At 74.4% G+C, this 56638-nt stretch carries 49 protein-coding genes (1 of these 49 cut by a window edge); 22 read left to right on the top strand and 27 right to left on the bottom strand.

Features of this window, described 5'->3' with window-relative positions:
* Positions 1 to 1054: the 5' portion of an RNA polymerase sigma factor gene (locus tag ACFVNO_RS27080; RefSeq protein WP_220560436.1), read on the bottom strand. Its footprint begins 341 nt before the window's first position; the window shows 1054 of its 1395 coding nt (coding positions 1–1054); it begins with the start codon at positions 1052 to 1054; its stop codon lies beyond the left edge, outside the window.
* A gap of 441 nt (positions 1055 to 1495) precedes the next feature.
* Positions 1496 to 2734: an AMP-binding protein gene (locus tag ACFVNO_RS27075; protein ID WP_378896709.1), complete on the bottom strand. Its 1239-nt coding sequence runs from the start codon at positions 2732 to 2734 to the stop codon at positions 1496 to 1498.
* 165 nt (positions 2735 to 2899) lie between these two features.
* On the opposite strand from ACFVNO_RS27075, the gene menB reads away from it, so the two are divergent.
* The 4 genes from menB (at position 2900) to ACFVNO_RS27055 (ending at position 7314) form a co-directional block, all read left to right on the top strand.
* A complete protein-coding gene (gene menB / locus ACFVNO_RS27070) occupies positions 2900 to 3739 on the top strand; it encodes a 1,4-dihydroxy-2-naphthoyl-CoA synthase (protein ID WP_355269107.1) in 840 nt (279 codons plus the stop codon).
* Positions 3736 to 4710, top strand: a complete 975-nt coding sequence (locus ACFVNO_RS27065; RefSeq protein WP_355269109.1) for an o-succinylbenzoate synthase — start codon at positions 3736 to 3738, stop codon at positions 4708 to 4710. The genes menB and ACFVNO_RS27065 overlap by 4 nt, the downstream gene beginning before the upstream one ends.
* 157 nt (positions 4711 to 4867) lie before the next feature.
* Positions 4868 to 6583: a 2-succinyl-5-enolpyruvyl-6-hydroxy-3-cyclohexene-1-carboxylic-acid synthase gene (menD, locus tag ACFVNO_RS27060; RefSeq protein WP_355269111.1), complete on the top strand. Its 1716-nt coding sequence runs from the start codon at positions 4868 to 4870 to the stop codon at positions 6581 to 6583.
* A gap of 164 nt (positions 6584 to 6747) precedes the next feature.
* A complete protein-coding gene (locus ACFVNO_RS27055; protein WP_355269113.1) occupies positions 6748 to 7314 on the top strand; it encodes a dihydrofolate reductase family protein in 567 nt (188 codons plus the stop codon).
* A gap of 313 nt (positions 7315 to 7627) precedes the next feature.
* Here ACFVNO_RS27055 and ACFVNO_RS27050 read toward each other — a convergent pair whose 3' ends face one another.
* Positions 7628 to 8095, bottom strand: coding sequence for an NUDIX hydrolase (locus ACFVNO_RS27050; protein WP_378896703.1), 468 nt, complete (start codon positions 8093 to 8095; stop codon positions 7628 to 7630).
* A gap of 8 nt (positions 8096 to 8103) precedes the next feature.
* Positions 8104 to 8850 (bottom strand): XRE family transcriptional regulator, encoded by a 747-nt coding sequence (locus ACFVNO_RS27045; RefSeq protein WP_378896700.1) that lies wholly within the window; start codon positions 8848 to 8850, stop codon positions 8104 to 8106.
* Positions 8851 to 8969: 119 nt separating this feature from the next.
* On the opposite strand from ACFVNO_RS27045, the gene ACFVNO_RS27040 reads away from it, so the two are divergent.
* The 4 genes from ACFVNO_RS27040 to ACFVNO_RS27025 are packed head-to-tail and all read left to right on the top strand — an operon-like array spanning position 8970 to position 12160.
* Positions 8970 to 9122, top strand: a complete 153-nt coding sequence (locus tag ACFVNO_RS27040) for a hypothetical protein (protein ID WP_355269119.1) — start codon at positions 8970 to 8972, stop codon at positions 9120 to 9122.
* Positions 9123 to 9160: 38 nt separating this feature from the next.
* Complete coding sequence (locus tag ACFVNO_RS27035) at positions 9161 to 10873, top strand: albusnodin/ikarugamycin family macrolactam cyclase (RefSeq protein ID WP_355269121.1); 1713 nt, start codon at positions 9161 to 9163, stop codon at positions 10871 to 10873.
* A complete protein-coding gene (locus ACFVNO_RS27030; protein ID WP_355269123.1) occupies positions 10870 to 11586 on the top strand; it encodes a lasso peptide biosynthesis B2 protein in 717 nt (238 codons plus the stop codon). Before ACFVNO_RS27035 ends, ACFVNO_RS27030 begins: the two co-directional genes overlap by 4 nt.
* Positions 11579 to 12160, top strand: coding sequence for a GNAT family protein (locus ACFVNO_RS27025; protein WP_355269125.1), 582 nt, complete (start codon positions 11579 to 11581; stop codon positions 12158 to 12160). The genes ACFVNO_RS27030 and ACFVNO_RS27025 overlap by 8 nt, the downstream gene beginning before the upstream one ends.
* A 195-nt stretch (positions 12161 to 12355) precedes the next feature.
* Here the strand turns inward: ACFVNO_RS27025 and ACFVNO_RS27020 are convergent, their stop codons facing one another.
* From ACFVNO_RS27020 to ACFVNO_RS26975, 10 genes are all read right to left on the bottom strand, one after another.
* Entirely contained in the window at positions 12356 to 12850 is a 495-nt protein-coding gene (locus tag ACFVNO_RS27020) for a flavoprotein (RefSeq protein ID WP_378896695.1), read from the bottom strand.
* A gap of 65 nt (positions 12851 to 12915) precedes the next feature.
* A complete protein-coding gene (locus tag ACFVNO_RS27015; protein ID WP_378896692.1) occupies positions 12916 to 14346 on the bottom strand; it encodes a glutamine synthetase family protein in 1431 nt (476 codons plus the stop codon).
* Entirely contained in the window at positions 14343 to 16157 is a 1815-nt protein-coding gene (locus ACFVNO_RS27010; RefSeq protein WP_378896689.1) for an IucA/IucC family protein, read from the bottom strand. The genes ACFVNO_RS27015 and ACFVNO_RS27010 overlap by 4 nt, the downstream gene beginning before the upstream one ends.
* A complete protein-coding gene (locus tag ACFVNO_RS27005) occupies positions 16154 to 17965 on the bottom strand; it encodes an IucA/IucC family protein (protein WP_355269133.1) in 1812 nt (603 codons plus the stop codon). The genes ACFVNO_RS27010 and ACFVNO_RS27005 overlap by 4 nt, the downstream gene beginning before the upstream one ends.
* Positions 17958 to 19157 carry an MFS transporter gene (locus tag ACFVNO_RS27000; protein WP_355269135.1) on the bottom strand — a complete coding sequence of 400 codons (1200 nt, stop codon included), beginning with the start codon at positions 19155 to 19157 and terminating at the stop codon, positions 17958 to 17960. Before ACFVNO_RS27000 ends, ACFVNO_RS27005 begins: the two co-directional genes overlap by 8 nt.
* Entirely contained in the window at positions 19154 to 20488 is a 1335-nt protein-coding gene (locus ACFVNO_RS26995) for a lysine N(6)-hydroxylase/L-ornithine N(5)-oxygenase family protein (protein ID WP_355269137.1), read from the bottom strand. Before ACFVNO_RS26995 ends, ACFVNO_RS27000 begins: the two co-directional genes overlap by 4 nt.
* Positions 20485 to 22062 carry an aspartate aminotransferase family protein gene (locus tag ACFVNO_RS26990; RefSeq protein ID WP_355269139.1) on the bottom strand — a complete coding sequence of 526 codons (1578 nt, stop codon included), beginning with the start codon at positions 22060 to 22062 and terminating at the stop codon, positions 20485 to 20487. Before ACFVNO_RS26990 ends, ACFVNO_RS26995 begins: the two co-directional genes overlap by 4 nt.
* 201 nt (positions 22063 to 22263) lie before the next feature.
* The gene (locus tag ACFVNO_RS26985; RefSeq protein ID WP_355269141.1) at positions 22264 to 22848 is read right to left on the bottom strand and encodes a GNAT family N-acetyltransferase; all 585 of its coding nucleotides are present in this window, start codon (positions 22846 to 22848) and stop codon (positions 22264 to 22266) included.
* A 119-nt stretch (positions 22849 to 22967) separates the two neighbouring features.
* Entirely contained in the window at positions 22968 to 24233 is a 1266-nt protein-coding gene (locus tag ACFVNO_RS26980; RefSeq protein ID WP_355269143.1) for an alanine racemase, read from the bottom strand.
* Positions 24234 to 24325: 92 nt separating this feature from the next.
* Positions 24326 to 25345, bottom strand: coding sequence for an ABC transporter substrate-binding protein (locus tag ACFVNO_RS26975; protein WP_355269145.1), 1020 nt, complete (start codon positions 25343 to 25345; stop codon positions 24326 to 24328).
* Positions 25346 to 25532: 187 nt separating this feature from the next.
* Here ACFVNO_RS26975 and ACFVNO_RS26970 point away from each other — a divergent pair, with 187 nt between their 5' ends.
* The 4 genes from ACFVNO_RS26970 to ACFVNO_RS26955 all read left to right on the top strand — a co-directional run bounded on the left by ACFVNO_RS26970 (position 25533) and on the right by ACFVNO_RS26955 (position 30904).
* The gene (locus ACFVNO_RS26970) at positions 25533 to 26612 is read left to right on the top strand and encodes a FecCD family ABC transporter permease (protein WP_378896682.1); all 1080 of its coding nucleotides are present in this window, start codon (positions 25533 to 25535) and stop codon (positions 26610 to 26612) included.
* Complete coding sequence (locus tag ACFVNO_RS26965; RefSeq protein ID WP_378896679.1) at positions 26609 to 27727, top strand: FecCD family ABC transporter permease; 1119 nt, start codon at positions 26609 to 26611, stop codon at positions 27725 to 27727. The genes ACFVNO_RS26970 and ACFVNO_RS26965 overlap by 4 nt, the downstream gene beginning before the upstream one ends.
* Entirely contained in the window at positions 27724 to 28566 is an 843-nt protein-coding gene (locus tag ACFVNO_RS26960; protein ID WP_255646488.1) for an ABC transporter ATP-binding protein, read from the top strand. The genes ACFVNO_RS26965 and ACFVNO_RS26960 overlap by 4 nt, the downstream gene beginning before the upstream one ends.
* A gap of 322 nt (positions 28567 to 28888) precedes the next feature.
* Positions 28889 to 30904 carry a PhoX family phosphatase gene (locus tag ACFVNO_RS26955; protein ID WP_355269151.1) on the top strand — a complete coding sequence of 672 codons (2016 nt, stop codon included), beginning with the start codon at positions 28889 to 28891 and terminating at the stop codon, positions 30902 to 30904.
* A gap of 72 nt (positions 30905 to 30976) precedes the next feature.
* Here the strand turns inward: ACFVNO_RS26955 and ACFVNO_RS26950 are convergent, their stop codons facing one another.
* Complete coding sequence (locus ACFVNO_RS26950) at positions 30977 to 31429, bottom strand: GNAT family N-acetyltransferase (RefSeq protein WP_355269153.1); 453 nt, start codon at positions 31427 to 31429, stop codon at positions 30977 to 30979.
* Between the two features lie 67 nt (positions 31430 to 31496).
* The gene (locus ACFVNO_RS26945; protein WP_355269155.1) at positions 31497 to 32774 is read right to left on the bottom strand and encodes an isochorismate synthase; all 1278 of its coding nucleotides are present in this window, start codon (positions 32772 to 32774) and stop codon (positions 31497 to 31499) included.
* 366 nt (positions 32775 to 33140) lie between these two features.
* On the opposite strand from ACFVNO_RS26945, the gene ACFVNO_RS26940 reads away from it, so the two are divergent.
* From ACFVNO_RS26940 to ACFVNO_RS26915, 6 genes are all read left to right on the top strand, one after another.
* The gene (locus tag ACFVNO_RS26940; RefSeq protein ID WP_355269200.1) at positions 33141 to 34712 is read left to right on the top strand and encodes a family 10 glycosylhydrolase; all 1572 of its coding nucleotides are present in this window, start codon (positions 33141 to 33143) and stop codon (positions 34710 to 34712) included.
* 217 nt (positions 34713 to 34929) lie between these two features.
* A complete protein-coding gene (locus ACFVNO_RS26935) occupies positions 34930 to 35331 on the top strand; it encodes a TOBE domain-containing protein (RefSeq protein ID WP_355269157.1) in 402 nt (133 codons plus the stop codon).
* Positions 35324 to 36136, top strand: a complete 813-nt coding sequence (gene modA / locus ACFVNO_RS26930; RefSeq protein WP_355269159.1) for a molybdate ABC transporter substrate-binding protein — start codon at positions 35324 to 35326, stop codon at positions 36134 to 36136. The genes ACFVNO_RS26935 and modA overlap by 8 nt, the downstream gene beginning before the upstream one ends.
* Positions 36133 to 36957 carry an ABC transporter permease gene (locus ACFVNO_RS26925; protein WP_355269161.1) on the top strand — a complete coding sequence of 275 codons (825 nt, stop codon included), beginning with the start codon at positions 36133 to 36135 and terminating at the stop codon, positions 36955 to 36957. The genes modA and ACFVNO_RS26925 overlap by 4 nt, the downstream gene beginning before the upstream one ends.
* Complete coding sequence (locus tag ACFVNO_RS26920; protein WP_355269163.1) at positions 36939 to 37991, top strand: ABC transporter ATP-binding protein; 1053 nt, start codon at positions 36939 to 36941, stop codon at positions 37989 to 37991. The genes ACFVNO_RS26925 and ACFVNO_RS26920 overlap by 19 nt, the downstream gene beginning before the upstream one ends.
* A 179-nt stretch (positions 37992 to 38170) precedes the next feature.
* Positions 38171 to 38461 (top strand): DUF3040 domain-containing protein, encoded by a 291-nt coding sequence (locus tag ACFVNO_RS26915; RefSeq protein ID WP_220560468.1) that lies wholly within the window; start codon positions 38171 to 38173, stop codon positions 38459 to 38461.
* Between the two features lie 34 nt (positions 38462 to 38495).
* Here ACFVNO_RS26915 and ACFVNO_RS26910 read toward each other — a convergent pair whose 3' ends face one another.
* The 3 genes from ACFVNO_RS26910 to ACFVNO_RS26900 form a co-directional block, all read right to left on the bottom strand.
* Positions 38496 to 41768 (bottom strand): penicillin-binding transpeptidase domain-containing protein, encoded by a 3273-nt coding sequence (locus tag ACFVNO_RS26910; protein ID WP_378896669.1) that lies wholly within the window; start codon positions 41766 to 41768, stop codon positions 38496 to 38498.
* Positions 41769 to 42140: 372 nt separating this feature from the next.
* Entirely contained in the window at positions 42141 to 43487 is a 1347-nt protein-coding gene (locus ACFVNO_RS26905) for an FAD-dependent oxidoreductase (RefSeq protein ID WP_355269202.1), read from the bottom strand.
* Between the two features lie 304 nt (positions 43488 to 43791).
* Complete coding sequence (locus ACFVNO_RS26900) at positions 43792 to 44487, bottom strand: lysophospholipid acyltransferase family protein (protein ID WP_355269204.1); 696 nt, start codon at positions 44485 to 44487, stop codon at positions 43792 to 43794.
* Positions 44488 to 44748: 261 nt separating this feature from the next.
* Between ACFVNO_RS26900 and ACFVNO_RS26895 the strand changes: the two genes are divergently transcribed.
* Complete coding sequence (locus ACFVNO_RS26895; RefSeq protein ID WP_220560470.1) at positions 44749 to 45381, top strand: cyclase family protein; 633 nt, start codon at positions 44749 to 44751, stop codon at positions 45379 to 45381.
* A 40-nt stretch (positions 45382 to 45421) separates the two neighbouring features.
* On the opposite strand, the gene ACFVNO_RS26890 is transcribed toward ACFVNO_RS26895, so the two are convergent.
* On the bottom strand, positions 45422 to 47542 hold the full coding sequence (locus tag ACFVNO_RS26890; RefSeq protein ID WP_378896664.1) for an FUSC family protein: 2121 nt from the start codon (positions 47540 to 47542) through the stop codon (positions 45422 to 45424).
* Between the two features lie 484 nt (positions 47543 to 48026).
* Entirely contained in the window at positions 48027 to 49223 is a 1197-nt protein-coding gene (locus tag ACFVNO_RS26885) for a hypothetical protein (RefSeq protein ID WP_378896661.1), read from the bottom strand.
* 115 nt (positions 49224 to 49338) lie between these two features.
* Here ACFVNO_RS26885 and ACFVNO_RS26880 point away from each other — a divergent pair, with 115 nt between their 5' ends.
* Positions 49339 to 50103: a methyltransferase domain-containing protein gene (locus ACFVNO_RS26880; protein WP_355269171.1), complete on the top strand. Its 765-nt coding sequence runs from the start codon at positions 49339 to 49341 to the stop codon at positions 50101 to 50103.
* 6 nt (positions 50104 to 50109) lie between these two features.
* Here ACFVNO_RS26880 and ACFVNO_RS26875 read toward each other — a convergent pair whose 3' ends face one another.
* The 3 genes from ACFVNO_RS26875 to ACFVNO_RS26865 all read right to left on the bottom strand — a co-directional run bounded on the left by ACFVNO_RS26875 (position 50110) and on the right by ACFVNO_RS26865 (position 52306).
* Complete coding sequence (locus tag ACFVNO_RS26875) at positions 50110 to 51351, bottom strand: cytochrome P450 (RefSeq protein WP_355269173.1); 1242 nt, start codon at positions 51349 to 51351, stop codon at positions 50110 to 50112.
* A 91-nt stretch (positions 51352 to 51442) separates the two neighbouring features.
* Positions 51443 to 51526, bottom strand: coding sequence for a cittilin family RiPP precursor (locus tag ACFVNO_RS26870; protein ID WP_378896799.1), 84 nt, complete (start codon positions 51524 to 51526; stop codon positions 51443 to 51445).
* Between the two features lie 237 nt (positions 51527 to 51763).
* Positions 51764 to 52306: a GNAT family N-acetyltransferase gene (locus ACFVNO_RS26865; protein ID WP_378896656.1), complete on the bottom strand. Its 543-nt coding sequence runs from the start codon at positions 52304 to 52306 to the stop codon at positions 51764 to 51766.
* A 301-nt stretch (positions 52307 to 52607) separates the two neighbouring features.
* Here ACFVNO_RS26865 and ACFVNO_RS26860 point away from each other — a divergent pair, with 301 nt between their 5' ends.
* Complete coding sequence (locus ACFVNO_RS26860; RefSeq protein WP_378896653.1) at positions 52608 to 53537, top strand: LysR family transcriptional regulator; 930 nt, start codon at positions 52608 to 52610, stop codon at positions 53535 to 53537.
* Between the two features lie 33 nt (positions 53538 to 53570).
* Here ACFVNO_RS26860 and ACFVNO_RS26855 read toward each other — a convergent pair whose 3' ends face one another.
* The gene (locus tag ACFVNO_RS26855; protein WP_220560479.1) at positions 53571 to 54509 is read right to left on the bottom strand and encodes a LysR family transcriptional regulator; all 939 of its coding nucleotides are present in this window, start codon (positions 54507 to 54509) and stop codon (positions 53571 to 53573) included.
* Between the two features lie 72 nt (positions 54510 to 54581).
* On the opposite strand from ACFVNO_RS26855, the gene ACFVNO_RS26850 reads away from it, so the two are divergent.
* Complete coding sequence (locus tag ACFVNO_RS26850; RefSeq protein WP_355269206.1) at positions 54582 to 55634, top strand: EamA family transporter; 1053 nt, start codon at positions 54582 to 54584, stop codon at positions 55632 to 55634.
* Positions 55635 to 55816: 182 nt separating this feature from the next.
* On the opposite strand, the gene ACFVNO_RS26845 is transcribed toward ACFVNO_RS26850, so the two are convergent.
* On the bottom strand, positions 55817 to 56239 hold the full coding sequence (locus tag ACFVNO_RS26845; protein ID WP_378896649.1) for a hypothetical protein: 423 nt from the start codon (positions 56237 to 56239) through the stop codon (positions 55817 to 55819).
* Between the two features lie 116 nt (positions 56240 to 56355).
* Positions 56356 to 56638: winged helix-turn-helix domain-containing protein (locus tag ACFVNO_RS26840; RefSeq protein WP_378896646.1), on the bottom strand; the 283-nt coding region annotated here is incomplete at its 5' end.

Genomic DNA, 56638 nt, shown 5'->3' with positions numbered 1-56638 from the left:
CCCGCAGCAGCTCCTCGATCTGGGCCGGGGTCTTGTCCAGCTCCAGCGCCAGCTCCTCCGGGGTGGGCTCGCGGCCCAGCGCCTGGTGCATGTCCCGCTCCAGGCGGCTGACCTTGCTCAGCAGCTCCAGCACGTGGACGGGCAGGCGGATGGTGCGCGCCGAGTCGGCGAAACCGCGCTGGATCGCCTGGCGGATCCACCACATGGCGTAGGTGGAGAACTTGAAGCCCTTGGTGTAGTCGAACTTCTCCACCGCGCGGATCAGGCCGAGGTTGCCCTCCTGGACCACGTCCAGCAGCGACATGCCCCGGTCGCTGTACTTCTTGGCCACCGACACCACCAGGCGCAGGTTGGCCTCCAGCATGTGGGACTTGGCCTTGCGGCCGTCCTCGGCGATCCACTCCAGCTCGTCGCGCTCGGCCTCGGACATCGGCACGGAGGTGTCGACCTCGCCGTGCAGGCCCAGCCGGTACTCCGCGTACAGGCCCGCCTCGACCCGCTTGGCCAGCTCGACCTCCTGCTCGGCGGTGAGCAGCTGTCGGCGGCCGATGGCCTTGAGGTAGGTGTGGACGGAGTCGCCCATGGCGGGGGACTGGTCGTCCAGGTCGGCCTCGCCGGTCTCCGGGTCGATGGTGGCCTGGGATGTGTCCTCGGTCTTCTTGGTGCGCCGCGTGGTGCGGGTCTTCCTCCGGGGGGAGGGGCCCTTGCGCGGTGCGACCTTGCCGGATGCGGCCTTGGGTGCCTCGTCGGTGTCGGGCACCGTCGCGATGAGAGTGTTTTCCAGCACGTCGTCCTCGGCGTCGGGTTCGGCCACCGGTGCGGAGTGGTCGCCCCCGTTGGCGAGCCGGACCCCGTGGTCGGTGAGTTCACGCAGGATGGCACGGCCGTCGCCGGCGGAGACTCCGGCCGCGGAGAAGGCGGTGCGCAGCTCGGCGAGGGACAGGTGCCCCTGGGCGCGCCCGCGGGCGAGCAGGTCGGTCAGCGCCGCGCGGTCCGCCGCGAGCGGAGCGGTGCCGTCGGTGGGCGCCGAACGGGTCCGGGCGGAGCTCGTCATCCGGACACCTCCCTCCCTTCCATGACGTGTGGCACGTGGCGGAAGGCTCCCGCCGACTGGACGCGCCAATATGTCCAACGTGTCGGGGTGTCAAATGTTCCCCGTCTCGATTGGATATCTTTCGAAGTGGTATGGATCACCGCGCGTTCAGTGGCGGGCGGCGGGAGGCAGCGGGTATGGGAGCCCGCCCGGGCGGCCGTGCCGGGGCGCGGCGCTCCGGGCGCGGGGGAGGGCGCAGGGGCGTGGGCGGGTGGACTCGTGGCTGTCGCCAACTGCGGACCTCCTTGGCAGAGGGGCCGTGGGGTCCGGGCATTCGGGCGGCCCGGATACTCAGGTAGACGCCGGGCGGCCCGGGGAAGTTCCCCACATGGGCGGACATGTCCTCCCATGTGGTGGCGGCCGGCCCCGGTCGGGGCACGGACCGCCCGCCCGGCCGCGGCCTCAGCCGCGGCGCAGCGCCACCAGGTCCGGTTTGCCCGAGGCCAGCATCGGCAGCCGGTCGCGCACCTCCACCTCGCGCGGGGCCGCATAGGCGGGCAGCCGGTCGCGCACCACCGCCCGCAGGTGCTCCAGGGCGGGCGGCGCGGCCGGGTCGGCGGGCACCACCACCGCGCACACCCGCTCCCCCCACTCGGGGTCGGGGCGGCCCACCACCACCGATTCGGCCACCGACGGGTCGGCCATGATCAGCGCGTTGACCTGCCCGGGAACCACCTTGTGGCCGCCGGTGTTGATCACCTCGTCCATCCGGCCCAGGATCTCCAGCCGCTCCCCGTCCCAGCGCCCCAGGTCGTTGGTGCGCAGCACCCGGGACCCGTCGGCGGCGGTGTCCGGGCCCGGCACCGGATCCGCCCCCGGCGCGGTCCGGTAGCGGGTGAGCAGGGTCGGCCCCGACAGCAGCACCCGGCCGGCGCCGTCCGGGCCCGGGGCGTCGGTCGCCACCCCCACCCCGTCCAGGGGCACGCCGTCGTAGACGCACCCGCCGCAGGTCTCGCTCATGCCGTAGGTGGTGACCACCCGGCCGCCGGCGGCGCGCGCCGCCGCCAGCAGCTCGGGTTCGGCGGCCGCGCCGCCCAGCAGGATCACCCCGAACACCGACAGGTCCGCGCCCGCGGCCAGCAGCCGCCGCAGCTGGGTCGGCACCAGGGACACGTGCGGGCGGAGCCCCTCCGCCAGGGAGAGCACCCCCTCCACCGAGAACGGGGCGTGCACCGCCCCGGTGCCCGTGACCAGGGCGCGCAGCATCACCTGTAGACCGGAGATGTGCCCGGCGGGCAGTACGCACAGCCAGGAGTCGCCCGGCCGGGCCCCGATCCGCGCCACCGACGCCCGCGCCGAGGCGAGCAGCGCCGCGGCCGACAGCTCCACGCCCTTGGGCGCGCCCGTCGACCCGGAGGTGGTGACCACCAGGGCCGTCCCGGGAGAGGCGGGCAGACCGCCCTCCAGGGGAGACTCCCCCTCGGGGGTCAGCACCGAGGAGGGGCGCATCGCCCCCAGCAGCTCGCGCACCCGGGCGTCCGGGGTCCCGGCGGGCACCGGCATCAGCGCAGGGCCCCCGCCCTCCAGCGCCGCGGCCAGCAGGTCGGACAGGTGATCCGGCTCCAGCCCCACGGCGGCGCGCAGCGCCGGGCCGTCGGCGGTCGTCGGGTCGGGGACGTCGGGAAGGTTCACGGAAGCCACGGGGCACAAGGGTACGCCCGCCACGCTCCCGGGGGGCGTACCCGGTCGTCCCCGTCGGCCTGGCACAATGCGTAGGGTTGACGCGGGGGTCGCCCCGGAGGGGGCTCCGTGGGAGCCGGTCCGGGCGCCCGCCGTTCCGATGTCCCGTGAGGAGAAGCAGTAGCCGTGAGCAGCGTGATCGACTGGCAGCGGTCGGGCGAGTATTCCGACATCATCTACGAGACCGCGGAGGGCATCGCCAAGATCACGATCAACCGGCCCGAACGGCACAACGCGTTCCGGCCGCAGACCCTCTTCGAGCTGCAGCAGGCGTTCAACATCGCCCGCGACGACTCCGAGGTGGGCGTGATCATCTTCACCGGCGCGGGCGACCAGGCGTTCTGCTCCGGCGGTGACCAGAAGATCCGCGGCGACGACGGCTACATCGGCGACGACGCCGTGGCCCGCCAGGGCATCGGCCGCCTCAACGTCCTGGACCTCCAGGTGCAGATCCGCCGCCTGCCCAAGCCGGTCATCGCCATGGTCGCCGGCTGGTCCATCGGCGGCGGCAACGTGCTCCAGGTGTGCTGCGACCTCACCATCGCCGCCGACAACGCCAAGTTCGGCCAGACCGGCCCCAAGGTCGGCTCCTTCGACGGCGGCTACGGCTCCTGGCTGCTCGCCGAGACCGTCGGCCTGAAGAAGGCCCGCGAGATCTGGTACCTGTGCCGCCAGTACAGCGCCCAGGAGGCGCTGGACATGGGCATGATCAACACCGTGGTGCCGCTGGCCGACCTGGAGAAGGAGACCGTCTCCTGGGCCCGCGAGCTGCTGGAGAAGTCCCCCCTGGCGCTGCGCATGCTCAAGGGCGCCATCAACGCCGTCAGCGACGGCGCCGCCGGGATGCAGCAGTTCGCCGGCGACGCCACCATGCTCTACTACATGAGCGAGGAGGCCCAGGAGGGCCGGGACGCCTTCAAGGAGAAGCGCCGTCCGGAGTTCGACAAGTTCCCGCGCCGCCCGTGACACCGTCCCCCGACCCCGCCGCGGAGACCGGCCCCGGAGCGGGCCGGGCCTTCGCCATCGGCCTGCGCAACCGGTTCCGCGGTATCACCGTGCGCGAGGGCATGCTGGTGCGCGGGCCCGCCGGGTGGGGCGAGTTCTCGCCCTTCGCCGAGTACGGCCCGCGCGAGTGCGCCCGCTGGTGGGCGGCCTGCCATGAGGCCGCCCACCGCGGGTGGCCCGCCCCCGTGCGCGACCGGGTCGCGGTCAACGTCACCGTCCCGGCCGTGGACCCCGGGCGGGCCCACGCCATCGTCGCCGCGGGCGGCTGCGCCACCGCCAAGGTGAAGGTCGCGGAGCGGGGTCAGGACCCCGCCGAGGACCTGGCCCGGGTGGAGGCGGTGCGCGACGCCATCGGCCCCTCGGGGAAGGTGCGCGTGGACGCCAACGGGGCCTGGGACGTGGACACCGCGGTGCGGATGGTGCGCGCCCTGGACCGGTACGGGCTGGAGTACGTCGAGCAGCCCTGCGCCACCCTGGACGAACTCGCCGCGGTGCGCCGCCGGGTGGACGTGCCGGTGGCCGCCGATGAGTCGGTCCGCCGCGCCGAGGACCCCCTGAAGGTGCGCGCCGCCGACGCCGCCGACATCGTCGTGCTCAAGGTGCAGCCCCTGGGCGGGGTGCGCGCCGCCCTGCGGGTCGCCGAGGCCTGCGGGCTTCCGGTGGTGGTCTCCAGCGCCGTCGAGACGTCGGTGGGCCTGGCCGCCGGGGTGGCGCTGGCCGCCGCCCTGCCGGAGCTGCCCTACGCGTGCGGCCTGGCGACCATGCAGATGCTCACCGCCGACGTCACCGCCGACCCGCTGCTTCCCGAGAACGGGTACCTGCCGGTACGGGCGGTGGAGGTCGACGAGGAGCGGCTGCGCGCGGTCGAGACCGAGCCCGGGCCCTGGCGCGCCCGCGCCGCGGCCGCCATTGCCGCCGACCGCCGGGATTGACCGGTACAGGACACGGATCACACGGGCGGGCGTTCGCCGTTCGCGCCCGAACGGGGTTCACTGGGAGGTGTGCGCCCGTGAGAAGAGGGGTGCCGGGCGGCACCCCGGCGTCCTGCGGTGATACTTGTTGCACACTTTGACGAACGAAAGCGTTTGGATGAATCCGTCTACCGCCCTGGCGCGGGTCCTCGTCGACGAACTGGCCCGCTGCGGCCTGGCCGAGGCCGTGGTCGCGCCGGGGTCCCGCTCGACGCCGCTCGCGCTCGCCCTGGTCTCCCACCCCGGGATCCGGGTGCACGTGCGGGTGGACGAGCGGTCGGCGTCCTTCCTCGCGCTGGGACTGGCCCGGGCGTCGCGCCGCCCCGTGGCCGTGGTGTGCACCTCCGGGACCGCCGCCGCCAACTTCCACCCCGCGGTGCTGGAGGCCGACGAGAGCGGGGTGCCGCTGCTGGTGCTGACCGCCGACCGGCCGCCCGAGCTGCGCGGCACCGGCGCCAACCAGACCGTGGACCAGATCGGCCTGTACGGCGGTGCGGTGCGGATGTTCGCCGAGGTCGGCACGCCCGACCCCGTGCCGGGGATGGTCGCCTACTGGCGCTCGCTGGTGGGGCGCGCCTGGGGCGCCGCCCGCGGCGGGCGGCCCGGGCCGGTGCACCTGAACGTGGCGTTCCGCGACCCGCTCACCCCCGACGGCCCCGGCCGGGAGTGGCCCGAGCCCCTGGAGGGGCGGGCCGGCGGGGCGCCGTGGATCTCGCGCCCGGGGCCGTTCGCCGAACCCCCGGCGTTCGTGCTGCCCGACGTGGAGCGCGGCGTGATCGTGTGCGGCGACGGCGACTACGACCCGGTGCCGTTCCTGGCGCTGGCCGAGCTCACCGGCTGGCCGCTGCTGGCCGAACCCACCTCCAACGCCCGCCGGACGGGCGCGGTCTCCGCCTACCGGCAGCTGCTGGCGTCCCCGGCGATCGCCGCGGGACCCGCACCGGACCTGGTGGTGAGCGTGGGGCGGCCCAACCTGTCCCGGCAGACCCTGGCGTTCCTGCGCCGGGCCCGCCGCCACGTGGTGGTCACCGCGGGGTCCCTGGGGGACCCGTGCGCGGCGCTGCCGGACGGGTTCGCCGACCCGGCGCGCACCGCCACCGACGTGGTGGCCGCCGTCGCCGCCCCGCCGGCGCTGACCTTCGACGAGCCGCGCCGCACCGACTGGTCGCGGCTGTGGCTGCGGGCCGAGGCCGCGGCCCGCGCGGCGCTGGACGCGGTGCTGGACGAGCAGGAGACGCTCACCGAGCCGCGGCTGGCCCGCGACCTGGTGTCGCACCTGGCCGCGGGGTCGCTGCTGTTCGCGGGTTCGAGCATGCCCATCCGCGACCTGGACGCCACCATGCGCGCCCGCTGCGGGGTGCGCCTGGTCGGCAACCGGGGCGTGAGCGGCATCGACGGCACGGTGTCCACGGCGATCGGCGCCGCCCTGGCCCACCAGGCGGCCGACCCGGCCGCGGGGGCGTTCGCCCTGCTGGGCGACCTGGCGGTGCTGCACGACCAGAACGGGCTGATCATCGGGCCGGGGGAGCCGCGCCCGGACCTGGCGATCGTGGTGGTCAACAACGACGGCGGCGGGATCTTCTCCGGCCTGGAGCAGGCCGGGCACCCGGACTTCGAGCGGGTCTTCGGGACCCCGCACGGGGTGTCGATGGAGCGGGTGGCGGCGATGGCGGACGTGCCCTACGTCCACCTGGAGTGGGCCACCGACCTGCCCAAGGCACTGCTGGGGGAGGGGGTGCGCATCGTGGAGGTGCGCACCGACCGCGCCGAGAGCGCGGCCCTGCGCAGACGCCTGCAGACGGCGGTCGACGCGGCCCTGGCCGAGGCCCTGTAGCCCCCGGCCGAGGCCCTGTAGCCTTTGTGCCCACCGCGCCCCGCCGGACCCGGTCCGGCGGGGCGGTTCTTTCCGCGAGGTCTCCGCGATTTTCGCGCGTCGCGATGAGTCCCGGGGCGTTCGGTGGTCGTACCGTCGAACCCGGAACCGAGGAGGAACCCCCGATGCGCAACGTGACCTGTTCGATGGGCGTCTCGCTGGACGGCTACATCGCCGGGCCGGACGGCGGATTCAACTGGTCGCCGCCCGACCGGGACGTCTTCGAGCTGGCCACCGACGAGGTGCGCCGGACCGGCGCCTACCTGCTGGGGCGGCGTCTGTACGAGACGATGACGTACTGGGAGACGGCCGACCAGCACCCGGAGCACGACCACCCGACGCGCGCGTTCGCCGAGCTCTGGCGGGCGCTGCCCAAGGTGGTCTTCTCCTCCTCGCTCTCCGAGGTGCAGGGCAACACCCGCCTGGCGTCCGGCGGCCTGGCGGAGGAGGTCGAGCGGCTGCGGGCCGAGCCGGGGGAGGGCGACATCGCGATCGGCGGCGCCACCCTGGCCGCCGAGGCGGCCGCGCTGGGCCTGATCGACGAGTACCGGCTCCGGGTCCACCCGGTGCTGGTCGGCGGCGGCACCCCGTTCTTCCCCCGGGCTGAGCGCCATGTGGACCTCGATCCCGTCGAGTCCCGCCCCGTCGGCTCCTCGAAGGTGGTCTACCTCCGCTACCGCGTGGTCCGCTGACCGGCGCGGCCGCACGCACGGACCGGAGCCCGCCTCGGCCGCGTTCGAAATCGGTCACGGTGTCGGAGAACGCCGCCGGTTCCGCCCAGCCCGCCGCGGCGTAGTGGCGGACGATGTGCGGGCCGAAGACGGCGCGGGCGGCCTCTCTGGTCTTCTCGGCCCGGCTCGAGACTCCCGGCGGCACCGACCAGATCCGACCGCGGTGTCCCGGGCCCCGCAGCCCGCGGGACCCGGGGGCACGTCCACGTCACGGTGCTGTCCGGCTCACCCGTGCATGAGCACGAGGGGTGAGAGCCGCGACGGATGGGCGGGCTCATCCGGCGTGGGCGGAGCCGTCCCGTAGGGCGTGTTCCACCCGGAGCCGCTGGGTGTGGTGCATCGGCAGGTCCTCGATCTCGGTGGGCGCGAACCAGCGCACCTCGTGCGACTCGTCGCTGACCGCGAGTTGTCCGCCCATCACCCGGGCCCGGAAGCACACGTTGAACTGGCGGCGGACCTCGCCGTCGCTGTAGGCGATGACGTGCCGGGCGTCGGTGTAGGTGCCGACCAGGCCGGTCACCTCCACCTCGTACCCGGTCTCCTCCCGTACTTCACGCACCGCCGCCTGCGGCAGGCTCTCGGTCATCTCCATCGCCCCGCCGGGCATCGCCCACAGCCCGTTGTCCACCCGCCGCTGCAGCAGCAATCGTCCCTTGCCGTCGATGACGGCCGCGCTGGCCGCGACCACCAGGCTGTTCGGGACCGGCGCGGCCGGGTCGTCGTAGTACTCGGTACGGGCCATGTTCCGGTTCACCCCTCCAACGGGCGGGCATCGTTCCATACGGCTTCCATACTGGCGGCGTAGGCGTCGAACAGTCCCCTTCGGGTGGTTCGTTCAAGCCGTAGTAGCGGGTTGCCGTAGGCGTTGACCCCGTACAGGTGGGTGTTGACGTACATGTGGTTATCGGCCCGGTAGAGCGAGTTGTACAGCGTCGTGGAGTGCACCCGCACCGCGGCTCCGGGCACGATCGCCAACGGCCGGTAGTGCATCGCGGCCAGGTGGCACCGGGACTGGATGCCGTGACCGAAGTTCTCCTCCTCCCCGCGTACACGCACGGCTTCGCAGCCGGGGTCTCCGATGAGCACACGCACTCGGACACCGTTCTCGGCCTTTTCTCTGAGCAGGTCGTTCCAACCGGGGATCTGCTCGTGGAGGAACAGGGCCGCGTAGACCAGGATGTCGATCGACCTCGTCGCGGCCGCGAACATCGTCCGCCACTGCTCGATCGGTACCTCGGAGCGTTGAAGGTGAACGGACTTCAGGTCCTGTTCCGCGCCCGTTCCGTTCTCCCTCCTCTGCTCCAGAGAGGGCCAGAGTTCGTGGACGTCCACACCGAGTGTTCTGGCCACCGCATGGGCGTTGCGACGGTGGGGCACACGCCCGGTACTGATCCAGCGGGCCACGGTCTTGGGGTCGGTGTGCACCTGCTCGGCGAGTGAGGCCACCGTGTGCCCGGACTGCTCCAGGCAGAGGCGAAGCCGTTCGTTAGGGGGCATGGGGACGTTCTATCGCAGCAGGACGTCCTTCGAGGTGTCCTTCGTGCGGTAGATCCGTCCTCCGGTCCAGGAACAAACTGAGGACCACATCACCGGCGCACACGAAGGAGCGTGCAGCGATGCAGGAACACGCCCACCCCGTACAGGCGGTGGAGGTATCCGGACCGGAACCCTTCTTCCCCGACGTCATCGAACTCGGCGATGCGGTGGAGATGACCGAGGGGACGAGCAGCCGGAGCGGCACCGAGGACAAGCGCTACAAGTACCAGTGACCACGCGCGAGGTCAGTGCCTCAAAGACAGGAGAAGCCATGGGCTGGTTCGGCGGGGTGGTCACCGCCTCCACGTCCTCCGCCCCGCGACCGATGTCCCCGACCTGGTCAGTGGAGCTCTCCTGTGGGGCGCTGTGGACGGTGGGCCCGGGTGCCGGGCCCACTGTCACCGTCGCCGGGGCCGGCCCGCTGACGGGTGCGGTACTCGGCAGCCACACGGTGTCCGAAGACGATCTGCGCGCTTGGCTACAAGGAGCCTGGCGTGCAGGACCTCCCTCGTGGGCCGGCACGTACGCGGTGGTCGTCGCCCACCATGGCGGGGCGACGGTGTTCGCCGATCCCGTACACGCGCTCCCCCTCTACTTCTGCGAGGTGGAGGGCTCAGTGGTGTGGGCGTCCTCCAGCCGTGCCCTGTCCGGCCTCACCGGTACCGGAGTGGACCTGGCCTGGGTGTCGGGCCTGCTCGTGGACCCGGCAGGACCGCACCTGCCTGAGCGAAGCGCATTCCAGCAGGTGTACGCCGTTCCTCCAGGGCACCGCTTGAATATGCGTCGCGGAGGACAGGCCGTGGCCGACCGGTGGTGGTCATCGCCCAGGACGCTGCCCCGGACCGAGGCCGTGCCCCGGTTCGGGAAGGCGCTGACAGGCGCCGTGGAGGTGCGGCTCGCACAGGCGGAGCTTCTCTCCTGTGATCTGAGCGGAGGCCTGGACTCGACCTCCCTGTGTCTCCTCGCCGAGCAGCGGGCCACGGGCGCTCGGCATTTGACCGCCTGGACGGTCCACCCCGTCTCCAGAGACCACGGCGGCGACCTCGATCATGCACGAGAGGCCGCGCACGGACGGCTCGGCATGCGCCACGAACTGCTGGCCCTGAACGAGAGCGAACTCCCCTACAGCGGCCTGGCACGAATGCCGCCGACTGATGAGCCTGCTCCGTCCACCATCACTTGTGCCCGGCACATCGTCGCCTATGAGCGGATCAGGATCGCGGGAAGCACCCTGCACATGACCGGTGACGGCGGCGACGCGTTGCTGATGCAGTCGCCCGAGTCCGCGTTGAGGTCGGCGTCGCGAGGTCGCGTGATCCGTGCCCTTCGTGACCTGCACGGGTGGGCCAAGCTCGACCGGCGTTCCCCGGTGGGCCTCCTGCGACAGTCGCCCCGGGCCGGGGACGGGGTCTCCTCCCGCTGGCTCACCTTGAAGGCACAGACCATGGCGGCCCCCGGAGGCGGCCGTGGTGTGGTCGGCTTCCTGCGCTCGGACGCGGAACTTCTCGCGTTGCGCGGTATCGGGCGCACCGCCCATGCCGATGCGCAGTTCGCCGGGGCTTTCGGGGTTCGTCTGGAGGCTCCGTTCCTGGACAGGGCCGTCATGGAGACCGCCCTGACATTCCGTGTCACGGATCGGGGGTCGCCGTGGAGTTACAAGCCGCAGCTGGTGGCGGCGATGCGCGATGTCCTGCCGGAGGCGATCACGCGACGCCGCACCAAGGGAGGCACCGATGCCGACCACCACCTGGGGTTGCGTGCACGGCTTTCGGAGGTGTCGGACCTCTTGGACGGCTGGTTGGCCGGTCACGGTCTGATCGACCCGAAAGCGCTACGACAGGAGCTCTACCTGGCGGCGCTGGGCAGGGACGCCCCCTGGGGGCTGCTGGAGCCGGTGGTCTCCGCCGAGGTGTGGGGACGTGTGGTCGAGGCGAGCCCTCCGACCGAGTGGACCCGGAGCCGGGAACGGCAGGAGGCGGGATGACGGCACTTCCACCGCACCTTGTGCCGGCCTCGCAACTGCGGCTGATCTGTTTCCCGTCCGTCTGTGTCGCCCTGGACGTGGAGACGGGGGCCTTGCTGCTGCTCTCCGGGGAGGCCGCTCGGCTGATCTCGCACCTGGAACGTGCGGGAGGCGCGACTTCGGTCCTGTCTTCCTCGGCTCGGGAGCGAGCCGTCGCGGCGTTGGTGAACTCAGGAGTCCTCGTCGGGGGAGAGGAATCCGAGGCCTGGGACAGGGTGAGACCGGGGATCCCCTCCTCATCCAGTTGGGGAACACGGGAGAGCCCCGCCGCGCTCGCGCCGATTCCCCGTTCCTCGCCGCGTTGGTATGCGTTGGGAGCCTGCGCGCTGCTGCTTGTCCTGGGTGGTGGGGTGCTCGGTCGTACAAGAGCGTTCGCCCGTACCCGGCGTCTGGTCGGGCGGACGGCGATGGGTCCTCCCGAGCCCGCCGCGGCGGAGGCGGCGGCGTACGCGGTAAGGAGGATCGGCCGCCTGCTGCCGCTGCGCGTGGCATGTTGGGAGGAGGCCGCGGCGACCACCGTCGCCCTGCACCGGGCGGGGTACCAGGCCGTGTTCCGGCACGGGGCGGCCACCGATCCGGTGCGGTTGCACGCTTGGGTCGAGGTCGGCGGCCGACCGGTCGCCGAAGCCGACGACATCACCGATTACACATCCTTCGAGGAGTCCTGTGAGTGACATCGCCGAACCGGTTCTGTGGGCGCGGGTCGAGGGCATCGCGCTGGGGGCGCTGCGGGCTGATCTGGCCCGGGAGTACTGGCGGTGGGAGAGCGATCCGGGTGCGGTGCTCGGATACGGGCGGCAGGTTCCCGAGAGCGCGGAGTCGCGGGCCGAGGGACTGGAACACCAGCTGCGAGGGGCGCCCGACCAGGTACGATTCACCGTCTACGACACGCAGGGCGGTGGACCGGTGCCGTGCGGGTTGGCGAGTCTGCTGATCGACCACCAGGTGCGCACGGCGGAGTTCGTTCTGGTCGTCGCGCCGGAGAGTCGCGGCCGGGGTGTGGGGACAGCGGCCACGCGGCTGACCCTGGACTACGCCTTCCATGTGATCGGGTTGGAGATGGTCTGGCTCAAGGTGCTCGAGCCCAATGCCGCAGGGCGCACCGCCTACGCCAAGGCTGGGTTCCGGGAGGTGGGCATGCTGCGTAGCGCGGGGGCCTGGCGGGGGCGGCGCTGCGGGGAGGTGGTCATGGACGCCCTGCCCGAGGACTTCCCATGGCCATCGGTGATCGTGGGCGAGGGTGACTGATCCGGACCGTACGGACATCGGCTTCGGCGTATGCGGCCGTTCATCATCGGGGGGAAGGGCGACGGAGGGTGAAGCTTCCCGTGCTTGCCGAGCCGACCGACCGCATTCGCGCCTCCCCGGCCCTGTGGACCTGAAGTACCGCCGACTCACCCGGGGCCGCCCCTCGGGGCAGGGGCGGCCCCGGCGTGTCCCGTTTCAGCCGGCCAGGGCGTCGGCGACCCGGCGCCAGGTCGGGAGGCCGCCGGTCGGGCCGCGCAGGAGGGTGACGTGGGGGACGGCGTCCAGGGAACCGAGGCTGCGGTCCCAGGCCGGGTGCCCCGCGAGCGCGTCCCCGGCCTTGGGCACCAGGAACGTCGGCACGCCGCGGCCGATCATCTCGCACACCAGCGCGACCGCGAACGTGTCCGTGATGCCGAGCGCCGTCTTGTTGGTGCTGTTGAACGTCCACGGGCAGGCCAGGACCGCGTCCGGCGGGGGCAGGCTCACGCCGGTCCCCGGCCGGCGGAAGTCCACGCGCACCGGTTCGCCCGTCAGCTCCTCCAGCGCGTCGAGGTCGTGGAAGCGGGTGCCCGTCGGCGTGCACAGCACGGTGACGCGCCACCCCTCGTCCTGGAGCAGGCGGACCAGGTCGGGGGCGGACTCCTCCGGTGCGGTGGTGGCCCCGGAGAGTGTGAGGTACAGGGTTCGCATGCGGTCCAGTCTGGCCGCCGCGGGCGGACGGCGCCCCGCCGGGGAGGCCCGGCGGGGCGTTCGCGTCAGCCGCGCTCGAAGTGGCGGCGGCGCTCGAAGTCGGTGACGGTGGCCGAGAAGGCCGCCAGCTCGGCCCGCCCGGCGGCGGCGTAGTGGCGGACGACGTCCGGACCGAAGACCGCGCGGGCGATGTCGCTGTTCTCCCAGGCCAGGACCGCCTCCTCCAGGGAGGCGGGCAGCCGCGGCAGGTCCGGGGCCGCGCCGGCGTCGCCCGCGGTCGGCTCCGGCAGCGGCAGCGCCTGGTCGATCCCGTACAGTCCCGCGGCGATGATCGCCGCCACCGACAGGTACGGGTTGGCGTCCCCGCCCGGCACCCGGAACTCGATCCGCGCCGACTCGCCCTGCCCCACCACCCGCACCGGGCAGGTGCGGTTGTCCAGCCCCCACGCGATCGAGCTGGGCGCGTAGGCCTGCGGGGACAGCCGCTTGAACGAGTTCACGTTGGGCGCGTACAGCAGCGCGAACTCCCGCATGCACGCCAGCTGCCCCGCCACGAAGTGCTCCATGTGCCCGGACATCCCGTACCGCCCCGACCCGTCGTCGGCGAAGACCGGCGCCCCCGCCCCGTCGCGCAGCGACAGGTGCACGTGGCAGGAGTTCCCCTCGCCCCCGTCGTACTTGGCCATGAACGTCAGCGCCGCGCCCGCCTGGGCCGCCAGCGCCTTGGCGCCCGCCTTGTACACGACGTGGTTGTCGCAGGTCCGCAGCGCGTCGTCGTAGCGGAACACGATCTCGTACTGCCCCGGGTGGCACTCGCCGCGCGCCGACTCCACCCGCATCCCCGTCCGCTCCATCGCGGTGCGGATCCGCCGCATCAGCGGGTCGATCTCGGCGACCTCCGGCAGCGCGTAGTCGGAGTTGAACCGGGTCGCGGCGGTCAGCCCCCGGTAGCCCCCCTCGAACGCCTCCTGGTAGGAGTCGCGGAACACCAGGAACTCCAGCTCCGTCCCCGCCAGCGCCCGCCACCCCCGCTCCGCCAACCGCTCCAGCTGCTCCTTGAGCACCTGCCGCGGCGCCACCGGCACCGGCCGCCCGTCGGCGTCCAGCGCGTCGCCCAGCACCAGCGCGGTCCCCGGGTCCCAGGGCAGGTACCGCAGGGTGCCGGGGTCGGGCAGGATCGCGAAGTCGCCCAGCCCCCCGCCCCACGGGTCGGTGGCGTACCCCGGCCGCGACTCCATCTCCACGTCGGTGGCCAGCAGGTACAGGCAGGCGTCGAACCCGTTCTCCAGCACCCGTTCGGCGAAGTCGCGCGGCGCCACCCGGCTGCCCTGCACCCGCCCCTGGAGGTCGGGCAGGGCCACGATCACGTCGGTGATCCCGCCCGCCTCCACGTCGGCGCGCAGCCGCTCCAGCGGCACCGGGAACGGCGGCGGCGGGGGCGACGGCGGCAGGGTCTCGTACAGGGGCGGCAGTCCGTCGCCGATCGTCGTGCTCATCGCTTCTCTTCCAGGGTGTGCAGCGGGTTGGGGACCGGCGGGGCGTCCAGGTGGAACTCGGCGTCGCGCTCGGCGCGGTCGTGGTAGCCGCCGCCCAGCAGCCGCTCCCGGTTCAGGCACACCCGCTCGTACTCCGGCGCCAGCAGGTCGAACAGCGCGAACCGGTCGGCCAGCTCGGGGAACTCCGCCCGGTACCGGTCGATCTCGGCCCGCACCAGCGCCCAGAACCGTTCCTCGCCCACCCCCAGCTGCTCCTCCACCAGCGGTGCCAGGTACCGGAAGTGCCCGATGAACAGCGACTTGGCCACCGACGAGGTCAGCTCGCGGGCGTCGAAGCGCATCAGCACCCCCAGCGCCTCCGCCGGCAGCCCCTCGTACTCCGGCAGGTCGGCGTCCAGCAGCTTCATGTCGTCCACGAAGTCCTTGACCGCCAGCCGCACCGGCCGGTCCCGCTCGTCGTAGACGACGATGGTGTTCTCCCCGTGCGGGTTGAACGCCAGGCCGTACCGGTACAGCAGGTGCAGCAGCGGCGGCAGCACCGTCCCGAACAGGGCGGCCAGCCACTCCTCGGGGTCCAGCCCGGACCGCTCCACCAGCTCCGCCGTGAACGCCCGGCCCTCGCCGTCCACGTGCAGCAGCGCCGCCAGGGTCCGCGCCCGCTCGCCCGGCTCCAGGAAGCCGGCGACCGGCTCGCGCCACAGCGCCCCCAGCAGCTGCCGGTGCCGGTACGGGGCGTCCGGGATGTCCTCCAGCACCGGGTGGCGCACCGCCACCGCGGCCACCTCGCCGGGCAGGATCACCCGGTGGCGCTCGGCCAGGAACGCGTCCCCGGCGCGCAGCGCGTGCACCCACCCCGTGCTCACCGGGGCGGCCCGGCACAGCTCCGTGGGGATGCCCCGGTAGACCATGGTGTTGAGGATGGCCAGCGACAGCTTGACGTTGAACCGGTCCGGCCGGGTCAGGTTGGTGAACGTGCGGATGGACTGCTGGGGGAGGTGGTCGTCCGCGGCCTCGCCCAGCGGGACGATGAGCCCGTGGGCGAGTTCGGCGGCGAACAGGGGCACCACCACCTCGTCCCACTGCCACGGGTGCACCGGCAGCCACACGAACGCGTCCGGGTCGGCGCCCGCCGCCGCCAGCCGTCCGGTGAACCGGGCGACGGTCTCCCCGCCCAGCTCGCGGGCGCGCAGCACCTGCTCCTCCAGCCCCGGCACCCCGTGGTACTCGGCCAGGGAGCGGTGCACCGCGATCCACGGCAGCCGTACGGGCCGCCGCGCCTCGGGTGGGAAGTCCGCGCGGTCGCGGGCGGAGAAGCCCACCCGCCCCTTGTTGGCGAAGATCCACGGGTGCCCGGTCTGGTGCCCCTCCAGGTCGGCGTAGGGCAGGTCGGCCAGGTCGGCGGCGGTGCGCCGCTCCACGGCCAGCCGGGCGTCCGCCGACAGGGTGGCGGTCAGCTCACCGACGGTGAACGCCTCCACCGCCGGGTCCACGACCCCGGCCGCGCCCAGGTCGCGCAGCAGGGCGAACGGGGAGGCCGGGGCCTCGGTCCCGTCGGCGCCGACCCGGGTGACCCCCGGCAGCACCCGCCACCCGTCCAGGAGGGTGCGCCGGCCCTCGAACCGGTAGCGGGCGGCGCCCACGGCGGCGCTCCAGCGGCCGGGGCCGTCGGCCTCGGGGACCAGCGCGTACTCGAAGCACAGCTCGGCGACCATCTTGGCGGACAGCAGGTCGCAGGCCCGGTCCCAGTGCCCGGCGGTCAGCTCGGCGGGCACCGGCAGCGGTGCGGCGGGGGTGCGGGCCACGTCGTTCACTCCTCCTCCCCGGGGACGGCCAGCGGGTTGTCCACCAGGCCGTGCATGACGTCGAACTCGGCGTCGCGTTCGGCGCGCTCGTGGAACCCGCCGCCCATGAGCTGCTCGCGGTTGAGCGCCACCCGCCCCACCCGGGGCGCCAGCAGGTCGAACCAGGCGAAGCGCTCGGCCAGCTCCGGGAAGCGCGCCTGGTAGGCCAGTACCTGGGCGCGGGCCAGCGCCCACAGCCGCGCCCCCGGCACCCCGAGGTCGTGCTCGACGATGTCGGCGAGGAACCGCAGGTGCCCCGCGCAGATCGCCGACAGCACCGAGTGCGCCAGTTCCTCCGGTCTCCAGCGGTGCAGCACCGACCGCACGTGCTCGGGGATCCCGGCGTACTCGGGCAGGTCGAAGGGGAGCAGCTCCACGTCCGACCCGAAGTCCTTGAGTGCGATGCGCACCGGGACCTCGTCCTCGTCCAGGATGAGCACCACGTTCTCCCCGTGCGGGGTGAAGGACGCCCCGTACCGGTACAGGTAGTGCAGCACCGGCGGGAACAGGGCGGCGACGAACCGCTCCAGCCAGGCCTCCACGCCCAGCCCGGAGCGCTCGATCAGCTCGGCCACCAGCGGCCGCCCGTCGGAGCCGCGCAGCAGCAGGCAGGCCATGGTGCGGGCGCGCTCGCCCCCGCGCAGGTGGCGGTGGACCGGCTCGCGCCAGATGGCGCCCAGCAGTTCGTGGAACCGGTACGGGGCCTGCGGCATCCGCGCGAACACCGGGTGCGGGACGGTGGCCGAGGCGCGCTCGGCGAGCATCACCACCCCGGTCTCGGCGAAGTAGGCGTCGCGTTCGGCGAGGTCGCGCAGCCAGGTGCTGGTGTGCGGGGCGCAGCCGGTCTGGGTGCCCGACAGCCCGCGCCAGACCAGGGTGTTGCGGATCATCAGCGGCACCTTGACGTTGAGCCGGTCGGGCCGGTCCAGGTTCATCAGGGTGCGGATGGACTGGAAGGGGCGGTAGCGGTCGCGGCTCTCGCCCAGGCGCACCACCCGGCCCAGGGCGATCTCCGCGGCGAACAGCGGGGCGACGACCTCGTCCCACTGGAAGGGGTGGACGGGGACCCACAGGTAGGCGTCGGGGTCGCCGCCGCGCTCGCGGATCCGCTCGGCGAACTCCGCGCGCTGGTCCCCGTCGATCTCGGCGGCGACCAGGGCGGCCCGGTCGGTGCCCGCCATGGACTGGAAGGCGCCCAGGTCGGGGTGGACGGCGATCCACACGAGGTGGAACGCGCCGCGCGCCTCGGGGGTGTAGCGGGCGGCGTCGTCGGCGGAGAAGCCGAGCCGGCCCTTGTTGACGAAGATGCAGGGGTGGCCGGTCTGGTACCCCTCCAGGTCCTCGTAGGGCAGGTCGGCCAGGTCGGCGGCCGGGAGGGCGGCGGCCAGCAGGCGGGCGTCGGCGGCGTGGGTGGCCAGCAGGTCGCGCACCACCTCGGCCAGGGAGTCGCCCGGCAGGCCCACGGTCTTCTGGGCGTCGGTGACGAACCGGGTGGGGTCCCAGGCGGGCTCGGGGCCCTCGGCGCCGGTGCGGACGAAGGAGTCGGCGTCCACGTGCCAGGAGCCGAAGCCGCCGCGCCGGGCGGTGAAGGCGTAGGTGACGCCGTCGTCCACGGGCAGCCGCCAGGCGGGGGAGCCGCCGGGCGCCCCGGGCCCGGCCGCGGGCTCGGGGACGATCATCTCCTCGTAGGCCATCTCGCCGACCATGTGGGCGAGCAGGCGGCTCCCGGCCCGGCGCCACAGGTCGGCGTCGTGGGTGGACTGTGCGTTCTCAGACATGGTGCGGTCTTTCGGTGCGGTGCGCGGACGGGTCGTCGGAGGTCCCGGGCGGTGGAGGCGGCCGCGAGGGGAGGCAGAGCAGCAGCGCGAGCACCGCGAACAGCCCCGCCCCCGCCGCCAGCGGCAGCCCCGCCCCGCCCGCGGCCAGGGCCGTGGCGGCCACCGGGCTGACCAGGGTCGCGGCCACGCGCACGGTGGCCACGGCGGAGAACGCCGGACCGTCCGTGCCGGTCACGGCGAACACCCTCAGGTCCAGGGCCACGTGTCCCAGCCCCAGCCCGACGCCGAACACCACCCGGCCCAGCGCCAGCGGAACGGGGTCGACGGTGAGGAACTGCCAGGCCAGCCCGGCCGCGGCCAGCAGGCACGCGGCCGGCAGCAGCGCCCGGCCCAGCAGGGCGTGCGCCCGCCCGGCCAGCGGCAGCACCGCCAGCACGGCCACCTGCGGGAGCAGGAAGAGGACGGCGGCGGCCGTGGTGCCGGCGCCGCCGTCCTGGGCGTACAGGGTGAAGAACGGGCGCACGACCAGCCGTGCGGTCTCGACCGCCAGCACGACGGCGCTCACCGCGGCGATCGCCGCCACCGCGCCCCGCGGAGCCCTCGTCCGGGGTTCGGGGGCGGAGTCGGCCACCGCGGGCGCGCGCCGCTCCCGCGGCAGCCTGCGGTGGCACAGCACCGCCAGCGCCACGTACAGCAGCGCGCAGGCGGCGATGCCCCAGCGGGGCTGGGGCAGGGCCATGATCCCCGCGCCGATGAGGGTTGCCGCCACCGTGCCGCCGTTGACCACGTAGGCGAACACGGTGACGTCGCGGACCCGGTCGGCTCCGGTGCCCACGAACGCCGGATAGGCCAGGGTGAACGCCATCGTCACCGCCACCTGCACCGCCGACAGCACCAGGAACACCGGGTACGCCGGGGAGGCGGCCAGCGCCAGCTCCAGTACCGCCGCCGCCCCCAGGGAGCCCAGCACCAGGGACGACAGCGAGAACCGGCGGGCGAGCAGGCCCCACAGGGGCATGGCCGCCAGCGCGGTCACCCGGCACACCCAGATGTACACGCCGGTGGCCGCCGGGTCGGTGACCCCGAACAGCCGCTCGAACAGCTGCGGGTAGAACGGGCTCAGCGCCACGTCGCCCACCAGGTGCAGCAGGACGACCAGCAGGTACAGCCGGCGGAACGAGGCCCCGCTCACCGCCGGGCCCCGGCCGGGGCGCCGAACGACGTGAACGCCGTCCGCTCCGGCAGCCGGTAGGCGGTGCCCCCGGTGAGGGAGTTGAGGATGACGGCCGCCCGCCAGGCGCCCAGGCCCAGGTCGGGGGCGCCCACGCCGTGGGTGTGCAGTTCGGCGTTCTGCACGTGGATCGGGGCGGTCAGTGCCGGGTCGGTGGCCAGGCGCAGGTTTCCGTCGATGAGCGGCCGGCCCCGTCCGTCGGTCTCGATGAGCTTGGCGAGGGGCGCCAGGAAGCCGGGGGAGCGCTGGGCGTACCCGGAGGCGGCGACCACCGCGCCGGTGCGGACGGTGAACTCGGCGTCCTGCTCGCGGTGGCGGAACCGCAACGCGAACCCGTCCCCGTCGGCCTCGGCGGCCAGCAGCTCGCACTGGGCGCGCAGGCTCACCCCCACGTCGGCGCCCGCGATGCCGCGCTCGTAGAGCACGTCGTGGATCTCGGCGATGGTGTCGCCGCTGATGCCCTTGTACAGCTGCCACTGGGCGGGGACCACGCGGTCCTTGGTCTCCTGGGGCAGGGCGTGGAAGTAGCGGGTGTAGTCGGGGGTGAAGTGCTCCAGCCCCAGCTTGGAGTACTCCATGGGGGCGAACGCCGGCGAGCGCGTCACCCAGTGCACGGTGGTGTCGCGGTGGGCGGGGGAGCGCAGCAGGTCCAGGAACACCTCGGCGCCGGACTGGCCCGAGCCCAGGACGGTGATGTCGTCGACCCCGTCCAGGCCCGCCGCCCGCTCCAGGTAGTCGGCGGCGTGGAACACGCGCTCGCCCACCAGGGGGCGCAGCGGCCCGGGCAGCACCGGCTCGGTGCCGATGCCCAGCACCAGGGCGCGCCCGCGGGTGCGGGTCACCGCCCCGGCGGCGTCGGTGTGCTCCACCGTGAAGACCCCGTCCTCGTGGTGGACGGCGTCCACGCGGGCGTCGAACCGGCACGAGCCCAGGGAGCGGGCCACCCAGCGGCAGTAGTCGTCGTACTCCCGGCGCGGCACGTGGAAGTGCTCGGAGAAGTAGAAGGGGAACAGCCGGTCGTGCTCGCGCAGGTAGGACAGGAACGACCAGGGGCTGGTGGGGTCGACCAGGGTCACCAGGTCGGCGAGGAAGGGCACCTGGAGCCGGGCGCCCTCCAGCAGCAGGCCCGGGTGCCAGGAGAAGTCGGGCCGGGCCTCCAGGAAGCGCGCGGTGAGGCCGGGCACGCCGTCGGCCAGGGCGGCCAGGGCCAGGTTGAACGGGCCCAGGCCGACGCCCACCAGGTCGTACGGTTCGTCGTCCCCGTGGGCGAGGGGGCGGGGGGTGGCGGTCAACGGGACTCCTTCAGGGCGGAGAGTTCGGTGTCGCCCGCGGCGGCGACCTCGGCGAGCAGGGCGGTCGTGTCCTCGACGGTGGTGGCGGGGTTGAGCAGGGTGAGCTTGAGCCACACGCGGCCGTTGATCCGGGTGCGGCCGACCACGGCCCGGCCCTCCTGGAGCAGGCGGCGGCGCAGGCGGGCGTTGACCTCGTCGGAGTCGGCCCCGGCGTCGTAGCGGAACACCACGGTGGTGAGGGAGGGTGAGTCGGCCAACTGGAGCCGCGGGTGGGCGGTGACTTTGGCAGCCGTACGCAGGGCCAGGTCGCGGCAGGCGTCCACGAGGCGGCCCAGCCCGTCGGTGCCCAGGGCCCGCAGGGTGACGGCGATCTTGAAGACGTCGGCCCGGCGGGTGGTGCGCAGCGAGTACCCGAGCAGGCTGGGGTAGCCCGCCTCCTCGTCGTCGGCGGGGTTGAGGTAGTCCACCGAGCGCGAGAGCGGGGCGAACAGGGCGCGCTCCCGGGTGAGCAGGACCCCGGCGGCCACCGGCTGCCAGCCGAGCTTGTGCAGGTCCAGCCCGACCGAGTGGGCCCGGTCCAGCCCGGCGAGCAGGCCGCGCAGCCGGCGGGAGAACAGCAGCCCGCCGCCGTAGGCGGCGTCCACGTGCAGCCACACCCCGTACTCGCGGGCGATGTGGGCGATCGCGCCCAGGGAGTCGATGCCGCCCAGGTCGGTGGTGCCCGCGGTGGCGACGATCGCGACGGGGATGTCGCCGTCGGCGCGCATCCGGTCCAGGGCCTCGCGCAGGGCGCGCGGGCGCATCCGGTGCCGGGAGTCGACGTCGACGGTCTCGACGGCGTCCTCGCCCAGGCCCAGCAGGGCGGCCGAGCGCTGGACGGAGAAGTGGGCGGCGGCCCCGCACAGGATGCGCGGGCGGGCTCCGGCGGCCGCCCGCGCCACCCCGTGGCGGACGGGGTCGCGCTCGGGCCCGGCCAGGGCGTGGTCGCGGGCCAGCAGCAGGGCGGTCAGGTTGGACTCGGTGCCGCCGGAGGTGACCACGCCGCCCGCCGTCTCGGGGTCGTACCCGGCCAGGCCGGCGAGCTCGCCGATGACCCGGGTCTCCATGGCGGTCGCGGCGGGGGCCTGGTCCCAGGAGTCCATGGACTGGTTGAGGACGGAGGCGACGGCGTCGGCGGCCACCGCCACGGCCAGTGGCGGGCAGTGGAGGTGGGCGGCGCAGTGCGGGTGGGCGGGGTCGGCGGCGTGCACGGCCAGGGCGTGCGTGAGCCGGGTCAGGACCCGTTCGGCCAGGTCGGGGGCGTTCCGGTCGCCTTCGGGTGCGGCGGTCGGCGGGCCCAGGGCGGTCCGGACCGCCTCGGCCACCTCCTGCGGTGTGCGGGCGGGCAGCGGTCCGCCGCGCTCCTCGCGGGCCGCGGACAGGGCGTCGGCGGCCGCGGCCAGGAGGGCGGCCACGGCCTCGGGGCCGCCGGGGGCTCCGGCCAGGGCGTCGGGCAGCAGGGCGGAGGCGTCGGCGGGGACGGTGAGGCCGTCGGCTCCCCAGGTCACGGTGTCGCCACCGGGAGTGATGGTCATGGGGCGTGGGGCTCCTGTTTCTCTCCGAGGCGGTTCGGGCGCGCGGACGGGGCAGGGCGGGGGAGTCCCGGGCCGTGGGGCCCGGTCGGTGCGTTGTGCCGGGGGCGGCGGGGGAGGCCGCGCGTCCCGGTGCCCGCCGGGCGGGGCGGGCGGGAGGGGGAGCGCCGGCGCGCACGGCGGCGTGCGCACCGGGGGCGCGGGTCAGCGCAGGGGCATGGTCAGGGCGTGGTGGCGGCGCCAGCCCGGATGGGGCTCGACGTCGCCGACGTGGGTCCAGCCGTTGCGCAGGACCAGGTCCAGGGCGTGGGCGTTGGTCTCGGCGACCAGCCCGGCGGCGCGTTCCTCGGTGCGCCCCTGGACGAGGAGGGGGAAGGCGCGCTCGACCACGCCGGATCCCCGGAACGGTTCGGGGACGAGGGCCTCGCACAGGGCGAAGGTGCGGCCCGGGTACTCGGCGGTGACCTCGTCCGCGTCCACGCCGGGCAGCGGGGTGAAGCCGTTCCACCAGCCGGTGGTCACCGGCAGGGGGTACCCGTAGGCGAACCCGGCCAGGACGCCGTCGGCGTGGCAGGACGTGAGCCGGAAGCCCTCCCGCCGGGCGCTGAAGGCGAGGCGTTCGGCGAAGGCGGGGGTGCGGTGGTCGGGCAGGTGCAGGGCGTGCGCGTAGACCTCCTCGTAGGCCCGGACCCAGGGGGAGGGGTCGGCGAGGACGTCGGCTCCGGTGAGGTTCTCGATCCGCCAGGTGACGGAGGTCGGGTCGGCCGTCGGGACGGGGGAGGCGGACACGGTGGGATCTCCTTGTCGGGGACAGGGGTACAGGGCCGGGGGAGGCCGAACCAATTAGGGCAGGCTTACCTAAGTCGTGTCAAGAGGGGGATGCATGTCCCGCGCCACAGGGGTCGCGGTCAGGGCAGCCGGGAGTCCACGGTGGTGCGCACCGCAGGGGGGTGCCCCAGGAACGCGGGCATGGCGAACTCGAACCCGTACGCGCCCGCGTTGGGGAAGACCAGCACGTCGCCGGCGCGCACCGACGCCACCCGCACATCGCGGGCCAGCACGTCCTCGGGGGTGCACAGCTCGCCCGACACCGTCACCGATGCCCCGCGCGCCTCGGGCCGGGGAACGCCGGACGGCCACAGGTCGTCCGCCAGCACGGCGAAGTTGTGCCGGATCTCCCAGGAGGTGGGCAGCTGGAAGTGGTTGATGCCGCCGCGCACCACGGCGAAGGTCCCGCCGTAGGACGCCTTGACGTCCGTCACCCGGGCCGCGTACCAGCCCGCCGGGGCGCCGATCCACCGGCCCGGCTCGAACACCACCTCCACGCCGGGGTCGGGGGCGTCCGCCAGCGCGGCGCCGAACCCCTCCAGGTCGAAGGCGTCGTCGCCCGCCTCGAACGGCACGCCCAGGCCGCCCCCCACGTCCACCGTGCGCAGGTCGACCCCGTGCCGGTCGGCCGTGCCGCGCGCCCACTCCAGGCACCACAGCACGTAGGCGGCGTGCGCCGCGGCGTCGGTGTTGCCGCTCACCGCGTGCACGTGGAAGCCGGTCAGGTCCAGGCCCGGCAGGGAGCGCACCGCCTCCACCGCCGCGGGCACCTCCGCCTCGGGGACCCCGAACGGGCCCGGAGTGCCGCCCATCACCAGGGAACCGCTCACCGGCACCCGGGCGGGGTTGACCCGGATCGTCACCGGCAGCACCGTGCCCGCGTCGACCGCGGCCGCCGAGGCCCGGTGCGCCTCCAGGACGCTCTCCAGGTTGACGGCCACGTCGGCGCCGTGTCCGGCGCGCAGCCGGGCCAGCCCGGCCAGCAGTTCGGGGGTCTTGCCCGGACCGCTCACCGCGATCCTCCCGCCGGGGCCGCCGCGCCGCTCGCGCAGCGCCGCCAGGGAGGCGCGCGCCTCGCGCAGCGAGGCCGCCTCGAACCCGTCCACGGCCTCGGCCAGGTGCGCCAGCACCGACTCGAAACCGTTGGCCTTGACCGCGAAGTACACCCGGGCCCAGTCCGGCAGCGCCTTGCGCAGCGTGCGGGCCCGGTCGGCGGCCAGGGCGGGGTCGTACACATAGCCCGCCCCGGTCCTGGCGGCCAGTTCCAGTGCGGCCGCCCGCACGGGGGCGGGGATCAGGCCGGCGTCCAGGCAGGGGGCGTGTTCGAAGGAGCGGGGCGGTTCCACGGGGTCTCCCGGTGTGGTGTCGCGGGGCGGCGCGGGTGCGCGGCGCCGGGCGGGGCGCCGCGCACCCGTTCGGGGAAGGCGGGGGCGCGCCGTTACCGCTGCGGGTCGACGCCGAACATCTCGGCCAGGTCGTCCAGCACCGCGTGCGCGGCGATCAGGCCCACACCGGAGATCCAGTACTCGTCGTCCACCTCGGTGATCTCGCCGGTCAACTCGCCCCACAGCGGAGCGGCCATGTACTCCTCCTTGCTCTCCTGGACACCGTCGGCGCCGCCGTCGTCGTAGGTGGCGACGAAGATGTGGTCGGCGTCCAGGTCGAGCAGGCGCTCCTGGCTGTGGTAGGTGACGATCTCCTCGGACTCCGTGTCCACGCCCGGGCCGGGCTCCAGGCCCACGTCCTCCAGGATCACGCCGATGTAGGACTGCGGGGTGTACAGGCGGACGCCGTCGGCGTCGCCGGCGAACCGGACCGCCGACACGGTGGGCGCCTCGCCGCCGTTGGCCTCCACGATCGCCTCGCCCAGGGCGGCGGCGCGCTCCTCGAACTCGGCGACCAGCCGCTCGGCCTCCTCCTCGGCGTCCAGCGCGGCACCGGTGAGGACGAGGTTCTCCTTCCAGGTGGCGCCGGTGGTCTCGGACATGACCGTCGGGGCGACCTCGGAGAGCTGCTCGTACCCGTCGCCGTGGCGGACCTGCGCCGACAGGATCAGGTCGGGGGAGGTCTCGGCCACGGCCTCGGGGTCGACCTCCCACAGCAGGCCCACCGGGACGGCCTCGTCGGCGGTGCCGACGTTCCAGTCGCTCTCCACCAGGTAGTCGGGGAGCTCGGTGACGTCCTCCGCGAACGTGGTGAAGCCCACCACGTTGCCGCCCAGGGCCAGGGTGGAGTCCACGTAGGCGGCGTCCAGCGGCAGGACGCGCTCGGGGGCCGCGGTGATCTCGGTGGAGCCGAGGAAGTGCTCCACGGTCCGCGGGTAGCCGTCGGAGGGCTCGTTGGAGGCCTCGGGGGCGGCTTCGGGGCCGCCGGCGCCGCAGGCGGTCAGCATGGCGACCGCGACGGCCGCCGCGGCGACGGACGGGAACAGCCGGCGCGGCCGGGTGGACAGGGTCATACGGGGGCTCCATGAGGGTCGGGGAACACGTTCGGTCCAGGGCGGGTCGGTCCAGGGCGGGCCGGGGGGCGTGAACCACGGGGCGGTGTGTCGTTCCAGGCCGGGACGTGGCAAACTTAGGCCATCCAGATACGGCTAGGCAAACCTAACTTAGGATTGCCTGGCCTTCGTCATGATAGGAGTCCGGGTGCACGACACCTCCGGGCCGCCCCCCGGTAACGCGGATCCCCCCGCGCCGCGGGCGATCGCGGCGGACACCGCGGTCGCCGCACGCCGCTCGCGCCGCCTCGCCGGGCTGGCGGTGCTCGTCCTCCTGCTGTGCGCGGCGTCCCTGGGCAGCGTGCTCATCGGCGCCCGGGCCCTGAGCCCGGACACCGTATGGCAGGCGCTCACCGCCACCGCCGGGGCCGAGGCCGACATCATCGTCAACGACATCCGCCTGCCCCGCACCGCGCTGGGGATCATGGCGGGCGTCTCCCTGGGGCTGGCCGGGGCGCTCATGCAGGGCCACACCCGCAACCCCCTGGGCGACCCCAGCATCCTCGGCGTCACCTTCGGGGCGGCCCTGGCCGTGGTCCTGGGCATCGCGCTCTTCGACATCACCGCCCTGTACACCCAGGCCTGGCTGGCCTTCGCCGGGGCCGGCGCCGCCGCGGCAGCGGTCTACCTCATCGGGTCCGTGCCCGGACGCGGACCCACGCCCGTCACACTGGCGCTGGCCGGGACCGCGGTGAGCTGGCTCGCCTACTCGGTGGTGTCCGGGCTGGTCCTGCTGGACCGCTCCACCATGGACGACTTCCGGTTCTGGCGGGTGGGAGCCCTGGTCGGCCGCGATCCCGAGATCCTGCCGCCGATGCTGGCCGTGGTCGCCGTCGGCACCGCCCTGGGCCTGGCCAACGCCGGGGCGCTCAACGCCCTGGCCCTGGGCGAGGACACCGCCAAGGCGCTGGGCCACCGTGTCGGCCGGGCCCGGGTGGTGGGCCTGACCGCGATCACCCTGCTCACCGGCGTCACCGTGGCCGCCTGCGGCCCCATCGCGTTCGTCGGCCTGATCGTCCCCCACCTGGCGCGCGGGATCGTCGGCGCCGACCACCGGTGGCTGCTGCCCTACTCCGCCCTCATGGGGGCGATCCTGCTGCTGGCCGCCGACGTGCTGGGCCGCTTCCTGGCCCCGCCCGGCGAACTCCAGGTCGGCATCGTGCTCGCCCTCGTCGGCGCGCCCTTCTTCATCTACATCGTCCGCCGCCGGAGACTCCTCGCCCTATGACCCCCGTCGCTCCCGAACCCCCGGCGCACCAGGTGCGCGACCGGCTGCGCCGCAGCCGCCCCGCCCTGCGCCTGGGCCCCGTCGCGCTGCGGCTGCGCCCCCGCCTGATCGCCGTGTGCCTGGCGGTCCTGGCGGTCCTCACGGTGCTGCTCGCCCTCAACCTCTCCCTGGGGCGGACCCCGCTGACCCCCGCCCAGGTGTGGGCGCACATCATCGGCACCGACTACGAGCACTACTTCACGGTGTGGCGGGTGCGGATGCCGCGCGTGGTGACGGGCATGCTCGCCGGGGCCGCCCTGGCCGCAGCCGGGGCGGTCACCCAGACCATCATGCGCAACCCCCTGGCCAGCCCCGACCTGCTCGGCGTCACCCACGGGGCGAGCGCCGGGGTGGTCGCCGTCCTGGCGTTCGGCGGCAGCTACGGCATCCTCTCCGGCGGCGGCGCCCTGTCCTCGCTGGGCGTGCCCGCCGTCGCCCTGGCCGGCGGGCTGGCCGCCGGGGCGCTGTGCTACACGCTGGCCCGCCGGGGCGGCGTCGACGGCTACCGGCTGCTGCTGGTGGGGGTGGGCGTCTCCACCGTCCTGATGAACCTCACCCTGTGGCTGCTCACACTGGGCGAGGTCACCGACACCGGCCGGGCCATGGTCTGGGTCGCCGGCAGCCTGAGCATGCGGACCTGGGAGAACGCCGCCCCGGTCGCCCTGGCCCTGGTGCTGCTCCTGCCGCTCGCCCTGGCCGCCTCGCGCACCCTGGACGCCCTGTCCTACGACGACGACGTGGTGCGCGGCCTGGGCGTGGACCTGGAGCGCGCCCGCACGGCCATGCTCGTCCTGGCGGTGCTGCTGGCCGCGTTCGGCACCTCCGCCGCCGGGCCCATCCTGTTCGTGTCCCTGGCCTGCCCGCAGATCGCCCTGCGCCTGGCCGGGCCCGGCACCTCCCGGCCGCCCGTGCTGCTGTCGGCGCTGGTGGGCGCCGCCCTGGTCAGCGGGGCCGACCTGGCGGCCCGCACCGCGCTCGACAACATCCAGCTGCCGGTCGGCGTCGTCACCGGCTGCCTGGGCGCCCTGTACCTCATCCACCTGCTCGTCCGCGCCAACCGGAGGACCCAAGCGTGACCGCCCCGCAGACCACACGCACCGAGGGCACGCCCTCCGACGCCCGGGCGCGCCTGAGCGCCCGCGGCCTGACCCTGGCCTACGACGACCGCGTCATCGTCGACGGCCTGGACGCCGACATCATCGAGGGGACCGTCACCTGCGTCATCGGCCCCAACGGGTGCGGCAAGTCCACGATGCTGCGCGCCCTGGGCCGGCTCATGCGCCCCAGGTCCGGGCTGGTGGAGCTGGACGGCCGCGACATCCACCGCACCCCCACCCGGGAGGTCGCCCGAGTACTGGGGGTGCTGCCCCAGCAGCCCACCGCCCCCGACGGGCTCACCGTCGCCGACCTCGTGGCCCGCGGCCGCCACCCGGCCCAGCGCTGGTACCGCCAGTGGTCGGGCGACGACCACGAGGCCGTCGCCCGGGCGCTGGAGCTGACCGGGCTGGCCGACCTGGCCGACAGCCCGCTGTCGGAGTTGTCCGGCGGCCAGCGCCAGCGCGCCTGGATCTCCATGGTGCTGGCCCAGGGCACCGACCTGCTGCTGCTGGACGAACCCACCACGTTCCTGGACCTGGTCCACCAGGTGGACGTGCTCGACCTGGTGCGCGAACTGCACGACGAGGGCGGGCGCACCATCGTCATGGTCCTGCACGACCTCAACCTCGCGGCCCGCTACGCCGACACGGTCATCGCCATGCGGGACGGGCGGGTGCTGGCCAGCGGCGGCCCCGCCGACGTGCTCACCCCCGAGCTGCTGCGCGAGGCGTTCGGGCTGGACGCCGTGGTGGTGGAGGACCCGGTCACCGGCGGCCCCATGGTGGTGCCGGTCGGCCGCAGCAAGGGGAGGGGATAGGGCGCGGCGGAACCGGGCAGGGGCAGGGGAACGGGAAAGGGCCCCGGGCGTGGGGTCTGGACCCGGTGGTCCGCGGTGGTGGATCATCGCGGACAAGGGCCGACGGTGGGTGTTCACCGAGTAGCGAAGAGTGATCAACTCAGCGCTGCGCGGGAGTTGTAGGGGCGTTCACCTCGGTTTCACCCGTGCGTGTGGAACCTCGGCCAAGGTCGAGAGCGACCGGTGGGACCACCCCGCCTGCCGCGACCCCGCACGGCCCCGACCCAGCCCCGTACCAGGGCGGAGGCCGCCGGGGGGAAGCAACGATCCCCGAGGAGAAGGTGTGCCCGAATCCGCGCCCCGCCGCCGCTTGCTGCCGTTCGTCGACACGGCCGGCGGTGGCCGTTCCCGCAGGACCTGCGAGCTGCGCTGCGGTGATGCCTGTTTCCACCCCGCTCCCAACAAGAGCGACAACGCCTACTTCGGTGACATCTTCGCCAAGGCGCTCTCCCGCCGCTCGATGCTGGGCGCCGCAGTGGTCGGCGCCGGTGCCGGCGCCCTGGGCATGGCCGCCCCCGCCGTCGCGGACCGGGGCCCCGGCCGCCCCAAGCCCGCTCCCCGGCCGACCTTCCGAAGCGTCCTGCCCAACAACGACGACAAGGTCACCATCCCCAACGGCTACGAGCAGCACGTCATCGTCCGCTGGGGCGACCCCGTCCTGCCCGGGGCCCCGGAGTTCGACATCGAGAACCAGACCGCCGAGGCCCAGGCGCAGCAGTTCGGCTACAACTGCGACTACGTCGGCCTCCACCAGCTCGACGAGAACCGCGGCCTGCTGTGGGTCAACCACGAGTACACCAACGAGAACCTCATGTTCCGCGGCTACCGGAACGGGGCCTCGGCGACCCCCGAGCAGATCCGGATCGCCATGGCCGCCCACGGCGGCTCCATCGTCGAGGTCGAGCGCGTCGGCCGCACCGGCCAGTGGCGCCTGAGCACCGGCGAGCGGCGCTACAACCGGCGGATCACCACGGACACCCCGTTCACCCTCACCGGCCCCGCCGCCGGGCACGACCTGCTCAAGACGGAGGAGGACCCCACCGGGACCACCGTGCGGGGCATGCTCAACAACTGCGCGGGCGGTTACACCCCCTGGGGCACCTTCCTCAGCGGCGAGGAGAACTTCAACCAGTACTTCGGCAACGCCCCGGCGAGCCCCGAGTACGCCCGCTACGGCCTGTCCACCGGCGCCTCGGGCCGCCGCTGGGACCGGGTCGAGGAGCGCTTCGACCTCTCCCGGCACCCCCACGAGGTGAACCGCTTCGGCTGGATCGTCGAGACCGACCCCCTCGACCCCTCCGCCCCGCCCGCCAAGCGCACCATGCTCGGCCGCTTCAAGCACGAGGGCGCCACCGTCCGCCTCGCCGAGGACGGCCGCGCGGTCGCCTACATGGGCGACGACGAGCGCTTCGACTACATCTACAAGTTCGTCAGCGCGAAGAAGTTCCGCGAGGGCGACACCCGCCACAACCTCACCCTCCTGGACACCGGCACGCTCTTCGTCGCCCGCCTCACCGGCAACAGCCCGGAGGAGGAGATCGACGGGTCCGGCGCGCTGCCCGCCGACGGCGAGTTCGACGGCTACGGCGACTGGATCCCGCTCACCAGCGACACCACGAGCTTCGTGGACGGCTTCAGCGTCGCCGAGGTGCTCGTCCACACCCGCCTGGCCGCCGACGCCGCCGGGGCGACCAAGATGGACCGCCCCGAGGACATCGAGGCCAGCCCCGCCACGGGCAAGGTCTACGTGGCCCTGACCAACAACTCCGCCCGCGAGCCCGGCCAGGCCGACGAGCCCAACCCGCGCGGCCCCAACAAGCACGGCCACATCCTGGAGATCATCGAGCACAACGGCGACGCCGCCGCCGAGGCGTTCGCCTGGACCGTGCCGCTGGTGTGCGGGAACCCCGAGGACGAGGACACCTACTACGCGGGCTACGACAAGTCCAAGGTGATGCCGATCTCCTCGCCCGACAACGTCACCTTCGACAGCGACGGCAACCTGTGGATCTCCACCGACGGCCAGCCCGGCACCCTGGGGATCAACGACGGCCTGCACGTCATGCCGGTCGAGGGGCGCTTCCGCGGCGAGCTGAAGACCTTCGCGACCGTTCCGGTGGACGCCGAGGCGTGCGGCCCGTTCATCACCAAGGACGACAAGACGGTCTTCCTGGCCCCGCAGCACCCCGGTGAGGACGGGACCTTCGAGGCGCCCACCAGCGTGTGGCCCGACGGCGACTTCCCGCGCCCGTCGGTGGTCTGCATCTGGCACAAGGGCGGTCGCGCCGTCGGCAGGTGACCGGCGCCCCCGAACACCGGCCCCGGGACTCCATCGTGGGGGAGCCCCGGGGCCGGTTCGTGTCGGCGCGTCCTACAGGGTCTTGCCGAAGCACAGCGACGAGGGCTCGTCGGCGTAGGCGCCGAAGGGCTCCACCGGGGTGTAGCCGGACTTGGTGTAGAACCGCACCGCGTCGGGCTGGCGGTCGCCGGTCTCCAGCCGGAGCCGCTTCCACCCCCGGTCGCGCGCCCATTCCTCCAGGGCGGCCAGCAGCCGCGGGGCCGCTCCCGACCCCCGGTGCCCGGGCAGCACGTACATCCGCTTGACCTCGCCGCCCTCGTCCGGCCCCAGGTCGCGCAGGCCCCCGCAGGCCACGGCGGTGCCGTCGGAGGCCCGGGCCAGCGCGAACACGGCGATGTCGGACGCCGAGGGGGGAGTGCCGGGCTCGGAGTCGGGGGTCCCGTACCGTTCGGCGATCTCGGCGCGCTGCCCGGCCCGGAGAGCGGTGGCGTCGGGATCGTCCCAGGCCACGAAGTCGATCTGCATGGCGTGACGGTATACCGGGCGTGTTACGGGCCGGTTTCCCGTTCCGCGCCGCGGGGCGCGGCCCGGCTCACCCGTCGGTGAGGGCCTCGCGCACCGGCCGGAACTTGGACTCGGTCTCGGCGATCTCCGACTCCGGCTCGGACCCGGCGACGATCCCGCACCCGGCGAACAGCCGGGCCGTCGCCCCGTCCACGTGGGCGCTGCGCAGGGCGATGCCCCATTCGGCGTTGCCCGCGCCGTCCACCCAGCCGACCGGTCCCGCGTAGCCGCCCCGGTCCATGCCCTCCACCTCGTCGATGAGGCGCATCGCGGTGGCGGTGGGGGTGCCGCCCACGGCGGCGGTCGGGTGCAGGGCCGCCACGGCGTCCAGCGCCGACACCCCCGGCCGCAGCCGGGCGTGCGCGCGGGTGGCCAGGTGCTGGACGTTGGCCAGCCGCAGCAGGTGCGGCCAGGCCGGGACCACCAGCTCCTCGGCGAGGGGGGCCAGGGCGTCGCGCAGGGAGTCCACCGCCAGCCCGTGCTCCTCCACGTCCTTGGCCGAGGACATCAGCTCCTCCGCGAGCCGCTCGTCCTCCTCCGCGTCGGCGCCGCGCGGGCGGGTGCCCGCCAGCACCAGGGAGGACAGCTCCTCGCCCTCCCGGCGCAGCAGCAGTTCGGGGGTGGCGCCGACCATGCCCGCGACCGAGAACGTGAAGCACTGCGGGTAGCGGGCGTGCAGCCGCTCCAGCAGGGTGCGCACGTCGATGGGGCCCTCGGCCCGGGCGACGAGGTCGCGGGCCAGCACCGCCTTGTCGAGCTCCCCGGCGCGGATGCGCGCGACGGTGTCCGCGACGACGCCGCCCCACTCCCGGGCGGTGAGCTCGCCGGTGTCCCAGGAGAGGGGGCCGACGGGGCGCGGCGCGGGGGCCGGGTACAGCAGCTCCCCGGGATGGACGCCGGGCTCGTCGGTGACGGTGGTCAGCCACGCCCGGTCGCCGCGGCGGCCCAGCAGGACGCGGGGGACCACCATGGTGGAGCCCGTGGAGGTGGGGGCGAAGGTGAACGTGCCGAAGGCGACGGCGCCGGTGCCCGGCAGGCCGACCTCGTCCTCCACCACGGCCCGCTCCAGCACCCCGTTGAGCCAGCGGGCGGCCTCGGTGAACCGGGTGGTGTCGGTGGGCTCGGTGCCCGCGGGCTCGGCGGCCGGGCTCCAGTGGGCGGCCCGGCCCCAGCCGACCAGGCCGTCGTCGCCGGTCAGCCAGGCCAGCGGGGCTCCGGCGGGCAGGCGGCGCACCAGGGAGTCGGCGCCGCCGCGCAGCGGAACGGTCCGGACGAAGAGCTTGGGAGGGCACACAGCGGCGTTCACGTCACCCGAGTCTAGGTCGCCCGGTGCCCCCGCGAGCCCGGACCGGGGGCCGGGGGAGGGGAGGGTCAACCCCCCTGGCGGTGTGAGGGGGCCCGCACCGCGACGGTTTCCGTACCCGGGGCCGGTGGAGCCATGGGGATCCGGGGTGCCGCATTGACCTGGGGCGATGTTCCCTTCCCGGGGCTTGTGCGAGGTTGTCCACAGATTGGCTCAATCGTGTCCGAAAATTGACATTGTCCTCTACTCTGGTCCACGGCACGGCGCTCCGGGGAACGGGCGCCGCCCCGGCTTCCAAGAGGAGACATCGCTTTGAAGGGTTCTGTGGCACGGGCCGTGGCCGTACCGCGCGCCGCGCGCTGGGCGACCATGGCCGCCGCGTCCACCGTCCTGCTCGCCGGATGCGCCGCGGGCGCCCCGGGGGGAGCGCCCGGCGACGGCGCCAGCGGGAGCCGCAACGACACCGGCGGCACCGTCCGGACCGCGGACGCGCTGTGCTCGGCCGACTCCGCGCGGCAGATGCGCGGCGCCTGGCTCACCACCGTCCGCAACATCGACTGGCCCTCCGAGCCCGGCCTGTCCGCCGAGGAGCAGCGGGCGGAGCTGGACGCCTACCTCGACGACGCCGTCGCCATGGGCCTCAACGCCGTGTTCCTGCACGTGCGGCCCACCGCCGACGCCGTGTACGCCTCCGACAAGGAGCCCTGGGCCCGCTACCTCACCGGGGAGCAGGGCGGCGACCCCGGGTACGACCCGCTGGAGTACGCGGTGGAGCAGGCGCACGCCCGCGGCCTGGAGCTGCACGCCTGGTTCAACCCCTACCGGGTGGGCCTGCAGGACCCCGACATCGAGAACCTGGTGGACGACCACCCGGTGAAGCAGAACCCCGAATGGCTGGTGGACTACGGCGACGAGGCCTACGTGGACCCCGGCAACCCCGAGGTGCGGGCCTGGGTCACCGGCGTGATCATGGACGTGGTCGAGCGCTACGACATCGACGGCGTCCACTTCGACGACTTCTTCTACCCCTACCCCAAGGACGGCGAGGAGTTCGACGACGACGCCTCCTGGGAGGCGCACGGCGGGGACTTCGACGACCGCGGAGACTGGCGCCGCGACAACGTCGACCAGCTCATGCGCGACGTGCACGGCGCCATCCAGGAGACCGAGCCGTGGGTGAGCTTCGGCGTCTCCCCGTTCGGCATCTGGCGCAACCAGAGCACCGACCCCAGCGGGTCGCCCAGCTCCGGCCTGCAGTCCTACGACGCCCAGTACGCCGACACCCGCACCTGGATCCAGGAGGGCACCGTCGACTACGTCGCCCCCCAGCTGTACTGGGAGCGCGGGTTCGGCACCGCCGACTACGAGGCGCTCACCGACTGGTGGGCGGACGAGGTCGAGGGCACCGGCGTGGACCTGTACATCGGCCAGGCCGCCTACCGCCTGGGCGAGGACGGGTGGACCTCCGACGACGCCCTCTCCACCCAGCTCGACTACTCCGGCGGGCTGGAGGGGGTCGGCGGCGACATCTACTTCTCCATCAAGAGCCTGCGCGAGAACCCGGACGCGGTGGACCACCTGCTCGGCGGCCACTACGCCGAGCCGGCCCTGCCGCCGCGGACCGACTCCGGCGAGGAGGAGGCCCGGGTCGGCGCCGTGGCCGGGGTGACGGCCCGCGCCGGTGAGCACGGGGTCGAGGTGTCCTGGGAGGAGGCCGAGGGCGCCCGCTTCTACGCCGTGTACCGGCTGCCCGCCGAGGCGGCCGAGGCCGGGGACGAGACGGCCTGCGAGGCGCTCACCCCGGAGAACCTCGTCGGCGTGACCGGCGGCACCTCGTTCGACGACACCGGTGCGGGGGACGACACCGTGTACGCGGTCACCGCCCTGGACGACTACCGGGCCCAGGGGCCGGTCGGCGAGATCGCCGCCCCCCGCGGCTGACCGGTACCGGACGCGGCCCCGGCCCCCCGCGGGCCGGGGCCGCGCCGTGTCCCGGAACGCCCGCCCGGCGGCCGCGGCCCTGCCCGGGCGAGCCCCTCCGCACGGGCGCCGTTCGGACGATCATCCGACGAATGCGGCCCTTTCGGCGCGAAAAAGCTGTGATCCGCCAGCCCTGAGGGGCTGTTGCCCTCGCATCTGCGAGCGGTAGATTGCTCCCATGCCGACCTTCCAGATCAGCGAGGCCGCCGAACTGCTCGGCGTCAGCGCCGACACCGTGCGCCGCTGGGTCGACGCCGGACGCCTCAGCGCCTCCCGCGACGCCTCCGGCCGCCGCCTCCTCGACGGGGCCGACCTGGCCGCCTTCATGCGCGAGGGGTCCCACCAGGACCCCGACCGCCACCGTTCCTCCGCGCGCAACCGCTTCCACGGACTGGTCACCGGGATCGTCCGCGACACCGTCATGGCGCAGGTGGAGGTCCAGGCGGGGCCGCACCGCATCGTCTCGCTGATGAGCCGCGAGGCCGCCGACGAACTCGGCCTGGAGGTCGGCGCCACCGCCACGGCCGTGGTCAAGTCCACGAACGTGATCGTCGAGACGAGCGGAGACCGCCATGCGTGACACCCCCCTGCGGCTCGTCGCGGCGCTGGCCGCGGCGGCCCTCGCCCTCACCGCCTGCGCGGGCCGGGACACCGGGGCCGGACCGGAGGGACAGGGCTCCGGGGGCCCCGCCGGCGAGCTGACCGTCTTCGCCGCCGCCTCCCTCACCGACGTCTTCGAGTCCCTGGCCGAGGAGTTCGAGACGGACAACCCCGGGGCGGAGGTCGTCTTCAACTTCGCGGGCAGCAGCGAGCTGGCCGCCCAGATCGGCTCCGGCGCGCCCGCGGACGTGTTCGCGGCCGCGAACACCGCCACCATGGCGCAGGTCGCCGAGGGGGAGGGCCTGGACCGGGAGTGGGCGGACGAACACGGCGACGGCGCGGTCTTCGCCACCAACACCCTCCAGATCGCCGTGCCCGCCGACAACCCCGCCGGGATCGAGGGCCTGGACGACCTCGCGCGGGACGGCGTCTCCGCGGCGTTCTGCGCACCGGAGGTCCCGTGCGGCGCGGCCACGGCGACCGCGCTGGACGCCGCCGGGCTCGACGTCACCCCCGTCACCTACGAGGAGGACGTCCGCGCGGTGCTGACCAAGGTCGAACTGGGCGAGGTCGACGCCGGACTCGTCTACCGGACCGATGTGATCGCCGCAGGGGAGGCCGTCACCGGCATCGCCTTCCCCGAGGCGGACGCGGCCGTCAACGACTACCCGATCGCCCTGCTGGCCGACGCGCCCGAGCCGGACCTGGCCGCCGCCTGGATCGACCTCGTACTCTCCGGGACCGGCGCCGCCGTCCTCGCCGACGCCGGGTTCGGCACCCCGTGACCCGCGGCTCCGCGCGGACCGGGCCCGCCCTGCGGGCCCGGTCCGGCAGGCCGCCCTGGCCGCTGGTCCTGCCCGCCCTCGCGGGCGTCGCCTTCCTCGTCCTGCCCCTGCTCGGGCTGGTCGTGCGCGCGCCCTGGCACGACATGGGGCGCCGGGTCACCGAACCCGAGGTGCTGGCCGCGCTGTGGCTGTCGCTGTCCACCGCCACCGTCGCCACCGCCCTCTGCCTGGTCCTGGGGGTCCCGCTGGCCTGGCTGCTGGCCCGCACCGACTTCCCCGGGCGGCGGATCGTGCGCGCCCTGGTCACCGTGCCCCTGGTCATCCCGCCCGTGGTCGGCGGCGTCGCGCTGCTGCTCGTGCTCGGCCGCAACGGCCTGCTCGGGCGGTACCTGGACGCGTGGTTCGGGATCACCATCCCCTTCACGTCCGCCGCCGTGGTCCTGGCCCAGGTGTTCGTCGCCATGCCGTTCCTGGTCATCAGCGTCGAGGGGGCGCTGCGCGGAGCCGACCGCCGCTACGAGGAGGCCGCGGCGACCCTGGGCGCCGGGCGGGTCACCGTGTTCACCCGCGTCACCCTGCCCATGGTGCTGCCCGGCATCGGCGCCGGGGCGATCCTGTGCTGGGCCCGGGCCCTGGGCGAGTTCGGCGCCACCATCACCTTCGCCGGCAACTTCCCCGGCACCACCCAGACCATGCCGCTGGCCGTCTACATGGCCATGCAGCGCGACCCCGAGGCCGCGATCGTGCTCAGTCTCGTCCTGCTCCTGGTGTCCCTGGCCGTGCTGGCCACCCTGCGCGAGAAATGGGTGAACGCCGCGTGAGCGTGCTCTCCGCCGACCTCCGGCTGCGCCGGGGCGACTTCGAACTGGAGGTCGCCCTGTCCGTGGCGGCCGGGGAGGTGCTGGCCCTGCTCGGCCCCAACGGGGCGGGCAAGTCCTCGGCGCTGCGCGCCCTGGCCGGACTGCTGCCGCTCAGCGGCGGGCACGTGCGGGTGGACGGGGACGACCACACGCGCACCCCCGTGGAGCGGCGGCCCGTCGGCATGGTGTTCCAGGACTACCTGCTGTTCCAGCACATGAGCGCGCTGGACAACGTCGCGTTCGGGCCGCGCTGCCAGGGGGCGTCCAAGGCCGACGCCCGCGCCCGCGCCGCCGAGCTGCTCGACCACATGGACCTGGCCGGGTACGCCCGCGCGCGGCCCCGGAACCTGTCCGGGGGGCAGGCCCAGCGCGTGGCACTGGCCCGTGCGCTGGCGGTGCGCCCGCGCCTGCTGCTGCTGGACGAGCCCATGGCCGCCCTGGACGTGAGCACCCGCGTCCGCGTGCGGGGACGGCTGCGCCGCCTGCTGGAGGAGTTCGACGGGGCGACGGTGCTGGTCACCCACGACCCGCTGGACGCCATGGTGCTGGCCGACCGCATCGCCGTCGTCGAGGGCGGCCGGGTGGTCCAGGAGGGGGCGCCCGCCGAGGTGGCCCGCCGCCCCCGGACCCCCTACGTGGCGCGGCTGGTGGGGCTCAACCTGTTCCGCGGGCGGGCCGACGGCACCGCCGTCCTGTTGGACGGCGGAGCGGTGGTGGAGGTGCACGAGGCGCACAGCGGCTCCGCGCTGGTGGCGTTCCCGCCCCGGGCCGTCGCCCTGTACCGGCGGCGCCCCGACGGCAGCCCGCGCAACCTGTGGGAGCTGACCGTGGACGGGGTGGAGCGGTTCGGCGACCAGGTGCGGGTGCACCTGACCGGAGCGCTCGACCTGGCCGCCGACATCAGCCCGGCCGCACTGGCCGAGCTGGGGCTGGTCCGCGGCGGCACCGTCTGGGCCGGGGTCAAGGCCGCGGAGGCCGAGTGCTACCCCGGATGACCGCTGCGCGAGACGCCGTTCCCACGTGTCGGGACGCCGTGCGGCGGTGACCTGCGGGGGTCCGGGACGGCCGGGAAAACCCGCCGAAGCCGGGGATATCCTCGCGCTCCGCTGGGGAGACTGTAGGACACCCGGTGGCGATAGTAGACCTTCCCCCGGCCGCTGAAGGAGGGTGCGCCATGTCCCTGAGAGAACACGAGCGGAGAATCCTCGAGGAGATCGAGAGGCGGCTCGGCGAAGAGGATCCCGAGCTCGCCGAACGCCTGGATTCCTTCGGGGACCCCGACGCGCCCGCCGAACCCGGCCTGAGCGGCTGGAAGCCCTGGGTGGCCTGCGGCCTGATCGCGGCCGTCACCGCCGGACTCCTGGTCCTGCTGTTCGTCCTCACACCCGGCGCGCCGCAGCCCGTCGAGCAGCCGTCCGCGCCGGCACCCGCGCAGACCCTGCAGCCCGCCGACGAGGGCCGCTGAACGGCGGGCGGCCTCGGCCGCCCGCCGTCGCGCGTCACAGCGCGTTCGTGAACTTCGCGGCGATCGGGCCGGCGACGGAGGAACCGCCGCCGCCGCCCTCCACCACCACGGCGAACGCGACGTCGCCCTTGAAGCCGACCATCCACGCGTGGCTGGGCAGCTCCTCGTCCTCGCCCTCGGCGGTGCCGAACTCGGCCGTGCCCGTCTTGCCGTAGACCTCGCCCTGGAAGGGCAGGTTCTCGGCGGTGCCCTCGGTGATGACCGCGCGCATCATGGTGCGCAGGGCCTCGGCGTTGGGGATCGGGCGCGGCTCGGCCGGGGCCTCGGCGGCCGGCTCGGTCACCAGCAGCGGGGGCCGCCAGTTGCCGTCGGCGACCGCGGCCGGGACCGTGGCCATGTGCAGCGCCGAGGTCTCGACCTGGCCCTGGCCGATGGCCTGGGCGCCCAGCATGACGGCGCCCTCGGAGAGCGGGTAGACCGGCTCGAAGGTCGGGACGCCGATGTCCATCGGGGCGTTCATCCCGAACAGCTCGGCGCTGGCCAGCAGGGCGTTGGCGTCGATGTTGTCGACGGCCGCCTGGACCAGGGCGGTGTTGCAGGAGGTCGCGAACGCCTGGGTCATCGTCTGCGCGCCGTACTCGGCGCCGCCCGCGTTCGTGAACTCCCAGCCGCCCGGGTTGTACTCCTTGGGGCACTGGAACTGGGAGTCCATGGTCAGGCCGCCGTCCAGCAGCGCGTTGTAGCTGACGACCTTGAACGTGGAGCCGGGCGGGTAGCGGCCCTCGAAGGCGCGGTTGAACCCGCCGGGGACGTTCACCGCGGCGAGGATCTCGCCCGTGGACGGCCGGATCGCCACCATGCCCGCCGGGTCGTCGGAGTCGATGATGGCGTTGGCGGCCGCGTTCTGCACCGCCATGTCGATGCTGGTGACGACGTTCTCACCGGGGGCGCCGTCCAGGCTGGCGACGGTGTTCTCCTCGGTCGCCTCCACGGCGTCGGCCTCGGTGCCGGCGTCCACCATGACGATGGTGGTGGCGGCCTGTCCGGCCAACCGCTCCTCGTAGGTGCGCTGCAGCCCGCTGGTGCCGACGGTGTCGCCGACCCGGTAGGCGGGGCCCAGCCGCTCGATGTCCTCCTCGGTGGCCTCGCCCATCCCGCCGACGATCATCTGCAGCGAGCCGGAGACGTCCGGGGTGTCCAGGCGGGTGCCGTCGGCGGCGAGGATCTGGCCCCGCTCGCCCCACACCGCGGTGCGGGCCAGGGTCTGGCCCTCGGCCAGGCCGGGGAACGCCACCTCGGGGGAGAAGTCCACCAGCCACTCGCCGTCCTGGCGGACCAGGGGGAGCTCGCCCTCCCAGCCCCAGTCGCCGGCGTTGGACAGGCCGACGGCCACCTCGTAGGAGGCGGTGCCGGTGCCGCCGTCGGCGGTGGGCTCGCCCACGGTGACGTCGACGCTCTCCACCCCGATCCCGGAGGCGATGCCGCCGAGGACCTCGGCGGCGCCACCGCCGGTGGTGACGGCGGCCAGGCGCTCGTAGTCCTGCGCCTCCCAGGCGGCCGCGTACTCCTCGACCGCCTCCTCGGGCTGCGGGAGGGTGAGCACGTACCAGGAGACTCCGCCGCCGATCAGCGCCAGCACCACGCCCGCGGCGATCAGCCCGATGACCAGGCCGCGCTTGGACTTGCGCGGCTGCCGGTCGGGCTGCTCCGGCGGTGCGGCGGCGTTGCCGTGGTAGAGGTACTCGAAGCCGTCGCCGCGGGGGGCGGACTCCGCGTCCCGCGGCTCGCCGTCCCAGTCGTCCCAGCCGTCGCGCGGCCCGCCGGGTCCCGGCGGGGGGCCGCCGCGGCCGTCGCCGGCGCCCTGCTGCGGTCCGCTCCACCGGTCCCCGTGCCCGGGCTCCGCCGTCCGCGGCCCCGTGCCGCCCGCTCCCGGGGGCTGCTCGCCCCATCCAGGCGCGTCGTCGCCGGAACCGCTCCATGCAGCAGCGGTCTGCTGGGGTCCGCTGTGGGCGTCCCAGCCGTCGTTCGCACCGCGCGTGTCGCGGGGCTGCTCGCCCCACCCCGCGGCGGTCTGCTGGGGTCCGCTGTGGGTCTCGCCCCAGCCGTCGTTCGACCCATGCGCGTCGCGGGGCTGCTCGTCCCATGCGGGCGCGTCGTCGCCGGGACCGTTCCACGCGGCAGCGGTCTGCTGAGGGCCACTGTTGCCGTCGCCCCAGGAGTTGCCCTGGTCGCTGTCGTCCCAGGTGTTGTCCGACCCACGCGAGTTGTCGGGGTCGCTCCACGCCGCGCCGGTCTGCTGCGGGCCGCTCTGGGCGTTCCAGTCGTCGTTCGCACCGCGTGCGTCGCGGGGCTGCTCGCCCCACCCGGGCACGTCGCCGGATCCGGTCCATGCCGCGTTGGTCTGCTGGGGGCCGCTGTTGCCGTCGCCCCAGGAGTCGCCCTGGTCGCTGTCGTCCCAGGTGTCGTTCGACCCACGTGTGTTGGCGGGCCGCTCGCCCCATCCAGGCGCGTCGCCGGGGTCGCTCCACGCGGCACCGGTCTGCTGGGGTCCGCTGTGGGCGTCCCAGCCGTCGTTCGCGCTTCGCGCCTCACCCCACCCCGCGGTGGCCTGTGGGGAGCCGCTGCTGCCGTTGTCCCAGGTGTTGTCCGACCCGCGTGTGCTGCCGGACTGTTCTCCCCATGCGGGTGCGTCGTCGCCGGGGTCGCTCCACGCGGCACCGGTCTGCTGGGGACCGCTCTGGGTGTTCCAGCCGTCGCTCGTTCCGCGAGTGTCGCCGGGGCGTTCGCCCCACCCCGCGTTGGTCTGCTGGGGACCACTGTGGGTCTCGCCCCAGGAGTCGCTCTGGTCGCCGCCGTCCCAGGAGTCATCCGTCGCGGGCGCGGCGCCGGGACGGTCGTCCCAGGCGGGACCGGTACCCCGGTGGGTCCCGGTGGGCCGTTCATCCGGTGCGGGCGCGCCCCCGGTGGCGTCCCATGCGGCGGTGGTCCGCTCCGGGCCGTCGGCGTCGCGGTCGGGTGCGGCCTCGGGCTCCTCGCTCGGGGCCTGCCAGTCCTTCCAGGTGTCCGTGGGAGGGGTCTCCTCGGGACGAGGGGGCGTCCACTCACCGGTGGGGCCCTGGGCGGCCGGGTACGGGGTGTCCCAGCTCTCGGGACGGTCGGACGGACCACCGGCGGCCGTCCCGCCCGGGGCCGGGGGCCGCTGCGGAATGCGATAGGGGTTCTCCGGGCGAACGCCTCGGGTCGGGGTGTCGCCCGACTCCTCGGGCGGCCCGGAGGAATCCGGTTGTCGGGGGGACCGTTCGTCCACGCCTGACCGTCCTTCGTCGTTTTTCGGGGAGAATACCAAGATGCCCCGCTCCCACCTCGGTGGGAGCGGGGCACGAGACTGATGGTCGGCATGGCGGTCGCCTCTCGGCGCGGGGCACAACGGGGCTCCGGACCGTACGGTCTCCCCTGGCGGGGGCCGTACGCGGTATTCCGCGAAGGCAATAGTTGAGGCCCGGGGGACACTTGCTACCACACCGACCAACAGTGACTCTAACCCATGGAACCGGGCCGTTGTTCCATGTTCCCCCGGCGAGTCGCATGCGCAATCTCACGGTGGGGAACCCTTTGCGGGTGGGAATAGGGTGCCGGCCCCGCAGAGGGGCGCGGGGCCGGCCGGGACGTTCGCGCGGGGTCAGCCCTGACGCGCGACCGTGGTCTGTTCCTCGCGGGTGAGCAGCTTGAGGCGCTTGCGGCCGCGCTCGGCCCCCAGCTCCTCTTCCCGGGCCTCGATCCGCTGCCAGCCCTCCCAGGTCGTGTACTCCACGCCGCGCTCCTCGAGCAGGGCCCGGAACGCGACCGGGTCCGGCTCGGCGGCCGGGGTGAACGACTCGCGGTCGGAGACCAGGTTGGTGACGGTCTCCAGGGCGTCGCCCTTGGTGTGGCCGATCAGGCCCACCGGTCCGCGCTTGATCCACCCGGTGGCGTAGACCCCCGGGATGTGGTTGTCGTCCAGGTCCAGGACCCGGCCCCCGCGGTTGGGGACGACGCCGTTCTCCTCGTCGAAGGGCAGGTCGGCCAGGGGCGAGCCCAGGTAGCCGATGGCCCGGTAGACGGCCTGGACCTCGTGGTCCACGAACTCGCCGGTGCCCTTGACCCCGCCGTCGCCGGTGAGCTCCATGCGCTCGGTGCGGAAACCGGTGACCCGGTCCTCGCCGAGCACCGCCACCGGCGAGTGCAGGAAGTGCAGGTGCAGGCGGACGTCCTCACCGCGCGGGTCGCGCAGCGCCCAGTTCTGGAGCACCTTGACGTTGGTCTTGGTCTGGTTGGAGTCCTCGCACGCCTGGAGGCTGCCCTCGTCCATCTCGAAGTCCTCGGGGTAGACGATGACCTCGACCCCGGGCTGCTTGTCGAGCTCGCGCAGCTCCATCGGGGTGGCCTTGCACTGGGCGATGCCGCGGCGGGCGAAGACGTGCACGTCGGTGATCTGCTTGGCGCGCAGGCCCTCGTACACGTTGTCGGTGATGTCGGTCTCGAGCAGGTCGTCGGCGTTCTTGGCGAGGATGCGGGCCACGTCGACGGCGACGTTGCCCGCGCCGATCACGGCGACGCTGGTGCCCTCGACGTGCCAGGACGGCGAGACGTCGGGGTGGGAGTCGTACCAGAAGACGAAGTCGGCGGCCCCGTGGCTGCCCGGCAGGTCGATGCCGGGGATGTCCAGGGGGCGGTCGCGGTCGCTGCCGGTGGAGAAGATGACCGCGTCGTAGTGCCTGCGCAGGTCGTCGAGCTTGAGGTCCCGCCCGTACTCGACGTTGCCGTAGAAGGTGATCTCGGGCTTGTCGAGGATCTTGTGCAGGGCTCCCTGGATCTGCTTGATCCGGGGGTGGTCCGGGGCGACGCCGTAGCGGACCAGGCCGTAGGGGGAGGGCAGCTTGTCGAGGATGTCGATGCTGACGGACGTGCCGCACGCGGACAGGGTCTCGTCCTTGGTGAGCAGGTCGGCGGCGTAGATTCCCGCCGGACCGGCACCAACGATTCCCACTCGCAGGGGTCGCGTCATCGCACAGCTCCAAGTCTTCGCGCCAGGGGTCGGACGCCATCTAAAGTAAGGCTTGCCTAATCTATCCGGTGTCGGCACCGGTAATTCCCACTGTACTGGTGGGGAATTGTGCCCCCGTTCCCGGGGTGCGGCTCCGGACCCGGGTGGCCCCTCGGCACCTCGGTGAGCCCGGCATCCCAGTTGGGGCGGGGGTCGCGGCGCGCGCGAAGGCGTCGTTCCGCACCCCTCGATCAAGGGTCAACGCTCCGTCAAGGACGAATCAGCCCCGAGTCCACTGTGGTGAAAGTCACCCGCGCGGGCCGCCCTGTCCCAGTTCGGCCTTGACCGAGGCCGCGTAGCGCGCGACCCGCTCCTGCCCGGACAGCTTGGCGATCGCCTCCATGATGGCGTCGGTGGCCTCTCTGCGGGGCTTGGCCCGGTCCGCCCGGCCCTTCCACGGGGACAGGTCCACGGGCTCCCCGAAGCGCACGCCCACCCGGTTGAACGAGGGCACCTTCCGCCCCTGCGGCAGGATCCGCTCGGTCCCGGCCAGCGCCACCGGGACCACCGGGACGCCGGTCGTCAGCGCCAGCCAGGCCAGCCCGGTCTGCCCCTTGTACAGGCGGCCGTCCGGCGAGCGGGTGCCCTCGGGGAAGATGCCGAAGACCTCGCCGCGCTCCAGCACCTCCAGGCTGTTGTCCATGGCCTCCTGGGCGCTCTGTCCCGGACGGCGGTCCACCGACAGCTGGCCGAGGCCGCGCAGCACGCGCGCGAACGTCCGGCGCGGCAGCGTGCCCTCGTCGAACAGCTCCTGCTTGGCGATGAACCGCACCGGCCGCGGGCAGGCGACGCCGATGAACAGCGGGTCGATGAGCGCCAGGTGGTTGGCGGCCAGGATCAGCCCGCCCGTGCGGGGGACGTGGTGGGCGCCCTCGGCCTTCACGGGCCACATCATGCGGGTCGCGGGCGCGACGACGGCCTTGGCCGCTCCGTACAGTGACACCATGAAGTGGACCCTTCTCCGTGCGTGATGCGGGTTCGCGGTGGCGGGGATCTCCACGGCGCCGCCGCGTTCACCGACCTTACCGGGCCCGCGGAGCGGACCGCCGGGCCGAGGCGGGGCGAACGCCTCCGGGGGGTTCCCGGCGGGCGCCCGGAACAGCAAGATGGTGGCGTGGGTCACACACGCTAGGCTCATGGTCTAGACCTCTGGTGCAGCCCGGGGGTCGCGCACCGGACACGCTCGTGAAGCGAGGAAACAGCCATGTCCAAACCGGTCGACGTCAGCCACCAGATCACCGACGGGATGACCACCCGCCCCGGTCTCCCGGAACCGCACATCACCGAGGGCTCGGCCGCCCACGGCGACGGGGGCGGGGTCACGATGGCCGGTGCCACCGGCACCTACGTGGAGATGCCCGCCCACCGCTACCGCGACGGAGCGGACCTGGCCGACCTCGACCTGGACCGGGTGGCCGACCTGCCCGGCGTGGTCGTCGACGCGGCCGGCGCCCGCCAGATCGGCCCGGAGGCGTTCGCCGGCCTGGACCTGCGCGGCCGGGCCGTGCTCGTCCGCACCGGCTGGGACCGCCACTGGCGCACCGAGTCCTACGGCGACCACGACCACCCCCACCTGACCGAGGCCGCGGCCAAGACCCTGGTCGAGGCCGGGGCGGTCCTGGTCGGCATCGACTCCGTGGGCGTGGACGACACCTCCCCGGCCGCGGAGGGGGCCCGCCCGGTACGGGCGGTCCTGCTGGCCGCGGGCATCCCCGTCGTCTCCCACCTGTGCCTGCTCGGCGAGCTGCCCGCCGAGGGCTTCCGGTTCTTCGCGGTCCCCGCCAAGGTGCGCGGACTGGCGGCCTTCCCCGTCCGCGCGTTCGCCCTGGTCGACTGAGCCGGGGGACGGCCGCCCCGGGCCCGGCGGCCGCCCCGCCTCACAGGTCGGCGTCGAGGTCCCCCTGGGCCCGGCGCCGCTCCAGCTCGGCCCGCTTCTCGGCCTCCAGCCGCGCCGCCCGCTCGTCCTGGGCGACCGCGCCCGCCATGGCCGTCGACAGGGCGCGCAGCTCCATGTTGATCCGCGGATGGGCGGGCAGCCGGGGCAGCGCGCCCAACCGCGGGGTGCGCCGCTCCTCCATCGCCGAGATCAGCTCGCGGAACGCCAGGTCCACCCGCTGCAGGGTGATCGTCCCCACCGGCTCCGGGTTCTCCAGGGCCAGCGCCGACAGCGCCAGGTACCCGGTGCGCTGGGTGGCCACCACCACCGGCCACAGCGGCTGTGTGGAGGCGGCGCGCGGCACGTCGCCGATGGCGCTCTCGTAGACCCCGCGCAGGCTCACCAGCGCCGCCCGCATGTCCCGCCGCAGCTCGTAGCGGAGCCGTCCGTCGATCACGGTGTCCTGGTCCAGCACCGCCGCCATGGCGCGCCTGGCCTCCTCCAGCACACCGACGATCGACTGCGGCAGCCGTGTCGCCGACGCGCCCCGCCACAGCAGCATCGCCCCGGCCAGGCCCACCAGCGACCCCACCACGGTGTCGATGATGCGGGTCTCGGCCAGTTCGGTGATGGGGTGCGGCGCCGCCGTGTACGACAGCAGCAGCGCCATCGGGGTGAGCAGCACCGAGCCGTAGAAGAAGTTGCGGCCGATCACCAGCTGGGCGGCGCCCTGGAACAGCCCCGCCAGCACGATGACCCCGGCCAGAGGCGGGTTCGCGGCGATCAGCAGCGCCCCGATGACCACGCCGACCAGGGTGCCCAGCGACCGCTGGACCGACCGGTTGAGGGTCAGCACCACGTTGCCGCCCTGCAGCACGGCCGTGGTGGTGATGCCCACCCAGTAGGAGTTCTCCAGGCCCGAGGCCAGGGCCAGCGCGCCCGCCGCCGTCACCGTGATCCACATGCGCAGGGCGGTGGGCCGGATCAGCGAATCCTGGCTGAGGCTGGAGCGCAGCGCGCCCCACAGCGCCGGGTAGCGCTCGTCGTGCAGGTTCCGGGCGCGCTCGTCGTCGTCGAGCCCGCCCGCGTCGCGGCGCGCGGCGGTGGCGGCCCGGGCCATCAGCCCGTACAGGCGGGCCTCCAGGGAGCGCGGGCGCATGCCCCGGCGCAGCCCGTCCAGGTCGGCCGGGTCGGGCGCCTTCTCCGGGGCGGCGACCGCGGCCGCCATCCGCTCGGCGAACGCGGCGGCCTCGGGCGGCAGCGGCGTGGGCCGGGCCATGCACACCTGCGTGGTGGCCAGGTGGATGTCGGAGACCCAGCGCAGCAGGGAGCGCAGCCGGGCCGCCTCGTCGCTGGTGCGGTAGCCGCGGGTCTGCGCCAGCAGCACCAGCCGCCAGGCGTCGGCGACCGCGACCGAGGCGTCGTGCTGGGCGTGGTCGAGCTCGGGGGTGCCCACCGCCCGCAGCAGCACCGCGAGCTTGCGGTACGCCCCGGCGACCGCCTGCCGCTCGGGCTGGCGGGCGCGCACGAAGACGCCCGACATGGACACCGCCCAGCCCACCGCCGCGCCGGACGCGGCGATGGCCGCGTGCAGGGGGACGTCGGCCAGGCCGCCGGGGACGATGGTGGAGATCGCGCCGACCAGCACGAAGAACATGGGTCCTGGCTTGTCCACCCGCCAGGCCGCGCAGACCCAGGTGGCCAGGCCGGCGGTCAGCCCGATGGAGAACACCGCCGCCCACGGGGACAGGGCCGAGGCCAGCGAGCCCAGGGACACGCTGATCACGAACCCCACCCCGACCAGGGCGAGCGCGGCCGCCCGGTAGGCGTAGGGGGTCTTCTTCTCGTACAGGACCGTCATGGAGCCCATCGCCGCCAGGGTGGCGACCTGCGGACCGAACAGCCACGCGGCCAGCGCGAAGGAGACGGTCATGGCGATCGCGGCCTGCGCCGCGGTGGTCCAGGCCCAGGTACCCGATTCCAGCCCGAAGACGGCGCGCAGGTCCACCCGCGGCCGGGGGCGCTCGCCGACGGCGACGCGCCGGGGGCCCGGGTGCGAGGTGTCGCCCACGTCGAGGGGTCCGGTATCGCCCGTGGTTCCCAGATCTCGCACGTGCCCCATCCTAGACCGGGACGAATCGGTACTCATGTCCCAGGGGACGCGCCGCCCCCGCGTCCGGGTTCGGCCCCGCGCCGGTGTCGTGGGCCACCCTCCGGCCGCGGCCGGGTGTCCCGGGCGCCATCGGGCCGGTCGGCCGGTCCGCTGATCTGCCCCGATGCCGTGGGGGTGGCCGCCCGCACGGTGCGGGGTGTCTTCGGACACCCCGGCACGGCCCCACCGCCCCGGTGGACCGCCGCCGGGCCGCCCGGCGGGCTCGCGGCCCGGCGGAAGCGCCCGCCCCGGCCCTGCGCGCGTGCACGCGGACCGGTCGGGAGCGCCCTGATGCGCATCATCGTGCCCCCGGCCTCGCGCGCGTGCACGCGGACCGGCGGGAGCGCCCGCCCCGGCCCTGCGCGCGTGCACGCGGCCGGCGGGAGCGGCGGCACGGGACCGATCCCGCGCGCGGGCGCCACCCGCGGCGTCCCGGCGATGCGCCGGTGTCCGGTCACCCCTGGGAGGGGGCGGACTCCGCGGGGCGGGCCAGGGCCTCGTCGCGTTCGGCCTCGGCGCGCTGCGCCCGCTCCAGGGCGCGGTCCCGGGCCTCCTCCGCCAGGGCCAGGCGGGCGGCCGCGGCCTCGCGGGACTCGGCCAGGGTCAGCTCGGCCGCGCGCCGCTGCGCCGCCAGCTCCCCGGTCAGGCGGTCCCGCTCGGCCACCGAGCGCTCCAGCTCGGCGGTGAGCCGCTCCCGCTCGGCCACCGCCGCCGCGCGCTCGGCCTCCAGCGCCCGCTCGATCCGGCCGAGCTCCGCCTGGGAGCGCTCGCGCTCGGCGGCCAGCGCCTCCTCCGCCCGGCGGGCGCTCTCTTCGGCGCGCTCGGCCCGTTCGCGCTCGCCGCGGGCGGCGGCCAGCGCCTCCTCGCGCTTGCGGGAGTGCTCGGCGGTCTCCGCCCGCAGCCCCTCGGCCTCGGCGTGCGCGTGCTGCAGCCGCCGGGCGGCGTCGGCGCGCTCGCGCCCGGCCTCCTCGCGCTGCTCGGACAGGCGGCGTTCGGCGTCGGCCAGGCCCGCGTTGGCCTCCGCGACGGCGGCGTCGCGCTCCATCAGGGCGGTCCGCGCCTCCCGCTCGGCCTCCTCCCGCGCGCTTCGAGCCTCGTCCCGGCGGGCCAGCGCCTCCTCGGCCATCCGCTCCGCCTCGGCGGTGGCGGCGATCGCCGAGGCCGCCGCCTCCTCCGCCGCACGGCGGGCCGACTCCGCCTCGCGGCGGCGGTTCTCCGCCTCCAGCCGGGCCGCGTCGGCCTCGGCGGCGTGCCGGGCCCCCGCCAGCCGGGCCGCCTCCACCTGGGCCTCGGCCGCGGCCGGGTCGGTCATCGTCGTGAACGCCTCGGTGGCGGCCCGCAGCGTCTCGGTGAGCTGCTCGCTCTGCACGGCGAACCGGGTCAGCAGGTCGTCGGCGCGCAGCCGGGCCGCCGTCACCGGCTCGGTCGAGGCGAACCCCGGGGCGGCCGGGCCGGCCGGCTCCCGGGAGGCGCGCGCCTCGGCCTCCTGCCGCTCGGACTCCTGGGCCTGGCGCTGACGCTCCTTCCAGGCCCGCCACCGGGTGTGCTCGGGCAGGTCGCAGTACTGGGGAGGCCGCCCGGGGGAGGAGGCCCGGGGCACCGGGCGGTCGCAGCCGGGGAAGTTGCAGGTATTGGAGTCGGAGGTCGCCACGCAGGCGAGCGTAGCGTTTCCGGCCCCGCCCGCGCCGGGGTGTGTCGCGCCCGCGCCGCGGTCCCGGGCCGCTCCCGCCCTTGTCCGGGGCGGCGGGCCGACGGACAATGCCCCCATGCCGACCTCCCAGCGTGACGGCGCCGATGCGCGAAGCCTCCTCGTGCGCCTGGACCGTTTCTCCCATCTGCCCGAGGCGCGCGCCCTGCGCGACCGGGTCCGCGACCGCCTGCGGGCCCGGCCCGGCGACACCGTGGTGGACGTCGGCTGCGGCGGCGGCCGGGCCACCGCCGAACTCGCCGCCGCGGGTGTGCGGGCCGTCGGAGTGGACCTGGACCCCGCCATGCTCGACGCCGCCCGCGCGGCCCACCCCGGAACGGACTTCCGCCACGGCGACGCCTACCGGCTGCCCCTGGACGACGGGTCCGTGCACGGCTACCGCGCCGAGAAGGTCTACCACTCCCTCGACGACCCCGCCCGCGCCCTGGCCGAGGCACACCGGGTACTGGCCCCGGGCGGCCGCCTCGTCCTGCTCGGCCAGGACTGGGACGCCTACATGGTCGACTCCGACGACCCCGGCACCACCCGGCGGATCGTCGCCGCCTACGCCGACACCATGCCCGACCCCCGCGCCCCGCGCCGACAGCGGGCGCTGCTGGCGGAGGCCGGGTTCACCGACATCTCGGTCGAGGGCCGGGTCGTGGTGTTCACCGACGCGGACGTGGTGGGGATGCTCGCCGGGTTCGCCGACACCGCGGCCCGTTCCGGGGCGATCGACGGGGAGCGGGCCCGGGCGTGGACGCGGGAGCAGCGGTCCCGGGCCGGGGAGGACCGGCTCTTCGTCGCGGTCCCCTTCCTGCTGGTCGGCGCCGTGCGCCCCTGACCGGCTTCAGTGGGGCCGGACCAGCGCCCGCACCCCGACCGGTTGCAGCGCCAGCGCCGGCCGGGGCCGCACCCGCTCGGGGCGCACCGGCTCCAGCCGGACCCGGGAGCACAGCGCGGTCGCGATGACCTCCACCTCGCGCAGGGCCATGGACGCGCCCGCGCAGCCGCGCGGGCCCGCGCCGAAGGGGAAGTAGGCGTGCCGGTGCCCGGGCCGCCCGCCGTCCAGCCAGCGTTCGGGGAGGAACTCCTCCGGGTCGGGGAACCACCGCCCGTCCCGGTGCACGACCCACTGGCTCAGCCCCAGGGTGGTGCCGGCGGGGAGCGTGTACCCGCCCGCCTCCAGGGGGCGCACGGTCTCCCGGCTGATCACCCAGGCCGGCGGGTACAGGCGCATCGCCTCCTTGGCGGCGGCCGCCGCGAAACCCGGCTCGGCCATCCGCTCCGCCGCCTCCGGCCGGCCGCCCAGGGCGTGGAGGAGCCAGGTCAGCGCGTTGGCGGTGGTCTCGTACCCCGACATCAGCAGCGTGGCCAGCTCGTCGCGGACCTCGGCGAAGGGCGGGCCGTCGGCCAGCAGCCGGCCCAGGGCGTTGTCGTCCTCGCCGGCGGGGTGCTCGGCGATCAGGGCGGCGAGGGTGGTGTCGAAGTCGCGCAGGGACCGGCGCAGGTCGCGGTTGGTCCTGGTGGGCAGCCACATCGGCAGGCGCGGGGCCGAGGTCAGGCGCATGATCGCGGCCACGGCCCGGATCAGGGTCTCGCCGCGCGCGCCCAGGGGGCGCCCGGCGAGGTGCACGGCCCCCACGCCCATCGCCAGCCGGGACATCTCGTCGTGGACGTCGATCTCCAGGCCGTCGTGCCAGGTGTCCACGAGGCGTGCGACGCCCTCGCGGGCGGCGCGCTCCAGGCCGTCCAGCCGGTCGCTGCGCAGGGCCGGGCGCAGCCGGGCCCGCTTGCGCTCCCAGTCGGCCCCCTCGCTGTTCATCATGGCGAGGGGGAAGCCCATGGGGCCGCGCCGGGTGGCCGCGCCGATCTTGGCGACCAGGCCCTCGCGGTCCAGCAGGACCCGGCCGATGTCGTCGGGATGGGCGAGCAGCACGTTGGCGGGGGTGAGGGAGACGACGTCGCCGAACTCGCGGGCGGCCGAGGTCAGGAAGCCCAGGGGGTCCACCGCGTAGTCGGCGGCGTTGGAGGAGGAGCGCCCGCCCCGGGGACCCGGGGGAGCGGAGGAGAGGGGGGTGGGGGCCGCCATCGCGTCCTTTTCCGGGCGGGGCCCGCACCGCCCGGGGGCGGTACGGGCCGGGTGTGACGATCCGGGGCCTGTGCGGCCTGGCGGTGGACGCCTAGTAGTAGATGTAGGGGCGGGTCAGGCGCGCGGCGTCGATGAGGCGCAGCTTGGCGGCGATGCGGTAGGCGGCCTTCTTCACGGGGGGTCTCCTTCCACGGTGTGCTCCGGTCCCCTGTCGGTCCCGGGCGACGCGAAGAACGCTAGACGGCCGGTGACGGAGGGGGACAGTGGCGCGACGGTGAGATAACCCTGCGCGCGGGGCAACCCATTTCTGTTGCCATAACGTCACCCGCCGTTAGACCTCCGGGGAGGGGCGGACACGGCGACGCCCCCGTGCCCGGGGGCACGGGGGCGTCCGCACGGCGGAGGAGCGCGGTCAGTCGTGGGCGCCGAAGCCGTCGACGCGGCAGACCATCGTGGTCACGAAGGGGCGGAAGCCCTCCGTCTCCAGGAAGCTGATGTCCTCCGAGGCGGTGGCCAGGGCGGAGAACTCGATGTCGCGGATGCCCATGGCGGCCAGCTGGTGGCGGATCTCCTCCAGCAGCTTGGAGCCGACGCGGGTGCCCGCGTACTCCGGGTCGATGGCGAAGGTCTGCACGACCGCCACGCGCTCGCCGCGGTCCCAGGTGCCCTGCGGCCCGGGGCGCAGCGTCACCATCGCGTACCCGGCCGGGTCGTCGCCGTGCTCGGCGAGGATCGCCAGCGTCTCGGGGTCGGCCATCCACTCCAGGTACTGGGTGCGGCGCCGGCGCCAGGACTCGTCCATGCTCGTGGTGCTGATGATGTCGGACAGGTGCGGGGTGTTCCGGGCGTGCTGCTGGTGGAGGGCGCCCCACAGGTCCGCGAGTTCCTCTACCTCGTGAGCGCCCAGGTAACGGAAGCCGAGCACGCCGATGTCGGTCGGTTGAGGTTTGGTCATCAGCGAATTTTGCATGTTCTTCTCACCCGTTCCACCAGCATTGGGTGCTGATCCCTGGCACGCACGGGGTGCGCGCTCTTGGTTGAGCTGTGCCCCTGACTGTACGTGCCGGTATCTACTGGAACGTTCATGACACGGGGAAAGAGCTGGACGACATCACTCGATGGAAAGAAGTTCGGTTTTTCTTCTCAGGATGCCCGGAGAGTGGGGTTGGACGTTGTGCAGCGAATCACTGTCGTTGGGTGAGTGAAATGTCGGAAATCACCCGGAAACCTGAGTGTGCTCGCCTACATTGGGAGCCATGATCGACGTTCGGCGATTGCAGCTCCTCCACGCCCTGGCGCACCACCACACGGTGGCGGCGACGGCCGAGGCGCTCAGTGTCACACCGTCGGCGGTCTCCCAGCAGCTCGCAGCCCTGGCCAAGGAGCCCGGGGTCCCCCTCGTCGAACGCCAGGGCCGCCGCTTCATCCTCACCGGCGCCGCCCGGGTCCTGCTCGAACGCGCCCCCGCGATCTTCGCGGAGATGGAGCGCGCCGGAGCCGACCTGGCCGCCTACGCCGAAGGGGACCGCGGCGTCGTCCGCGTGGGCTCCTTCTCCACCGGGATCAGCGACCTCATCGCCCCCGCCCTGGCACGGCTGCGGGTCAGCCACCCCGGGTGGTCCTTCGAGGTGGTCCAGGCCGAGCCCGAGCAGAGCGCCGAGATGGTGCGCTCCGGGCGCCTGGACGTGGTGCTCACCATGTCCACCGGCCACCTGCCGGCCGCCGGGGACCCCGACTTCCGCACCGACTCGGTGATGGTCGAGCTGTTCGACGCGATCCTGCCCTACCAGCACCCGCTGGCCACCCGCAACGGCCTCCACCTGTCCGAGGACCTGGCCGCGGAGGACTGGATCATGTCCGCGCCCGGCACCGCCTGGCACGAGTGCGTCACCGCCGCCACCAGCCAGGCCGGGTTCCAGCCGCGGGTGGTCCACACCGTGGACGACTTCAGCGCCGTGTTCGCGCTGGTCCAGGCGGGGCTGGGCATCGCCCTGATGCCGCGCCTGGCCTGGACGGGCATCAACACGCCGCAGATCGTCGTGCGCGGGGTGCGCGACACCGCCCGGCGCCACATCATCGCGCTGTCGCGGGCCGGGTCCACCCCCGAGCCGCTGCTCACGGCGGTGCGCGAGGCAGCCAGCAAGGTGCCGGTGCCTTCGGTCGGGCCCTTCGCCATCGCGGGCTGACCGCGGGTCCGGAGCCGGACGAGGATCCCCGGCTCAGGCCGGGGCGTCGGGCGCCTCGGGCAGCGGCGGCACGTCGTCGAGCACGTCCTCGGCGGCCTGGTGCAGGTAGCGCGCCAGCACCCGGATCGGCCGCCAGGCCCAGCCGCCCGTGCGCCCGGCCAGGTACACCTGGCGCACCCCGCCCAGTTCGCCGAGCGGGGCGTGGGCGACCCCGCGCCGGGTGGCCGCCGACAGCCGCGGGACGACCCCCACGCCCACCCCGGCGGCGACCAGCTCCTCGAACAGTTCGAGGTTGTCGATGCGGTGCGTGATCCGGGGCGTGAACCCCGCGTCGGCGCACATGCGCTGCACCAGGGCCTCCTCGTCCCCCCGGTAGGGGCTGGCGATCCAGGCCGCGTCGGCCAGGTCGCGCAGCCGCCGCCGGGTGAGGGTGCGGCTGTCCGCCCCGGCCGAGGGCTGGGACAGCAGCAGGCCCTCGGTGCCGATCGGCTGCACCGTCAGCGTCCCCGGGAAATCCCGGGGGAGCAGACTGTACTGGTACACCACGCCCAGATCCGCGCCCCCGTTCTGCAGCAGGGTGAGCGCCTGCTCCGACTCGTACTCGGTCAGGTGGATGTCGATGCCCGGGTGGTCGTGGCGCAGCCTCCGCAGCGCGGGCAGCACCACGGGGGCCGCGCTGGTGTACATGACCAGGTCGACCCGGCCGATCGGCTCCCCGTCGCCGTCGAACTCCGCCCGGGCCGCCTCCACCCGGGCCAGGATGTCCACGGCGTGCTCGGCCAGCCGCCGCCCCGCCGGGGTGAGCCGCACCCGCCGCCCGTCCGCCGCCAGCAGGGGGACGCCGGCCTCCCGCTCCAGGACCGCGAGGTGTTTGGAGACCGCGGAGGTGCTCATGCCGGTGACCTCGGAGACGGCGACCATCGTGCCCAACCGCTCCAACTCGACGAGCAGGCGCAAACGGGTGAAATCCATCCACTGAAACTACATGGTCCGTCAACCAATGGTTCGTGGACAGAAACAGACGACATGCTTCACATTGGTCGGGTGATCCGCTCCTTCCTTCCCTCGCTGCGCCGTGCCCGCCTTCAGGTACCGGCGCCGGTCATGCTGCTCATCGGCATGTTCACGCTGCACACCGGCAGCGCCCTGGCCGTCACCGCGTTCGCCCAGGCGAGCCCGGCCACCATCACGTGGCTGCGGCTGACGTGGGCCGCGCTCCTCTTGACGGCCCTGGGCGGTCGCTCCCTGTGGCGGGCCGTGCGCGAGGCGACGTGGCGCCAGCGGGCCTCGGTGGTGATCCTCGGCACAGCCAGCGCGGGGATGATGATGTTCTACTCCGAGGCGACGGCGCGGATCGAGCTCGGCACGGCCACCGCCATCGAGTTCCTGGGAACGCTGGTCGTCGCCGTGGCCGCCATGCGGCGCCGCCGCGAGCTCGTGTGGATCGCCGCCGCCGTCGCGGGCGTGCTCTGCCTGACCCGGCCCTGGGAGGGCGAGCTCGACCTGCTCGGCGTGGGCTTCGCCCTGGCGGGCGCGGTGTGCGTGGTGTTCTACATCGTCCTCACCCAGAAGGTGGGCGCCGGGTTCGGCGCCGTCCACGGGCTGGCCCTGACCATGGCCGTCGGCTCCCTGGTGACCGCGCCGTTCGGCGCGCCGGGGGCGTTCGCCGAACCCGACCCGGGGCTGATCCTGTTCACGCTGCTCATCGCGCTGCTGTTCCCGATGGTGCCGTTCCTGCTGGAGATGGTCGCCCTCCAGCGGATGACCCGCACGGCGTACAGCACCTTCTCCAGCATGGAGCCCGGGGTGGCGCTGGTGATGGGCCTGGTGGTCATCGGCCAGGCGCCCGCCCCGTTGCAGATCGTCGGCATGGCGCTGGTGGTCGTGGCGGGCATCGGGGCCACCCGGGGCGAGCGGAGCGGCCGCCCGGCGGTTCCCGAGCGCGTGCGCGAGCGGCGCCGGGCCGTGCCGGGGGAGGAGCCCGGCCCGACCGTGGAGCCCGAACGGGACGTGGCCCCCGGTCCCGTCGCGCCCGCCGGCCCCGGGGAGGGGCCGGAGAACACCCCGACCGCCGCGGCCCCCGGCCGGGCCGCCTGAACCGGCCCTTCGGCGCGTACCTTTCACGAGGGCGGACGGCGCGCCGAAGGGCCACCCACCGGGAGTCCCTGCCCGGCGTCGTCTCGACTGGCCCGCACGCACGTGCGCGGGCCGGTCTCCTTTTCCCGCCGGGCGCCCGGGACCGACCGTCCCGGACGCCCGGCGGGGAGGCCGGGAGCGGCTCAGCGGCGCTCGGCGGCGAAGGGGGTGCCCGAGGCCAGGACGCGGTGGCCCCCGGCCGGCGCCTCGCCGAGGAAGCCGACTCCCAGGGCCGACCGCACGGGGCGGGCGTCCGGGGCCGTGCCCGGTACCGCCGCGGCGGGGTCGTAGGCGGCCATGGCGAGGAACGTGCTCACGACGTACAGGAAGGTGCGTCCCGTGTAGCGCTGCCACAGGTGGCCGTCGCGCTCGAAGGCCACGATGGCGCGGCCGCGCACCGCGCCCAGCACCAGCCCCAGCGCCGAGGCCGCGGTGGTCCACGCCAGGTTCGCGCCCGAGGCGGTGCCCCGGCCCAGCAGCGTTCGGACGCCGAGCCCGATCAGGACCAGGGGCGCCCACAGCTCCCGGGCCCGGAGCGGTTCGCCCCGGAGCCCGCGGACGATCACGGCGGCGTGTCCGCCTCGGTCGCAGGTGGCGAGCACCGGGCCGCGGGCTGGCCGGTGTCGGGCTACCGCCGCCGGTGGCCGGTCCCGGTCGGGGCGGCCCGGACCCCGCGGCGGGGTCAGTCCCCGGGGCCGCTCGACGGTGCCGGTTCCAGAGCTGTACCTGCGGCGATCTCGCGCAGCGCTGCCACGTGCCGCTCGAAGGCGGTCCGGCCCTCCTTGGTCAGCGACAGGGAGGTCCGGGTGCGCCGCCCCACGGTGAACTTCTGCACCTTCACGTAACCGGCGTTCTCCAGCACGGTGACCTGCTTGGACAGCACCGAGTCGCTGACCTCCACCGTGTCCCGCACCAGCCGGAACTCGGCGCGGTCCACGGCGGCCAGTGCGGCGACCACCGAGAAG

This window comes from Nocardiopsis sp. NPDC057823 (genome assembly GCF_042797335.1).
Taxonomy (GTDB): Bacteria; Actinomycetota; Actinomycetes; order Streptosporangiales; family Streptosporangiaceae; genus Nocardiopsis; species Nocardiopsis changdeensis.
This window is presented reverse-complemented; position numbering and strand designations above follow the sequence as displayed.

What these genes read in the sequence shown, in the direction of transcription:
- ACFVNO_RS26880 (WP_355269171.1), top strand. Translation starts at nt 49,339, where the DNA reads ATGCCGACCTCCCAGCGTGACGGCGCCGATGCGCGAAGCCTCCTCGTG.
- ACFVNO_RS27020 (WP_378896695.1), bottom strand. Translation starts at nt 12,850, where the DNA reads ATGCGAACCCTGTACCTCACACTCTCCGGGGCCACCACCGCACCGGAG.
- ACFVNO_RS26950 (WP_355269153.1), bottom strand. Translation starts at nt 31,429, where the DNA reads ATGCAGATCGACTTCGTGGCCTGGGACGATCCCGACGCCACCGCTCTC.
- ACFVNO_RS27005 (WP_355269133.1), bottom strand. Translation starts at nt 17,965, where the DNA reads ATGTCTGAGAACGCACAGTCCACCCACGACGCCGACCTGTGGCGCCGG.
- ACFVNO_RS26935 (WP_355269157.1), top strand. Translation starts at nt 34,930, where the DNA reads ATGCCGACCTTCCAGATCAGCGAGGCCGCCGAACTGCTCGGCGTCAGC.
- ACFVNO_RS26890 (WP_378896664.1), bottom strand. Translation starts at nt 47,542, where the DNA reads ATGGGGCACGTGCGAGATCTGGGAACCACGGGCGATACCGGACCCCTC.
- ACFVNO_RS26855 (WP_220560479.1), bottom strand. Translation starts at nt 54,509, where the DNA reads ATGGATTTCACCCGTTTGCGCCTGCTCGTCGAGTTGGAGCGGTTGGGC.
- ACFVNO_RS27035 (WP_355269121.1), top strand. Translation starts at nt 9,161, where the DNA reads ATGGGCTGGTTCGGCGGGGTGGTCACCGCCTCCACGTCCTCCGCCCCG.
- ACFVNO_RS26920 (WP_355269163.1), top strand. Translation starts at nt 36,939, where the DNA reads ATGGGTGAACGCCGCGTGAGCGTGCTCTCCGCCGACCTCCGGCTGCGC.
- ACFVNO_RS26975 (WP_355269145.1), bottom strand. Translation starts at nt 25,345, where the DNA reads ATGACCCTGTCCACCCGGCCGCGCCGGCTGTTCCCGTCCGTCGCCGCG.
- ACFVNO_RS26860 (WP_378896653.1), top strand. Translation starts at nt 52,608, where the DNA reads ATGATCGACGTTCGGCGATTGCAGCTCCTCCACGCCCTGGCGCACCAC.
- ACFVNO_RS26875 (WP_355269173.1), bottom strand. Translation starts at nt 51,351, where the DNA reads ATGGCGGCCCCCACCCCCCTCTCCTCCGCTCCCCCGGGTCCCCGGGGC.
- ACFVNO_RS26915 (WP_220560468.1), top strand. Translation starts at nt 38,171, where the DNA reads ATGTCCCTGAGAGAACACGAGCGGAGAATCCTCGAGGAGATCGAGAGG.
- ACFVNO_RS27015 (WP_378896692.1), bottom strand. Translation starts at nt 14,346, where the DNA reads ATGAGCACGACGATCGGCGACGGACTGCCGCCCCTGTACGAGACCCTG.
- ACFVNO_RS26865 (WP_378896656.1), bottom strand. Translation starts at nt 52,306, where the DNA reads ATGACCAAACCTCAACCGACCGACATCGGCGTGCTCGGCTTCCGTTAC.
- ACFVNO_RS27050 (WP_378896703.1), bottom strand. Translation starts at nt 8,095, where the DNA reads ATGGCCCGTACCGAGTACTACGACGACCCGGCCGCGCCGGTCCCGAAC.
- ACFVNO_RS27030 (WP_355269123.1), top strand. Translation starts at nt 10,870, where the DNA reads ATGACGGCACTTCCACCGCACCTTGTGCCGGCCTCGCAACTGCGGCTG.
- ACFVNO_RS26940 (WP_355269200.1), top strand. Translation starts at nt 33,141, where the DNA reads ATGGCCGCCGCGTCCACCGTCCTGCTCGCCGGATGCGCCGCGGGCGCC.
- ACFVNO_RS26965 (WP_378896679.1), top strand. Translation starts at nt 26,609, where the DNA reads ATGACCCCCGTCGCTCCCGAACCCCCGGCGCACCAGGTGCGCGACCGG.
- ACFVNO_RS27055 (WP_355269113.1), top strand. Translation starts at nt 6,748, where the DNA reads ATGCGCAACGTGACCTGTTCGATGGGCGTCTCGCTGGACGGCTACATC.
- ACFVNO_RS26895 (WP_220560470.1), top strand. Translation starts at nt 44,749, where the DNA reads ATGTCCAAACCGGTCGACGTCAGCCACCAGATCACCGACGGGATGACC.
- ACFVNO_RS26990 (WP_355269139.1), bottom strand. Translation starts at nt 22,062, where the DNA reads ATGACCATCACTCCCGGTGGCGACACCGTGACCTGGGGAGCCGACGGC.
- ACFVNO_RS27040 (WP_355269119.1), top strand. Translation starts at nt 8,970, where the DNA reads ATGCAGGAACACGCCCACCCCGTACAGGCGGTGGAGGTATCCGGACCG.
- modA (WP_355269159.1), top strand. Translation starts at nt 35,324, where the DNA reads ATGCGTGACACCCCCCTGCGGCTCGTCGCGGCGCTGGCCGCGGCGGCC.
- ACFVNO_RS27045 (WP_378896700.1), bottom strand. Translation starts at nt 8,850, where the DNA reads ATGCCCCCTAACGAACGGCTTCGCCTCTGCCTGGAGCAGTCCGGGCAC.
- menD (WP_355269111.1), top strand. Translation starts at nt 4,868, where the DNA reads ATGAATCCGTCTACCGCCCTGGCGCGGGTCCTCGTCGACGAACTGGCC.